We start from the raw sequence: 57671 nt of genomic DNA, 5'->3' as shown, positions 1-57671 counted from the left end.
CGAGCGTGAGCGTACTGCACGTAGTACACCGGGTTGGAGTTGTCGCGCTTCTTAACGGCCTCGATGTCGAAGTCGACCATCTGGTTGGAGCTCTTGGAGATGAGCGTGTAGCGAGCGGCATCGGAACCGACCTCGTCGACGAGCTCCTGCAGGGTCACCATGGTGCCCTTGCGCTTGGACATACGGACGGGCTTGCCGTTGCGCAGCAGGTTGACGAGCTGGCCCAGCAGAACCTCAAACTTTCCGGGATAGCCAAGAGCGTCGCAGACGCAGCGGACGCGCTCGATGTAGCCGTGGTGGTCGGCGCCCCAGATGTCGATGACGTGGTCGACGCGCTGGAACTTATCCCAGTGATAGGCAACGTCGGAGGCGAAGTAGGTGTACTCGCCGTCGGACTTGATCAGGACGCGGTCCTTGTCATCGCCCAGGTCGGTGGAGCGGAACCACAGGGCGCCGTCCTTGGTGTAGAGGTAGCCCATCTTGTCGAGCTTCTCAAAAGCGCGGTCGACGGCGGAGGTGCCGGCGGTCTCGCCCTCGGTGTCCTTCACGTACAGCGAGCGCTCGGAGTACCAACGATCGAAGTCGCAGTTGACGGCGTGGCAGAGGTCGCGCATGTTATCGACCATCTTTACATAGCCGCGCTCGCGGAAGCTCTCCATGCGCTCCTGAGGATCGGCGTTGACCCACTTATCGCCGTCGGTGCGCCAGAACTCGGCGGCCTCGTCGATGATGTAGTCGCCGCCGTAAGAGTCCTTGCCCAAGGTCTCGGCAAAGTTGTCCTGATACGGATGGGTCTCGGGGTGCTCGTCGTTCTCGTCGGCAACAAAGGCGTCACGGTCGGCGATCAGCAGCTTGTGAGCCTCCTCGATATCAACGCCCTGCTTGGCGATGATGTCGGCAAGCTGCATATAGCGTGTGCTGATGGAGTTGCCGAAGGTGTTCATCTGAGAGCCGTGGTCATTGATGTAGAACTCACGCTGGATGTCGTAACCGGCGTGGTCCATAACGCGGCAGAGCGAATCGCCCAGCGCGGCCCAGCGGCCGTGGCCGATGTGCATGGGGCCGACGGGGTTGGCGGAAACGAACTCGACCTGGGTCTTCAGACCACCACCGACGTTGGACTTAGCGAAGTCCATGCCCTTCTCGCGAGCCTCGCCAAAGATGGCATTCTTGACGGCAACGGAGAGGTAGAAGTTGATGAAACCGGGGCCTGCGATCTCAACCTTCTCGATCGCGGGATCCTCGGGCATATGGGCAACGATGGCCTCGGCGATCTTGCGCGGGGCGCAGTGGGCCAGCTTGGCGGACTTCAGGGCCATGGTAGAGGTCCACTCGCCATGAGAAGTGTCAGCCGGTCGCTCGATAGCGCAATCGTCAAGTTCAAATGCGGAAAGGTCGCCGGCCTCCTGGGCCGCAGCAAGCGCAGCGCGTACCAGCTCTTCAATCTTCTCGGGCATAGATCCTCCTTGTGTTAAAGCCCCCGAGCTCTTGGTCGCTCGTAGGGCAAAAGCCAGAGTTTGTAGCACTCTATCACAAGCGACGGGCACTGTCGCAGGGTAAAGCCAATCGAAATTGCATATGCACAAAATTGACTACAGCTTGTATGGACTCACTCAAAGATGCCGGTCTGCCTGCAGATTATGCACGCGTTGAAAATGCATAAAGGTGTGAACGAGCTGTGTCTTTTATCGAATACTCTTACCTATCGGAGTTGTGTGCTTTTCCTGCATAAAGCGAGGATTTGCGCACGTCAGCGTGTTATTCTAGACATACGCAAATTCGTATAAGTTGGAGGTAGCATGTTCTCAATCGGTCAACACGTCATTCATCCGGGCCAGGGAGTCTGCACCGTCGTCGGTTTTAGGGACGACACGCCGCAGCCCATGTTGTTGCTCGAGACCAAGCAGGGACATGCGCAGACGATTCTCATGTACCCCGTGGCGCAGGCCGACCGCCTACATGCCGCCATCTCTCAGCAGGATGCCGAGCACCTGCTGAGCCACTACGACGAGCTGGAGTGCGACACCTTTACCGAGCGCAACAGCTCGCTTGAAGAGACACACTTTAAGCAGCAGCTCAAGCTGGGCGCGCCCGAGACGGTCCGTGTGGCCAAGACGATGATGCACCGCATCCGCCAGGCCGAGGAAGCTGATAAAAAGCCCAGCTCCTACTACATGCGCGTACTCAAGGAAGCCAAGCGCCGCTCCATCGAGGAGTTCGCCGTGGCCCTGGGCGTCACCGAAGAGGCCGCCGAAGCCCGCCTAGCCCAAGCCGCCCTCAACTAACCTGTCAAAAACCACCACAAAGGGGACAGTGCACCTTTGTGGTGGTTTTCTTGTTCTAGTAGTATTCAATCTCATCGATACCCACGAGCACAAGGAGTCTGTTATGGCAGAGACGCTTACCGCCGGAATCACCCGCGACCGCGCATTCGAACTGCTCAACGAGCACAACAAGGATCCGTTCCACATCACCCACGGCGAAACGGTCGAGGGCACCATGCGCTACTTTGCGCGCGAGTTCGACCCCGAGAACGAGGAGTTCTGGGGCATCGTCGGCCTGCTCCACGACCTGGATTGGGAGGAGCATGAGGACGACCCCATGAACCACACCATCTACGCTGCCGAGATCCTCGAAGGCGAGGGTGCCTCTCCTGAGCTCATCCGCGCCATTCAGTCGCACACCTCTGATTTCAACACCTCGCTGCCCAAGCCCGAACTGCAGATGGAGAAGATCCTGTTTGCCTGCGACGAGCTTACCGGCCTGATCGGAGCCGCGGTTATCATGCGCCCGAGCAAGAGCGTCATGGACTTTACGACCAAGTCGCTCAAGAAGAAGTTCAAGGACAAGCGCTTTGCCGCCGGATGCTCGCGCGACGTGATTTCGCAAGGCGCTGAGATGCTGGGCTGGGAGCTTCCCGAGCTCTTTGACCGCACCATCGCGGCTATGCAGTCCTTCGCTCCCGATCGCGACGCCTTCCAGGCCTAGCACCAAAACCACCACAAAGGGGACAGGCCCCTTTGTGGTGGTTTTTGTTTGCGTGGGCGTTAGGGGCGGACCTGACCGGTGCCGCGAAGCTTGTATTTGTAGGTGGTGAGGGCCTCGGCGGCAAAGGGTCCGCGGGCGTGGAGCTTTTGGGTCGAGATGCCAATTTCGGCGCCCAGGCCAAACTCGCCGCCGTCGGTAAAGCGCGTGCTAGCGTTAGCGTACACGGCCGAGGCATCGACCTCATCCAAGAAGCGCTCGCAGGCGTCTGCGTCCTCGGCGATGATGGCCTCGGAATGCATGGTGCCATAGCGGTTGATGTGCGCGATGGCCTCTTCCTCGTTCGCCACGACCTTCACGCTCATCTCGAGGGCCAGATACTCGCGGCCCCAGTCCTCCTCGGTTGCGGCAACGTAAGCATCGCCCTCGGCAAGACCGGCGGCAACGCAAGCGGCACACGTGGCCTCATCGCCGTGAATCAGCACATCGTGGTCGTGCAGCACGGCAACGACCGCAGGCAAAAACACATTGGCCACAGCATGGTCGACCAGCAGCGACTCGGCGGCATTGCACACGCCTACACGCTGGGTCTTGGCATTAACGATAATGTTGAGCGCCTTATCAAAGTCGGCGGACTCATGCACGTAGATGTGACAGTTGCCCGTGCCCGTCTCGATCACCGGCACGAGAGACTCGCGCACGCAGCGCTGGATCAGGCCTGCACCGCCGCGCGGAATGAGTACGTCGACAATACCGCGGAGCTTCATGAGCTCGCCAGTGGCCTCGCGGTCGGTGGACTCGATCATCGACACGGCCTCGCGCGGGAAGCCCTTGGCCTCGAGCGCATCGGCCAGCAGCTCAGAAATCATGGCACACGAGTGATAGGCCAGCGAGCCGCCGCGCAGAATGCAGGCGTTGCCGGTACGGATGCAGATGCCCGCGGCGTCGGCCGTCACGTTGGGGCGCGCCTCGTAGACCATAGCGACCAGGCCCAGCGGCACACTCACACGGGTCAGGTCCACGCCACTTGCAAGCACGCGGTGGTCGAGCACGCGGCCCACGGGATCGGGCAGCTCGGCGAGCTTTTCCAGGCCGGCGGCCATGCCCTCGACGCGCTCGGGCCTCAGCAGCAGACGATCGAGCAGTCCGGCCGAGGTACCCGCATCGCGCGCGGCGGACATATCGAGCTCGTTGGCGGCAACGATGGAGTCGATACCGTTGCGCAGCGCTGCGGCCATGGCGCGCACGGCCTCCTGGCGCTGTTCATCGCTCGCCGTGGCAAGCGAGGCCGACGCTGCCTTGGCGGCAACGGCAAGATCGTGGACATACGTGGCTATATCGACCGACATGGGCGGCCCTTTCTCCTAGAAGTTTGCAACCATGGTAGCCGATTTGCGCATGGCCTCGCCCGCGGCGGTAGAATTGGTCAACCCGAAACACCGCAACGAATGGAAGCATTACATGGCCCTCATCACTTCGTACCACGTCCCCGGCCTTTACGTCGAGGACCACAGCATCGACGTCCCCCTTGACTGGCGCGGCCTGGAGCCGATGCTCCTGGCCGTCGGCAGCACCATGCGCCGCGGCGCTATGCCGGCGCCCATCGCCGGCGCGCACGAGAGCATCAAGCTCTTCTACCGTGTGGTTTGCGCGCCCGACCGCATCAACGACGATCTGCCGCTGCTCCTGTTTTTGCAGGGCGGCCCCGGCGGCGAGAGCCCGCGTCCGCTGTCGCCCACAAGCGACGGCTGGATCGAGGAGGCCGTCAAGCACTTCCGCGTGGTCCTTCCCGACCAGCGCGGCACCGGACGCAGCAGCTGCGTGGACGGACGCACGATCAAGGCACTGGGTGATCGCGCAACGGCCGCCGGCGCCGATACAGCACGCTCGCAGGCGGACTTCCTCAAGCGTCACCTCGCCAGCTCTATCGTGCGCGATTTTGAGTACCTGCGCCTGGTAGGCTTTGGCGGCAGGCCCTGGGTCACACTCGGGCAGAGCTACGGCGGCTTTTTGACGCTGAGCTATCTGTCGCTCTTCCCCGAGGGCGTGGCGGCAAGCTTTACCTGCGGCGGCATCCCCCACGTGCCGGCGAGCGCAAGCGAAGTCTACGCGCACACCTTCCCGCGCATGGTCGCCAAGACGCAGCAGTATTACGACCGCTACCCTGCCGACGTCGAGCGCGTGGCAGCCCTGGCCGATGCGCTCGAGGCTCAGAAGCCCGTGCTGCCCGACGGCTCGCCGATGACGGTCGAGCGCCTACAGCTCATGGGCAGCGACTTTGGCATGAAGCCGAGCTTTGAGCGCATGCATTGGATTATCGATCACGCTTTTGTTGACGGCGACGGCACGCTGACCTGCGGCACCTCGGTATCCGACAGCTTTTTGATGCGCGCCTTCGAGCGCACCAACACGCGCACGAATCCGCTGTACTGGACGCTGCAGGAGTTCATATACGCCGACGGTGACACCATGCCCATTGGCTGGGCCGCGGCTGAAGAGAAGGCACAGCGCGCCGAGTTTGACACCCTCGCGCGCCCGCTCATGTTTACCGGCGAGGCCATGTTCCCGTGGATGTTCGAGCAGATGCCCGAGCTCAAGCCCTTCAAGCCCGCCATGGACCTGCTGATGGAAGACACCAGCTGGGACAAGATCTACGACCCGCAGCGACTGGCGTGCAACGAGGTGCCCCTGCAGGCCGCGGTGTATTTCGACGACATGTACGTCGACTCGGGCATGCAGCTCGATACGCTCAGCCGCGTGGGTAACTCGCATGCCTGGGTGACCAACGAGTTCGAGCACGACGGTCTACACGGTAGCGTGGTGTTCAAGCACCTCTTCAACGAAGCCCTCAACCGCGGAGACCTGCGCCAAATCTTCTAGCAAAGGAGCGTCCCCACCTGCCGGCACAAAAGAAACATCCCCAAGTGCCGAACAAGTGCCGGCAACGACAATGCCGCAGGTAGAGGACGGAAAGCGAAAACGCCCCTTAGCAGTGGCTTTAAATCGTAGGTCGAACAAAAGAAGCGAGCGCCGCCCAGAGCGAACAAGTTGGCATGAAAAAGGCGAGGCATAGACCTGATGGTCATGCCTCGCCTTTTGAATGACAAATTGTCGCTCTGGGCGGCGCGCAGCGTCGACCCGTTAGGCGAAGACGATTAGATTATCCCTGTGTATCGCGGGCTTCTCGGCCAGGTCTGCGAGCAGGCGGTTGCTGGCGATCTGGTCCTGGCGGCGACCGGCAGCAAGCTCCAGCACGTCCGAATCGGCTTCGGCGATACCGCGGGCGACGACCATACCGCTCGGATCGCACACATCGAGCACATCGCCCTCGGCAAACTGGCCATCGACCTCGCGAATACCCACCGCAAGCAGGGAAGAGCCACGGCTGACCAGCGCCTTCGCAGCACCATCATCGACCGTCACCGAGCCATGTGCCTTGTCGCCCAGCGCGATCCACAGCTTGCGGGGTGCGATGTCCAGACGCTCCGCCGGCGGATCGAACAGCGTGCCCACGCTCTCGCCGCGGGCGAGACGCACGAGCGCATCGGGCTCCTCGCCCGAGCAAATCACGCTCTGAATGCCCGCCGTCATCAGGATGCGGCTCGCGCGGATCTTGGTAATCATGCCGCCCGTGCCCACCGATGTGGAAGAATCGCCCGCCGAGGCAATAATCTTGGCATCGATCTTATGCACGACAGGAACAAACTCGGCCGTGGGGTCTTCATGCGGATTGGCAGTATAGAGACCATCGATGTCCGAGAGCGTCACGCACAGATCGGCAGAAACCAGGCAGCTCACAAGCGCCGCCAGCGTGTCGTTGTCGCCAAACTTGATCTCATCGACGGTGACGGTATCGTTCTCGTTGACGACCGGCACCACACCCAGCTCCACCAGGCGAAGCAGGGCGTCGCGCGCGTGCAGGTAGGACGTGCGGCGCGCCGTGTCGTGACGCGTGAGCAGCACGAGCGAGGTGAGCAGGTCGCGCGCATGGAACTCCTCGTCGTAGGCCGACGAGATGATGCACTGACCGGCCGAGGCGCAGGCCTGCAGGCTCGGCAGGTCACCGACCGGCTTGCGGTCGAAGCCCAACACGGGATAGCCACAGGCGATAGCGCCCGAGCTCACCACAACCAGACGCCAGCCGAGCTTGCGCAGCGCTGCGGCCTGATCGGCAAGTCCGCCGATAAAGGCGCGGTTGACCTTGCCATCGGCACCCACCACCGTGGACGAACCGATCTTTACCACCATCGTTTTATAAGAAGTCGTCATACGTCAAACCAATCAACTGTTCAGCGAACGGCCGAGCCGGCGGCCAGGGAAGCGTGACTCGCCCCTACCGCCCAAGGAATTAGTGGGCCCAGGGAAAGGCAGAGGCCGCGGCCATGTTCTTACGCACGAGCTCGTCGCGCACCTGAGCCAGGCCCTGCTCCATACCCACCACATAGGTCTGCGGGTACAGGAAGCGCTTGAAAGCTGCGTCCAGATGGTCGAGCGCCCAAGCACAGCGCTCGCGCGCGTCCTGGATGCTCTCACGCGGAGCCACCGCACTGCCATCGCGCACGATCGGCACCAGCAGCTCGCGATACTCAAGTTCGGACACGTCGGTCACCAGGGCGGCATCGTTCACGGCCACAAGGGTATTGCCGCGCGCGGCGCCCTCCCCTGCCAGATGGTCCTCGTCATAAATCATGTCGCAAACCGGGCCGCCAAAGCCGTCGTAATAGCGTCGTACGCGCTGAACACCGGGAATTGTGCGCTTGTAGGGCTGCTCGGAGAGCTTCACCACCGGCGTCCATGGATCTGCCTCGCTCGTACGGCGGGCGGAAAGCTTGTACACGCCGCCCAGCGCCGGCTGGTCATAGCAGGTCGCAAGCTTGGTACCCACGCCAAAACTGTCGATGGGCGCGCCCTGGTCGAGCAGCGACTGAATCGTGTACTCATCCAAATCGTTAGAAACCGAGATCCCCACATAGGGCAGGCCCTCGGCATCAAAACGGCCGCGCACATACTTGGAGAGCTTGGCGAGGTCGCCGGAGTCGATGCGAATGGCCGACAGGCGCTCGCCCACCGCTTCCATCTCCTTGGCAACCGTAATGGCATGTTCACAGCCCTCGCGCACGTCATAGGTGTCGATGAGCAGCGTACAGTTCTTGGGGCTCGACTTGGCAAAGGCGCGGAAGGCCTCGAGCTCGGAATCGAAGCTCATCACCCAGCTGTGCGCATGCGTGCCAAAGACGGGAATACCGTAGCGGCGGCCGGCGAGCACATTGGACGTAGAGGAGCAGCCGGCAACGTAGCTCGCGCGCGCGACGGCCAAGCCGCCATCGGGACCCTGGGCGCGGCGCAGGCCAAACTCGGCAACGGGACGGCCGTCCGCCGCCAGCACCACGCGCGCCGTCTTGGTGGCGACAAGCGTCTGGAAGCCGACGATGTTGAGCAGCGCCGTTTCGAGCAGCTGGCACTCCAGCGCGGGGCCGGTGACGCGAACCATGGGCTCGCGCGGAAAGACGAGCTCGCCCTCGGGCACGGCGTCGATGTTTACATGCGCACGAAAATCGCGCAGGTAGTCGAGGAATCCAGGCTTGAACATCGCGCCGCCGGCCGGGGCCTGGAGCGAGGCGAGGTAGTCGATGTCCTCGGGCGTAAAGCGCAGATTCTCGACCAGCTCGGGCAGTTCGGCGGTGCCGCACATGACGGCATAGGCGCTACCAAAGGGATGGTCGCGGTAAAACGCGGTAAAACAACCCTGCTCATTGGCCTTGCCGCTCTCCCACAGGCCCTGGGCCATAGTGAGCTCGTACAGATCGGTAAGCATTGCGATGTCGGTGGGATGAGAGATATCGGTCAAAGCCATGGGGCGACCTTTCGGATGCGTTGTGCAGAGGTTGAGGGTTGGACAAGGGCAGAGTGTTCGGACATGACGCCCGATGTAAATCGGTTAGAGCAGGCCCATGCTGGTCAGGATCGTGTAGCCCATAAAGATGACAAACGCGATGAGGGCAAGGACAATGATGATTTTTTGAGCCGGCGCCATGCCAGGGATCTCGTTCTCGCCCGTAGGCTCCTTGGAGGTAACCATGCGCTGGGCAAAGGTCATCTCGTCACGGCTCGGCTTGGGCTCGACGGACTTGGAACGAGCGGCCTTTTTAGGCTGAGGTTTGGGCGCGGCAGGTGCAGGCTTCGCGGCAGCGGGCTTGGGCGCGGGCGCCGGTGCGGGTGCGGCGTTCGCGGCGACCTCCTCGGCCTTCGCACGCTCGGCACGCAGGGCAGCCAGCTCCTCACGCTCGCGACGGGCCTCTTCCCGAGCCTCGCGGCGTGCCTTCTCAGCGCGGAGCTCTTCCAACTCAGCGCGCTCCTCGTCGGACAATGGTTGGGACTCAAGCTCGGCCATGGTACAGCCCTTTCTTTTAAAAAAAGCCGCCGACACAATGTCAGCGGCTTATCAAATCCAAGGGTGGAGACGAAGGGAGTCGAACCCTCGGCCTCTGCCATGCGACGGCAGCGCTCTCCCAACTGAGCTACGTCCCCAGGACAAGTCGATATTTTACCTACGGCTCGCCAACTGTCAACGCCCAATAACCAGTCTTTTTGGGGCGGGGCTATTTTAGCTACTTTCAGATGCCGGCTCGACCCCTGCCGAGAGTAGTCTTTTTGGGACGGGGCTTTTTAGCTGCCCCTGCCGTTAATCGGCCAAAACGTGTGCGCTCTCTGCTGGGGCTAAAAAAGCCCCGTCCCAAAAAGACTACTCAGCAGAGCTACTTTGCGCTGGTAAGAACACCGGTGGTGTCAAACGCCGGGGTAAAGCTCTCGTCTACCGCGCCGCCCTCTTGCCAAAACATCGTCGTAAAGCCCAGGTCGTCGGCATGGTCGAGCACCTGCTCGTACTCCTCGCGCGTTACGGCACGGGCCAACTCGCCGCCCTGCTCGCGCATGAGTGCATTGGGCGTGTACTGGTTCATAACCGAAATCGGCACGTCGCCCACCGTCTGCCACACCAGGTCCAGCACGCGGCACGAATCGTCCGCATGCCCCGGCAGCACCAGGTGGCGCACGATGATACCGCGCTTCATGAGCCCGTCCTCGTCCACCAGCTCTCCCCCGCGGCGCTCGATCTCGCACGCCATCTGTGCCAGGCCCGACACGGCCACGCGCGGGTAATCCTTAATATGAGAAAGCGACTGCGCAAGCCCGGCATCGGCATATTTAAAGTCGGTGAGCCACACATCGACCAGGTCACCCAGGGCAGCTACGGCACTCGCCCGCTCATAGCCGCTCGTGTTGTAAACGATCGGGATGTCCAGCCCGCGCTCCCTCGCTGCGGCAATCGCGGCCGGCAGCAGGTGAGCATAATGCGTCGCAGTCACCAGGTTGATGTTGTTGGCTCCCTGGTCCTGCAGTTCCAGCATAATCTCGACCAGACGCTCAGGCGAAATCTCAAGGCCAAAATTGCCGGTCGAGATCTCGTGGTTCTGGCAGTAGATACATTTAAGCGAGCAGCCGCTAAAGAAGATCGTGCCCGAACCGGCCTCGCCCGAGATAGGCGGCTCCTCCCACATATGAAGCGCCGCGCGGGCCACCCTGAGCGTGTCGTTAGCACCGCATACGCCGCGCACGCCCTCATCGCGCGCCGCACCGCAACGGCGGGGACACAAATGGCAGGCGGGCGAAAAAAGTTCGGTCAACGACGTCGGCATAAAAACATGCTCCAAAACAACGATTCAGCAGCTCAAACGTAAAGGGCCAGGCCGCGTAGACGGCTCGAGCCCCAAGGCGCCGTAATCGTCCGACACGATTTTTGTAATGTCAAGACTGGAATCGATAAAGTGCCGCTTTATGATGTAGGTATTCCGCCCCCCGCGGAGCAACTGGGTGAACCGTCGCGTTTATTTAGGGAGCCCACACAGTCGTACCTAGTACAGGTATCCTTCGTTGTTAAGGACGCTGGAACAGTCGATGAGGGCACCCACCTGTTTTAGGTGGGTTCATTTTCGTAACGTGGGGGGTGGTTTTCTTTTGCCGAAAATCACCATCACGGTTCATATGGATCCCCGTCGGCATCCCGACAAGCCATCGACAACATCCCAATATCTGGTAAGCGCGTGATTATCGCTGCGTGCAATTACATGCACCCCCCTTGGTCGAGTATTATGGTTCGGCTATGCCCTTTGCGCATGGCGTTCTTCTGACCTTTTCCTTCGACGCTTGGCGGTTTTTAGATTCATGGCTTCATCCCCGAGCTACATACCGTACCTATGCGTGGCAGCGGCGGCCTTTATCACGACCTTCCTCGCGGTGCCCCTGGTCAAGCGCTTGGCAATTAAGCTCGATGCCGTCGACTATCCTTCTAAGCGCCGCATCAACACAAAGCCCATCCCGCGTTTGGGCGGAACGGCGGTGTTTTTGGGCCTGGTCGTTGCCTGCATTGTGCAAATCCTAGGCACCTGGCACCTAGGCTGGCCACCCGTCCTGGTGCCGCACCCGCGCCTTCACATTAGCTATCCCATGCTGGCGCTCTCCTTTACCGTCATCTTTGCGACCGGCGCTATCGATGACGTCTTCCAACTCAAGCCCAAGCAAAAGCTGGCCGGGCAGGTCCTCGCCGCGCTCATCGCCTGTATCGGCGGCCTGCGGATCGGCGTCATCGTCAACCCGTTTGCCCCCGGCGAAATCATGCTCGGGTGGCTCGCCTACCCCATCACCGTAATCTATCTGGTGGCATTCACCAACATCATTAACCTCATCGACGGCCTCGACGGCTTGGCCACGGGCATCTGCGGCATCGCCTCGTTCACCATGTTTTCGATGGCCGTTCTCTCGGGCCGCATCGACGCCGCCGCGCTCTCCATTGCGCTCTTTGGCGCCTGCCTGGCCTTTTTGCGCTACAACTTCAACCCCGCAAGCATCTTCTTGGGCGACTCGGGGTCGCTGCTTCTGGGCTTTGCACTGGGCTTCATCTCGCTGCTCAACGTGAGCCGCACCGCCGCGCTCACCTCGCTTATCATCCCGCTCATCGTTGCCGGCGCGCCCATCATCGACACGTTTAGCGCCATCGTGCGCCGCAGGCGCGCCCACATTAGCATTGGGCAGGCCGACAAGGGCCACATCCACCACCGCCTAATCCAAGAAGGCTACAACCAAAAACAGGCCGTGCTGCTCATCTATGCCTGGTGCATCATGCTTTCGGCCGGCGCCGCCGCGATTAACCAGGTCGAAGCGCCCATGCGTGTGCTCATCTTTACCGTGCTCGCCATTGGCTCGGCGGCCTTCGCCAAGCACCTGCACCTGTTTGAACCCGTGCTACGCCACCATTACAACAAGCGCACGCACGAGGACGAGCTCGTCACCCCCGACGACCCCGCCTTTAAGCAGGAGGAGCAGGCAGCCGAGGAGCGCAAAGAAGAGCGCCACCACAAGCTCTAGGGCAAGCTGCCGAGGATGTGCCAAGGCACCGTTGGCCAAGCGCGGCCGCGCCGCGCCCATCGCACAAGCCGCACCACGCGCGTCCCTCTCCCGCCCTCGCCTACTTACGCACCGCCCCTCCAATAAACGCGTTATCATCTTGACCCATGAACATACGTTAGGAGCAATCATGCCAAACGAGAACAGCTACGAAGTCGCGCTGCAAAAGAGCAACGCCATTCGCGAGGGCCTGACCAAAACGCCCGAGAAGTTCACCATGCTCACCGGCGACCGCCCCACCGGCCGTCTGCACCTGGGCCACTACTTCGGTACCCTCAAGGGCCGTGTTGAGCTGCAGAACATGGGCGCCAAGACCAACGTGCTCATCGCCGACTACCAGGTCATCACTGACCGCGACACGACCGAGCACATCCAGGACAACGTGTACAACATGGTCATGGACTACCTTGCCTGCGGCATCGATCCCGACAAGACCATGATCTACGCGCACTCCGCCGTGCCCGCCGCCAACCAGCTCATGCTGCCGTTCCTGTCGCTGGTCTCCGAGGCCGAGCTGGCGCGCAACCCCACCGTCAAGGCCGAGATGGAGGCCTCGGGCCACGAGCTCACCGGCCTTCTGCTCACCTACCCGGTGCATCAGGCCTGCGACATCCTGTTCTGCAAGGGCAACGTCGTGCCCGTCGGCCGCGACCAGCTGCCGCACATCGAGCTCACCCGCACCATCGCCCGCCGCTTTAACAACCGCTACGGCAAGGTGTTCCCCGAGGTCGACGCGCTGCTGTCCGAGACCCCGCTGCTGCCGGGCCTGGACGGTCGCAAGATGAGCAAGAGCTACGGCAACGCCATCAACATCTCGATGACCGCCGAGGAAACGGCCAAACGCATCAAGAAGAGCCAGACCGACTCCGAGCGCATGATCACGTTCGATCCCGAGAACCGCCCCGGCGTGTCTGGCCTGCTTTCAACAGCCGCCATCTGCACCGGCCGTTCCGAAGTCGAGATTGCCGAGGAGATTGGCATGGGCGGCTCCGGCCAGCTCAAGAAGTACGTGACCGAGGCCGTCAACGAGTACTTCGCACCTATCCGCGAGCGTCGCCAGCGCTACGAGAACGATCTGGACTATGTGAAGGACGTCCTGCATGAGGGCAACCGTCGCGCCAATGAGATCGCCGAGCAGACCCTGGCCGAGGTTCAGGACGCCATGGGCATGGTGTACTAGACCGATTTGCTGGCTTGAGCTTTCGATTGCTTTAGGGCGGGCGCTACGGCGTCCGCCTTTTTTGGAGCCGGACCGCTTCAGCTCCATCCATCACACTCTCCCGACAAACAGGAACAGGCCCGCCGGCAGTTAGCTGCCAGCGGGCCTGTTCCCGAAGTACACCGTTGAATCGCACAGAGGGGAGGGATGCGAATCAAACTCAACAGGGCAGGCTTTTTCATCGCCTATTGCCTGCTCCGTTGCTGAAACCAATATAGTTCACCGTGGCTTACTTTCTAGCGTCAAACTACCCCAACATACCTTCTCCATAAGTTAGCCCAGGTAAACCTGCAACGGAAAGCCACCACAAAGGGGACAGGCACCTTTGTGGTGGCTTTGACCACGGCAGAGCTGTTAGAGTCCAGCAGGCCAACGACAGGCGGCCAGATCAACATGCATGGGATCGGCAAACGTCACGCCCTCCCCCATTAAGAGCTCGCGCTGAGCATCGGGGCCGCCAAAGGCAAAGCCCTCACAGATACGGCCGTCGGCAAACACCACGCGATGACAGGGAATTTGGCCAGGGCGCGGATTACTATGAAGGGCATACCCCACGTACCGCGCACTTCGTGGACGACCGGCAAGCAGTGCCACCTGACCATACGTGGCGACCATCCCCTCGGGGATCTGCTCGACCACCCCGTACACCCGATCAAAAAAGCCCTCAGACGCCATTGCTCGCTCCCTTCCACCCGGAAAAGCATAAACCATCACAAAGGGGACAGGCACCTTTGTGATGGTTTATGGCAGGTCGGTTAGTTGGCGGGCTGGAAGAAGGCTACTGCCACGGCGCCGGGGCCAACGTGGGTTCCGATGGTGGCGCCGATGGTGTGAACGGGCAGTTCGCCCTCGGTGTGACCAGCCCACAGTGCCGCGCTGTCCTCGATATACTTCTTGAGCACCGCATCCGAAAGGCCCGTATAGCCGAGCGCCAGCGGCATGGAAAAGTCGATGCCGCCCGCCTTTTCGACCTTTTGGTTCAGCAGGTTGCGGCCGTTCTTGGAACCGCGCGCCTTGCCCAGCTGCACGATCAGACCGTCCTCGACAGCCACCACGGGCTTCACGTTGAGCAGCGTGCCCACGGCGCCGGCCGCAGCAGACAGACGACCGCCGCGCACCAGGTACTCCAGCGTCTCGAGCAGGCCGATAACCACCACACGGTCGCGCACGGCCTCGACAGCCGCCGCGATCTGAGATGCACTGCGGCCCTCGTCCACCAAGCGCAGCGCATACTCGACCAGGACGCGCTCGCCCAGGGTGACGTTGTTGCTGTCTACCACGAACACGTCGCCACCTGGCGCCTCGGCAAGTGCGGTACGGGCACTCTGATTGGTGCCTGATAGCTTAGCGCCCACGGTAATAATCACTGCCTCGTCGCCGGCCTCACGTGCTTCGGCAATCGCCTGCGAAAACGCGTACGGGTTGACCTGGCCGGTCTTGGGCAGCTCGTCGCGCTCCACAAGCATCTCGTAAAAGCGCTGGTGATCGATGTCGACGCCATCCATATACACATCGGTGCCAAAGGTGACGGACAGCGGCAGAACACGCAGAGCGGGGTGCTCCGCCGGCGACATATCGCTGGCGGAATCGGTAATAATGCGGACGGACATAGCGAATCCTTTCTTGCGCAGGTCTCGCGCAGGGAATTTTGACAGCAATGTCCCGGCACGGCGTACGCGCTCAAACGGGACGATGCAGTTCTTGGCTGAAAGCTAGCTCCAGCGCGGCTCTAGATCTCGCGCAAGGTGTTGAGAATCGTGCGCAGCGACGCATACATCTGCTCGCGCTGCTCCACACCCATAGCCTTACCGGTGGTATCGAGCACCTCGCGAATGATGCGGTCCGCCTCGCTCATGCTCTCGCCGCCTAGAGCGGTCAGGCGCACCGGAGCACGATACTTAACGGCGGCATCGCCCGAATCATCGACCTCAACGTAACCGCCCTCCTCCAGATGCGCGAGCGTGCGCGAAACGGCGGCACGGGTCACGCCTGCCATGCGAGCCAGGTCAGCACCAGTCAGGCCGTCCTTGCTGCGCTCAAGATAGTACAGGCACATAACGTCGGAGCCCTTGAGGCCCAGCCTTGCGCCCTCGGATGTCTTAATGCGCTGGATCTCCTTGTAGAGCCCGCTGATCAGTCCGACAAAGTCCTCGAAACGTGTCTCGTCGTTCTGCTGCATGGGAGACGACCGCCTTTCGCTTGCATAATGCTAACGGGTAAACATCTTAGCCGTATCCAGCGACCGCCGGCCCTGCGTGCCTCATTTGTTGACCCATCAACATAAAAATCACCACAAAGGACAGGCGCCTTTGTGGTGATTTTGGGCATCAATAGGTTCTAGGCGCCGCTACAGCTCCACACAGGGATTGTCGCGGGTCACAAGCGTCTTAACGACAACCGTCGCTCCCAGATAGCGCTCGAGCAAATCGGCAAGACGGTCGATGGCGGCCTGGCAGTCCTCCATTCGCTCGGGCTCCACGCACTCAATCGCCAGGAACGCGTCGGCCGAATCGTCGGACAGGGCCGTTCGAACGCCGTCGCGCCAGTTCCAGCAGCGGCACACGGCGCCCGCATCATCGATGTAGGCGAGCTCGCCGGGCAGCGTCGGGTCATCCGCTTCCTCGCCAAGAGGCAAGAACGCATCGCCACCGTCGGTCACCTTCAAGCGAAGGTCTCCCTCGATCGCATGCAGATCCTCGCCTCCCACGGGCAGCGCGTAGGTCAGCGACACCGTGTTGTAGATGTCCACCGCGGGCGTAATGTGGCCCACAGGCTTGTCCTTAAGCACGCGCTTGAGCAAGTTCTCGATCGAGCAGCGGGCGCCTTTCTTGGTCTTGAACAGACGATAGGCCTCGCGCCATGCCTTGACCGGTGCGTTCTCGCTGATAGTGTCGCTGGTCAGATGACGCTCCACATCGATATTGGCGCGGTCGAGCAACGCCGCAATCGCATCCACGTCCTCTTGAGGAATCTGAGCCGTGGGCTTCATGCCCTCCACGACCACAACACCGACCGCTGCCTGCGGAAACAGCTCCCAGAATGAATCCTCGGCAATAAAGCCTTTCATACGTGCTCCCTTCATCGTGCGCGCCCGAGTGAGGGCGCCTAAACAAAAAGCGCCCTTACAACGGCCACCTTCAAAGTCCTACGGTGCCGTCACAAGAACGCTTGCGCTGTCCCCATCCGGAGAAGGGGACGATATGTCAGGCGCATTGTAACCCGAGTCATCCACGCGAGCAAAACCACCACAAAGGTGCCTGTCCCCTTTGTGGTGGATATGGACTCACGGCGAAGCTAGTGGCGAAGTCCCAGCAGCCCGCGGCCGCGATGACGGGCGTCGGCGTGTACTTGAACGTGCGGGCCTGCGGCTTTGACGGACTCGGGCAGGTGCGAGTACTTCTTCTCGAAGTTCTCCTCGAACATCACCGCCAGGTTGTGCGCGGCCTCGTCGAAGCGCGCGGTGCTCTGCCAGTACTGGCGCGGCACCAGGATGCCGTCGGGCACACCGTGGCACGTAGTGGGAATGTCGACATTAAAGATGTCGTCGTGCACGAACTCGCTGTCCTCGATGGTGCCGTCGAGGGCGCGGGCCACCAGGGCGCGCGTGTAGGCAAGCTCGATGCGATGACCCACGCCGTAGCCGCCGCCGATCCAGCCGGTGTTGACCAGGTACACACGCGTGCGGCCGTCGGCAATGCGCTCGCCGAGCATCTTGGCGTAAACCATGGGGTCGAGTGGCATAAACGGCTCGCCGAACAGCGAAGAGAACGTGGGCGTAGGCTCGGTGACGCCGACCTCGGTGCCGGGGATCTTGGCCGTAAAGCCCGTCACAAAGTGATACATGGCGGCATCGGCCGTTAGACGCGAGATGGGCGGCAACACGCCAAAGGCATCGCAGGTCAAAAACAGTACGACGCTCGGAGTGGTGCCCATGCCCTTGGTCCACGCGTTGGGGATATGCTCGACGGGGTAGGCCACGCGCGTATTGTGCGTGATCGAGATGTCGTCGTAGCTGGGCTTGCGGTTCTCGTCGAGCACCACGTTTTCGCAGATCGCGCCAAAGCGGACAGCGTTGAAGATTTCGGGCTCGTGGAACGCGTCCAGGCCCTCGCATTTGGCGTAGCAGCCACCCTCGATGTTGAAGATGCCCATGTCGGACCAACCGTGCTCGTCGTCGCCGATCAGCAGGCGCGTGGGGTTGGCCGAAAGCGTGGTCTTGCCGGTGCCGGAGAGGCCAAAGAACACGGCGGTCTCATGCGTGACGGGGTCCATACTGGCCGAGCAATGCATGGGCAGCACGTCGTCCTCGACGGGCAGCAGGTAATTCATGACGCTGAAAATGGACTTTTTGATCTCGCCGGAGTAGCCGGTGCCGGCGACCAGAATCACGCGCTCCTGGAAGTTAATGACCACGGCGGCGCTGGAGTTGAGGCCCTTGATGGCGGGATCGCACTGGTAGCCCGGCGCGGCGAGCACGCAGAAGTCCGGCTCGCCGGTGCGTGCGATTTCACGGGCAAGCGGGCGGGCGAGCATCTGCTTAATAAAGAGCGCCTGGCTGGCACGCTCGCAGGCGACAAGCAGACGACGCGTATGGTTGCGGTCGGCACCGGCCATACCGCGAGTGACGAACACGTCGCGCTCGTTGAGATAGTCGACGATGCCGGCCTTGATGGCCTCGTAGCTCTCGACAGACAGCGGGCGGTTGACCGCGCCCCAGGCGATCTTGTCGTGCACGTCGGGCGTGTCGACGATAAAGCGGTCGTTGGGCGAGCGTCCGGTACGCTCCCCCGTCTCGATCACCAGTGCGCCGTTGGAGGCCATGCGGCCTTCGTTGCGGCGGATGGCGTGCTCGACGAGTTCTGCTGCCGGCAGGTCAACCAGCAGGCGGGGCTGGTTCTCGGCGGGATCTTCGACCAGCGTAATGCCAAAGTTGGACAGAACTTCTGCAGGGGTAACACCTGGCATGGGGCCTCCTTTAAAAACGCGACACGTGGACGCGGCGCGCACTTTACTCACGTAAAGCCCGTTGTACCCGATATGCAAAAACGTTTTTGCGGCAACGGCGAAGCGCCCGCCCAACGGTCAAAAATCGCACGCAAGCGGCCTAGTCATTGGGGACGTTTTTAAACGACTAATCGTTGGGGACACTCTTGAACAGGCAACAACCAAGGAGTGTCCCCGGATGCCGGCACTTAGGGACGTTCCCAAAGTGCCGGCACATAAGGAACGTCCCCAAATGCCGTCTACTGAATGGCGCCGCCGAAATTATCGAACAACCTGTTCAAAAACACGACCGAACACCGTCGCGTCTATACTAGAGTGCAGCAATAGAAAGGACTCCGCTTTGAGCATCACGCCCCTCGATAGCATTCGCCGCGCCATCGCCCGCCGCAATGGCGTCGCCGACCCCACCGTATCGGACGGGGCGCACGGGCAGGGCGGACGCATCGAGAACGGCCTGTTCCCCGCATCGCACACCGCCGAGGAGCTCGCACGAATCCAAGAGCTAAGCCAGCGCAACGCCGGCGGCCCCGACAGCAGCCAGGCCACACGCCGTCGCCGGCGCGAACGCGATCGGGAGCCCGGCCCCGTCCGCCGCATGGTCAACGCTTGGTGGAACCGCCTGCTCGGAGCCGTCTACGGCGGCGGCTTCTCCACACAAGAAGCCGAGTACGAAGATCACGCCACCCGTCGCGACTACCTTTGGAATACCCTGGGCACCGCCGTGTGGGGCATGGCGTTTCCGTTGCTCACCATCGTGTCCACACAGCTCGTGGGCGCCGAGGAGGCTGGCAAATTCTCCATCGCCTTTGTCACCGGCACGCTCATCATGATCGCGTGCAACTACGGCGTGCGCAATTTCCAGGTCTCGGATATCGACGAAAAAACCTCTTTCGCCTCCTACCAGCTCAACCGCTGGCTCTGCGGAGCGCTCGCGCTGGCATGCGGCCTGGTATACAGCAGCGCCCGCGGCTACGATGCGCAGATGGCCACGATCGGCCTGGGCGTCTACCTGTATAAGGTGATCGACGGCGTGGCGGACGTGTACGAGGGCCGCCTGCAGCAGGCCGACAAGCTCTATTTGGCCGGCATGAGCCAAATGCTGCGTTCCGCCGGCGTCATCGCGGTCTTTAGCATGGCGCTGTTCCTTACGCGCAGTATGCCCATCGCGGCCATGGCCATGGGCATCGCCGCGATTGCCTCGCTCGTGCTGGTCACCGCGCCGCTTGCCCTGCTCGAGACCGAAAAATCGCGCCGCGTGAGCCTGCGCGAGGTCGGCCACCTGTTTATCCAGTGCGCCCCGCTCTTTGGTGCGCTGTTCCTGTTCAACCTTATCGAGAGCATGCCCAAGTTCGTGATGGAAGGCACGCTGGCATACAAATATCAGCTGTACTTTAATGCCCTGTTCTTTCCGGCGCAGGCTATTTTGCTGAGCATTGGATTTATCTATAAACCGCAGCTCCTGCGCTTGTCGAGCATTTGGGCTAATCCTCGCAAGCGTCGTCGCTTTGACCTGATTATTGTTGCCGTTATGGCACTGATCGTGGTCATCACCAGCGTGTGCGCCGCATTTATGGCAGGTCCCGGTATTCCCCTCATGAGCTTCATGTACGGCCTCAATTTTGAGCGCTACCGCACGCTGGCACTGCTGATGGTTGTCGCCGGCGGCGTCACCGCGGCCATCGACTTTCTCTACGCCATCATCACGGTGCTGCGCCATGCCGGCGACGTCACCAAAATCTACCTGATCTGCTTCGCCGTAAGCGTAGTGCTGCCGGTGATCCTGATCAACCTGCTGGGTCTGATGGGCGCCGTGGTGAGCTACCTAGCCATCATGGCCCTACTCCTGGTGCTGCTGATTATCGAATACGCCCACATCCGCCAACGCATCGAGCGCGACCGCAACCCGTACGGCGTCTAATTCGAATCAATTTGAAGAAAAGAAACGTCGATGTTTTGGCACCGACAGCGAGCAGTCTCAAAGTGCCCCAGGTTGGCGCGAAAGAGGAGCGACGCGTACTTCCGTACGCGAACGACGGTTTGAGCGACAAGATGGGGTGCTTCGGGGCTGCGCAGCATCAACGTGGCCGCCGTTCGGTAGAACGGCGGAACAAAGTTATTCCCCGGGGCGAATATTCGCGTAGAACTCCGCCCCATCATCGAGCCGCAGGATGCCCACGCGACCGAACTCGGAGCCGGTGGCGGCAGCGCAGTCGATGTCGATGCGATCGGGCACACCGGCGGCATCCTCGCCGCCCAGGCGCACGATCTGCCCGCGGCCCGACTCCTCATCGAGCCCCGCAAGACCACCGACCTCGCAATAACGCCCGAGCGACACCGTTGGCGTGTGACCGCTCACCACGACCGGACCCTTGCCCTCGGCAGAAAGCAGCCCGGTCGGCGCATCCCAATAGCCGTGACGAATCCACAGCAGGTCATCGGCCGACTGCACCGCGAGCATCTGCTGCAGCAGCTCGCGATCGGCACCCACCGCTCCAACGCCATCGGCACAATCGACGCCATGCTCAAGCAAAAACGCGCGCGCCGCCTTCATCTCGATTCCAGCATGTACCAGCAGATACGGGCGCTCCTCGGTCTCGGCCACCGCGTAGAGCGGCAGCGCGGCCATCCATCGCACGAGCTCCTCGTATGCGTCAAATTCCATGTCGTTGAGCTGCTCGCGCGTCGTCCAGCCACCGTTGATATCCCAGGTCTCGGCATCGAGCGGATCCTGGCCAATGATGGCATCGAGCATGATCTGCTCGTGATTGCCCTTGAGCACGCGGGCGTTGGGCAGCGAGCGCACGAGCTTAATAACGCCGACCGGATCGGGCCCGCGATCGATCATGTCGCCCAGCACGTACAGCGTGTCGTCGGACGCCAGCGAAATCTTAGACAGGGCCTCGTCAAGCGCACGCACGTGCCCGTGAGCATCAGATGTCACATAGATCGCCATGGTACGCCTCTCCTTGCATTGCGGCCGAAGCCCGGCGCCGCAACTAAAACGTCAAGTTGAACTTAAACGTTACCCATTGTACTCCGTTGCAATAAAGCTGGAAAGGGTTTCCAAGCAGAGGCAAAGACGGCAGCCGTCTATGACGATATCGCGCACGCCCGCAATCCAACCCCATAAACCCACCATCTTTGGGTACAAATAACCGCAGACAACTGACCGTGCCACGCCAACCACCCAGGAGCGGACACCATCCATGAACCAGATCCTTCTCTTTATCGGCCTCGTTATTATTCTGTGCCTGACCATCAAGCCCGTCGGCAAAAAACTCCCCTTCCCCACCCTGCTCATCTTTATCGCGCTCGGCATGCTGTTGGGCGTCAACGGGCCGGCGCACATCGAATTTAGCGACTACGCGCTCACCGAAACCGTCTGCAGCACGGCGCTGCTGTTCATCATGTTCTACGGCGGCTTTAACACCAATATCGACCGTGCCAAACCCGTTGCCGTGCCCGCGGTATTGCTGAGCACGCTCGGCGTCGTCATCACTGCTGGCATCACCGGCGTGTTCGCCCACTTTGTGCTGGGCTTCGACTGGATCGGCGGCCTGCTGCTGGGATCGGTCGTGGCGTCCACCGACGCGGCCAGCGTCTTTAGCGTGCTGCGCGAGCACAGCCTTTCGCTGAGGGGCGGCACCGACTCGCTGCTCGAGGTCGAATCGGGCTCCAACGACCCCGTCGCCTACATGCTCACCGCCGTGCTCGCCACACTCGCAGCCGGCGGCGACATCAACATTCCCGCACTGCTGGCCAAGCAGATTATCCTGGGCGCGGGCCTGGGCCTTGCCATCGGCTGGGCGGCGGGCCGCCTGATTGAACGAGCGCACGCAACGGCCGAGGGCGCGCAGACCATCTTTTTGTTCGCCGTGGCGATCGTCGCCTACGCATTGCCGAGCTATCTGGGCGGCAACGGCTTTTTGGCCGTGTACCTGGCCGGCATTGTGCTGGGCGCGAGCGACATCACCGGCAAGGTCGAGATGGCGCACTTTTTTGACACCCTCACCGAGATGGCCGAGATGACCATCTTCTTTTTGCTGGGTCTGCTCGTCACGCCCGCGCGCCTGCCGCAGATGCTGCTGCCGGGCCTGGCGCTCATGGCGTTTATGCTCTTTGCGAGCCGCCCCATCGCCGTCGGTCTGCTGCTGGTGCCCTTTAAGACGAACCCTCGCCAGGTTGCACTCGTAAGCTGGGCGGGCTTGCGCGGCGCGGCTTCGGTCGTCTTTAGCCTCTTTGCCGTGGTAGCCGGCGTTCCCGGTGGTCACGACCTGTTTGACCTGGTGTTTGTGATTGCCGTATCGAGCATTGTGGTGCAGGGTTCGCTACTGCCGGCGGTGGCGAAGAAACTCGATATGATCGATGCGGCCGGCGACGTACGCCGCACCTTTAACGACTACCGCGACGAGGACGGCATGTCGTTTGTAAAGCTCAAGGTGAGTGCGGGCCATCCGTTTGTCGGTCGCTCGCTCGCCGATATTGGCAGCGCGACGGACATGCTCGTGGTCCTGGTGCTGCGCGACGGGGCGCATCCGGTACTGCCCAATGGCGACACCGTGATCCAGGAAGGCGATCTGCTGGTGATGGCAGCCCCAACGTTCGAAGAGCGTGCCGAGGTTACGCTGCGCGAGGTCACCGTGACGCCCCACGGTCGCCTGGCCGGTCAGCGCCTGCGCGACGTGCCGCAGGGCAAGCACCCGTTTATCGTGGTGATGCTCAAGCGCGAAGGCCAGACGATCATCCCCGACGGCGACACCCTCATATACGCCGGCGACGAAGCCGTCATCGCCACGCTGGCGTCGTAGTGGCTAGGGGTAGCCGTCCCGAATTGACCATATTTGAGCATAAATCGCCCCGGCTAGGATCTCGTTGCGGACAATTAGCGTCTCTCAAAACTAAGTGAGTAGACTTTTACCGAATCGCCGACCACGTCACCAAAGCACAAGTCTGTGACCTGCGAGTTTGTTAAAGCAAATTTGTCGTGTGCTCAGGATTTCCAATAAAGCCTACTCACTTAGCCAGCAGGCAGTCAAAATAGAACGGTCGCGAGCTCATTAGACTCCATTGCGACGGTTTATCGTTCATCTTCGCGCAGCCGCGGGTGCAGACGCCCCGTCTCAAATTAGCTACCCTAGTCATCGTCGACGGCAAAGTCGCGGAGGTCGAGACCCTCGCGTTCGGCTCGGGCTAGGAGCTCTTGGGGCGACTCGTCCTCGATATCCATCACGTCGAGCATGGCAGCGGGAAAGCCAACGCCTGCCGCACTCCCCGCACGATCGAGCTGACTCTCGCGCAGCTGATCTACATCAACGTCGATCTTCAAGATGAAACCTCCTACCAGACCAGGACCCTACTCACTAGCACCGAGCGCGTCCACGGCAGCAACAAAAGCCGCAACCTGCTTGTCGTCCATCTGCGTGGCCAGGCGCCCCACGGGTTCATCGTAGGCGAACTGCACCTTATCGATAAAGCAATCCCAAGCACGCTCATCTACGCGCACGGCGGCCTCGCAATACTGGCTGAGCTTTTTGAGTCCATACCAAAACGCATTCACATGGCGCGCGGGATCCTCGTCAAACACGCCATCGTAGCAACGTCCGTTAAACTCGCGCATGCGCGCCACGGCAACCTCGAGCGAGTCGCCGCCCTCAGTCGAAGCCTCATCTACCAGCTCGGGAATCGCAACCTCGCGCCGAACAGTATGCCTGGTTGCACCATCGTACTCGCCCACCAGCACGTCCTCATCAAGCCGAGAATCGTAGTCCAAATAGCTCGTGCCACAACAAATGCCGTGCGGGGAGCCCGTGCCAAACGCACAGAACAACCCGCCGTCGGCAACAACACGGCGGTAGGTCACAAACGACTTCTTAACCTGAGCGAGCAACTCGGAAAGCTCCCCGGTATCGCACGCCGTCTCGCACGCAACGCACGCAGACTCGGGCAACGATGCCGGCTCCACCGTGCTCCTCGCAATGCGGGCGGCGCGCTCCGCCCGATATGCCTGTGCCGCCAAGCGCGCTCGCTGCGCAGCGCCGCGCACGTTGGTAAGTTCACGCTCCAACGCCACATCACCAGCAACATCACCGGCCACGTCGCCCACAAACCCGTCAGCGCTCTGCGGGCCAGTCGCGCTCAGCTCGGACTCAAACGTCGCTGCGATCATGCCCGCAAGGTCCGTCGCATCGGCGGCACAACGCAACTGCTCCAGCTGCGTACACAGCAGGTCGGCATCCAAAGGAACGGCATCCACAACGCGCACGTCATTCAGGCGCGCCACGGACTGCAGCACCATAGCTCCCGCAGCATCGTACGCTGCACGAACCCTGGCCGCCGTATTGGCCCGTAACTTTACCTCGATAAACGAGAGCGTCTGCTCCAGGCGCGCCAGCAACTCAGCCTTGTCCTCCATGCGCAAAAAGGCAGCATAGCGGCGCTCCATCTGCAGCGGACCCGCAACGCCCGCCTGCTTGCGAGCGCGTGCAAGCGCAGCGCCCTCAACACGGCGAACATACCCGTCAACAGCCCGCACGGCAGAGTCGCGCGCAGCGTGCTCGGCAGCCTCGACGCCCCTAAGTACGCCCAGCAGCTCGCGGGAGCGCGCCTTGCGCACCAACTCTCCGCGATCGTACTGCTCAAGCGACGCCTGGCGCTTGGCCACCGATTCAAAGCCAAACAGCTCGTCGAGCAGCTCACCAACAGAACGCTCGTCCGCCATGGAAAGGCCTCCTCACGCACTACGCACCAACTGTTCGCGGAACGCCCGAGCACCGGACGCCCCGCACGCTCGCACCCCTACAGATCCAGCGCCTTTTTCGCGGCATCGACCGGGTCGCCATCCATGTAGAACACCGGGCTCAGCCCCGAGATAATCTCGGACGAAACGCTCTGCAGACCCGCGATGGCACTCAGCGGCAAAATCACACGCTTGGCGCCGGCGTTTTTGGCCACGCGCATAATGTCCTCGAGCCCACGAATCTCGTCCATGGAGCCCGACATACGTAAGATTCCCGGAATCGCCAGCGCGGGCATCACCGGACGGTTGCACGCCGCAGAGCACAGGCCCACAAACTCGGCGAGCGAAACTTCTTCGGACAGGCCCTTGCTCTGCAGGTCGTTGTAGAACAGCAAATAATCCTTGGAGCCGATGTGCATGCCCGGCGCCACGCGGTTCGCCAGGTTCACAAAGTTGTCGCACGCGGCCTCCAGCGTATCGCGCACCGGCTTGTTAAAGGCCACGCCCTCGTGCTTAAACTTGCACTCGCCGGCAACGGCCTTGTTCTCCAACTTGTACACGGCAACCTCGCCGCCCTGCGACCTGCCCACGCCAAACACGTGACCGGACAGCAGCGGCCCGTCGGGAATCAGCGTATCCTCGGACTGCTCGGGCACGCGCACCACGTGCACGTCCTGCGGATTGTCGGCATCCATATAGCCCAGGTTGACGTCGATAAACTCGACGCCCGCCATAATCTTGAGCTGCTCCTTTACGCGGCGACGGCCCTCGATGGCGTAGTCCAGCAGCCAACGAACGTCGTCCTTGTCCATAGCCTCGTCGGGGAACAGCAGCTTGGCCAGGCCGCTAAAGGACTTGCGCACGGCGATCTCGTCACGCTTGTTAAAGTCGCTGTTAAAGCGGAAGTAGCGGTCGATATGATGCGTAAAGTCCTTGCGGCGCATCTCCTTGCAAAACTCCGACAGGCAGTCGGTGATTAAGCCGTAATGCCCGGTCAGCAGGCTCGAGCGCATCTTGGGAATCTCCCAGCCCGGCAGGTAATAGTGGATACGGTCGAAGAAGGCCGAATCGTTGTTAAACTCCGGCGGGAACGGATCAAACAGGTGCGTGGTCTTAAGAACGTTTTGCACGGTGCCGTTGATGTTGCCCTCAAAGACCATGGAGGCATCGGCGTTAATCTGGTCGCGGCCACGCGCGTAGCTGCCGCTGGCCATGTAGTCCTTCATGATCTGCACGGCGTTGGTGTCCTTAAAGCGCATGCCGGCGACCTCGTCGAACGTCACGCAATCCCAGTGACCCACCAAGCCCACGCGATCGGCGCGCATGGAGTTCATGCGGCCGAACAGGTTGGCCGTGGTGGTCTGCCCGCCCGAAAGCAAGATGGCGTAGGGCGAGACCTCTTTGTAGATATGGCTCTTGCCGGTACCGCGGGGACCAAGCTCGCACAGGTTATAGTTGCGCTCGATCAGCGGCACCATGCGCTCGATAAAGTGCAGGCGCTCCTTCTCCGAAAGCTCGCTGGGCTCATAGCCGGCAGAGCGCAGCAGCATGTTGAGCCACTCGTCGCGCGAGAAATACTGGCGCTCGTCGATCATGGCCTCCAGGTCCAGGTTGGGCATCTGGATGGGCGTGAGCGACGCCACGCTAAACGGAGAGTCCTCGGGTCCGCGCTTTTTGCGCTTGGCCTTGGAACGGCGCGGCGCATCGTCGCCAAAGACCTCCATGCCAAACTCGTCTTCCTCTTCCATGGGATGACGATACTCGATGCTCATGATGCACCAAATGCCGCCCTGCAGAATCTTGGAGTAGTCGCGCACGTACTCGGCCGGCATCACAAACGGCTCAATGGTCAGATTGGCAAACGACGCCACGTAGATGTCTTTGTATTCGTCGAGCTTGGCCGTCACCTTATCGATAATGGTAAAGCGACCCAGCTCGCGAATCTTGGACTTGATGCGCTCGGACTCGTCGGGACGCACGTAGTTATCGGTGAGGATCTTGCGGATGCGCTCCAGGCCCTCTGCCACGGCATCCTCGTCATCGGTTGAGCAGTACATGCCCAGCAGGTACTCCAGCACAAAGGTAGGCACGTTGGCGCCACGCTTCATAAGGGCCGTGAGGTCCTTGCGCACGATCTTGCCGCCAAAGTGCTCGAGCAGCTTGCCGTCCAGTACATCCATGTCATAGCCGTCGTCCTCGGGAGCGTCGGCCACGGCCTGGGCATAGCCATCGGTCGAGGACTCGTCCTCGGCGGGTGCCGCAACCTCATCGGGCGCAGCGGCCGCCACCGGCTCCGGAACAGGCGCGGCGGCCACGGCCTCCGGGGCAGGCACAGCCTCCACCGCAGGCACCGCGGCCTCCACCGGCGCACTCACATCAATCGAGGGAACTTCCCACAGATCGTCGTCATGGCCATCAAACATAGGGCACACTCCTAAAAACCAAAGTCAGCAACAGGGGCAAACGAAACAGCAATGGTGTACGTCTCGCGCCAAACGATCTTGCCCGTCTCGCGCTCGCGGCAGACCAGATAGTACGGACCCTTGGCCGAGAATCCATCCGCTGCATGCAACGCAAACTTGGCATGCACCACGCGCTCCTGCGAGTTAACAGAAGTCTTGTTGGCATGCGCCTTGACCGTATCGCTCACCTCGTTGCCACTTGCATCGGTAAACACCAGCTCGTACTCGCACGGCAAGACCTTACCTTGGGCAGGTTCTTCCTGGATCAAGTTGACCGAGAAGAGCGAGTTGGTCACTCGGCGTCCCTCGCTTAGCACGCGCAGCGTCGCCGCGCGCGTGTCGACAAAGTCCTTGGAACCCGAGCGCGCACGCCAAAAACCGATAACGGGCACGCAGAGCTCCTGCAGGCTCATGCCGCCGTGGACGTAGTTGTTAGTGCCGCCGGGACGCTTGAAGTGCACGTTCTCGCGCGGGGCAAATCCCTCAAAACCGGCACCCAAACGTCCCATGCCAACATTAACAAACACCCCGCATGCCTCTTCCGAAAGCTTGGCCACGGCCTCGTTGGGCACCACCAGATGACGCTTGCCGTGCATGACAGGAGCGTCAAGGAAGGGAAGGTCTGGCTTGCCGAGCATCTGGCACTCGCTGAGCTCCCGACGCGTGTAGATAAAGCCGTGGTCCGCCGTTATAACAACACGCGCGCCCGGGGCGTCGGTGCACACGCGACGCGCCAACGCAGCAAGTTCCTCCACGGTGTCCGCACAGGCATCGAAGACGTCATCCTGCGTAGCGGCCTTCTCGCCCGTAGCATCGATCTTGTTGTGGTAGAGAAAAACGAGCTTGGAGTCCTTGAGCAGTGCCTTGCGCTCGGTTCCCGCCATGTTGAGGTATGCGCTCGAGCGCAAAGCGCGGGCCGTGGGCTCAACGTGGGTAAGTACGGCCTCGCGCTGCGGAGTCGTCGCAGTGGGCATGCCGTCAGCCAACACAAGCGAGCCATCCGCTGCAAGTTCAAGCGCTTGGTGCGGCAGCAGCGCGGGCATGCCCACCTCGGTGATGGAGGGAAAGACCGCCTGCATGCTAGAAACCCTGACGTTGCCGCCGCGCTCGCGCTCGAGAAGCGCCGCGACATCACGGGCCACCTCATAGCGCAGCGCGTCGCTTACGATAACGACCGTCGTTTTGGCAGACCCCACAAAGGTGGGCAGCACATGCCAGTAGAATTCATCCTGCCGTGCAGGGCCATCGATGTAGCCGCAATCGGCCCACTCCCCTTGCGCAGCGGATGTCCAGCAGGCATTGGCATCGGCCAAAAACCAGTTGCTGTAGAGATTCTCCGCCCAGTCCACCACGGCTCGGGCAGGCTCCTCGAGCACATCGCACTCGACAGAGCGCGCCCGCAAATACGCGGTGCACATATGGCGATAGGCAGCATCCATGGAATACCAATCGGACGTATAGGCATCCCACACCTGCTGGGGTTGCGCCAGATGGAACCCGCCCGCGTGTGCCTGCCTAAACGCGCACATATCGGCCACAGCGGCAAGCAAGTCAAAGTAGCTCTCAACACGACGGTACCAGCTTAGGTCGCAACGGCGCGCAGCAAATGTGCGCGCACTCTCAACACGGTCCGCACCCTGAGCAAACGAGCTGAACAACTGTGAGAGCACAGCCTCGTTGACGCACGGGAACACGTCAAGCGAGACCAACGCATCGATTGGCAGGGTCTCGAACCGCGCAAAGAGTCCACGGGCATCCTCTACCAAACGGCAGATCTCAAATAGGTCCTCGCTCGATGCCTGGACATCGGCGGCCTGGTCCCACGTACGCACCGCCTCAAGACAATAGGGGCCGTAGGCGGGAGCCACATAGCTTTCGAGTCCCTTGAGCGCCCCCTCGGGAAGCGCGGTGGATGCCGCCGTAAGGAGCACATGGGATGCAAGCATAAGCAGTGAGTCGCGCTCGTACAGCGGCCCATCAAACCCATAGCAGCGCAGCATAAAGGCAGAGAGGACGTCGCGCAAGCTGTACTTATCCACCAGCGCAGCCAGCGCCTCGGGGCCCTCGTGCAGCAGTGTGGCCATGCAGCCGCGCAGCACAAACGCGGGCCGCGCGTCGCCCGGCTCCTTGCCGCCAAAGATCACCGTAAGGATTCCAAGCTCGATATCGGATGCGCCCGCGACGTGCGGAACGCACGCGGCAAACTTAGCACAGCGGGTCTTGGCATCAAAGAAGGTCTTGTGCTCGCGCAGGCTCTCGCGCACGGCGTCGATATTCTCGATGCCCAGCTGATCAGCTAAAAGCGAAAGATAGTCAGCCTGGAACTGATCGGCATACAGCTCAACATCGGCAAGCCAATCGCCCTCAAGCCTGCCGCGCGGGCAACGGCGATACAGCAAGATATCGTTCGCAAGGTCATCGCGGTTGATGAGCTTCTTGACGGCAAACATGCGGCCCTCGCAGGCCTCAACAAACCGCACCGGACGCTCAAAGTCACCGTGAGCAGGCATTACGCCGGCATCGGCCCCCACGCCGTCGAAACCCTCGGCAGCCAATCGCTCAAACTCAGGAGCAAACTCGCCGTCCGCATCGTGCCAAACCACCACACGGCGCGGCGCGCATGCGGACAACGGCTGCAAAAACCGCAGCTTAAGCTGTTCTTCTACATCGATCTTGGGCATGAATATCCTTACCGTATCTGCATTTACTTGATCTTTGCCAGTACATCCTGAAACTTGGCGTAGTTGACCTTGACGCCGTCATCCAGGTCGATCTTAATCATCTGGTCTGCCAAGTGGTGCAACTTCTCCTCGTGGCCGATGGTCTCTTTAAGCTGGTCATTGAGCTTTTTGACACGCTTATCCAAGCGCACGCGCTCACCACGCTCAGCACTGGCAAGGGCATCGTTGGCATAGCCGATCTGCGAGCGATAGCGCTCCTGCTGCTCATGCACATAGTCGGTTCGGATGCGAGCCAACAGGTCGGGCTGATAGCGATGCATGTAAACAAGGCACTTGAAGCCGTTCTTTTTGCCGCTGTCGAACAGCCAGTAGATGGGGCGCTTCTTGTAGGTCTGACAGTGGTCCTTAAAGAAGTCCTTCAAAAAGTAGGTGCGGATGACCTCGCGCGAGGTACCCTTGCCGCCGAGTGCCTCGGCAATAAAGGCCAGGTTCTGCTCAAGCGTCTCCTCGCCATACACGGTGCGCACAAAGTCGATAAAGTAGCGCACGATGTCGTCGTCAAAGTACTCGTCGTCGGTGATGGGCAGCACGTTATCGCTATCGGGCATAAAGGTCACATGCGTGGGATCGGGCATCTTGGCCAGATAGTCATCGACCGTGGCGCCCTGATCGGCCAGAATCAGCCCGTCCACATCCAGCGAATAGCGGCCAAACATGCAGCCCACGGCATAGCTTATAAGCGAGGTGATCTCGTCACGCTTGGTGCGCACGTATTTGTTGCCCTTATAGCTCTCGGGGATCTCGTCGGCGGTATCAAAGATGCGCGCCACCGAGACGTACTTATCCTCGACCTCGATGGGCACTTCGCCCTCCATGTTGTAAATTTTGGCGAAGATGCGGTTGAGCTCCTCCTCGTTAGCACGGAGCTGCTCAAAGCGAGCATTGACCTCGGCCTTACGAGCCTCGTATTTATCTTGAAGTAATGTGGCCATGGTGGGCCGTCCTTTCGATATTGTTGAGATGCCGGCAACGAAGAAATAAAGCGTGAATCAAATCAGGGCCATCACACAACCAAGCCCGCACTCCACGCCCAGCGCGATGAGCAAAACCGAATATCCCGTATGAAGATAACTTTGTGAATCACGGCCCCGAATGCGACACATAGTTATTAGTCGTCTTTCTATTGATTACGCGGCTTACAAGGACATTGCTCCATGCACGATTCAGGGAATATGAACTCGTAGCCGGGTTCGAAGAAAGCCGCCCTAAATTTCGTGCAGGCATCGTAAACGTCGTCCACAACTTTCTTCCCGTTTAAAGCAAGTTCTTTAAAGTCATTATCAAAATGCTCTTCATAGTGCTCAAGGGACAGCAAGTTATGCATTAGTTTGTTACGTAATTTGACCCACAACCTCACTTCAGCGAATAACTCAGCTGAAAAAGAGCTGCGAACACGAGACACATCTGCGTTATATAGTCTTTCAACACACTTGATCTTGGTCCCGATTGCCAATTGGTTGCTTCCCTTACGGCATTTGCCGCCATTAACGCAATATTTGCAGTTCCGCTTATATTTGTCTAACACTCGAAAGAAACGATTCTCGAGACACGAATAGATTAGCCAAGCGGCTTCGAAGTAGAGCCCTCCCTTAATCGATTCATCAATCTTATTTAGGAAAAAATCATGCATCGTTGCCATATCGCAGCGAACGTCAATAGACTCATTTTGCTTCATTTGGTCCATCCTCTACTAAGAGTTTGGAAAGAACGACGGGCATCAATCTCCTGGCGTAATCATCAGCTATCTTCTCAAAAGGAATATTCCTATACGATCTCGCAAATATCTCCTGGCTATTACGTGGGTCTTGTCCCGAAGCAATTGCATTGATCAACTTGTCCTTAGAGAACTCAAGAAGTGACTCGCGCTGTGCAACATGGCCTTGAAACTCCGTTGCGGAAGAGCTGACAAAATAGTCATGATGGCCTATCTCGTGTAGCGTTGAATACACACAATATAAGAAACAGTCAGGCAATAAAATGCCGTTGAACTTCCGCGCGGAGGTTTTCGCACTCATAAGAACCAACTCATATGCTGCCCGAGACGCTATCTGCGCTTTCTCCTTTTCTTCAATTTCAAGCAAAGAAACAGGAGCGATGATTACGACATCTTCATCCGAGTCGTATTCAAAGAAAGTGGCGTTGTTTAACGAGATACGAATTCTAACATCAGAATCTAAAACGCGTTTAATTTTATTGGCAAGCTGAAATGCCGTCTGGTTAAGATCGATACACATACAGGTCTCCTAAACAAGGGGATTGTGACCAAAATCCCATGAGGTTTCGAAGGAGTTGTAATCTGCTTCCGACGCATCAAAGCAACGATGCGCCAGATCTTCGACGATGGAATAGTCTGAAGCAGAGGGTCGAATAACAGGCATGTTATTCACAGTGCCTGCCCCAAAATTCAACGTAGGGTTCAAAAAGCTAAAGGCTGAAGCAGCTACAGAAGAGTTCAGCAGGGCAGAAAGGTAGGAAACTCCAAGCTCCTTAGTTGAGAAAAGGCCATTAGCGCCGGAATCAAAAATAAAACCCTGGCGATATAGACGGCAGTTAAATAGCCCCGAAGTTACGCCCGTCCAAGTAAGTCCAGGCTTAAAGTAAAAGCGCTCGTTGCTTATCTTCCATCCAAGATCATCGCCCAATTCTGGGTATACAGCCTTAGTGTTAGCCTTAATCTCTTCACCATTATTAAACCAGTTAACAACGTAGTCATTGTTTCCGTACCATCTGCGAAAATTGCCTCCTTTATTGTAAGGAACCCATCGAGCACCACTATTGATTTGCTCCTCAGCAGAGCAACATCCGATAACCATGTCGCTCAGACCGACTTCATGCCACAATCTCAAAAATCTTGCATTGTCGCCCGTACGCATGCCTATTCCAGCAAAAGCTTCATCGCGAATGGAATGTCCCCCAAACGCTTCGAGCATAGCGTCGCTGGCCCAGTAGGCTATGGGGGTGCTGGGGATCTGCTTGAAGGCGTCGGCGTTGCGGCGGTAGAACCAGCCGCAGGTGGGGTTTTGGATGGCCTCCTTCAAAGCCGCATCCTTCTCACCGATTTTTTGATTCAACTTAAAATAAGCACCCTTATAACCAGGAATATGATTCGACTGAATGACCCATCCGGTATTGGCGTCAAACACGTCAGGGTGGGCATTCGAGCCGCGAGTATCAATGAGGGCAATTAGGGTGTGTTTATCTACAAGGGTGTTGCGCATACGCTCGAAAGACGAGAGGTACATACACGTATCAGAGGTAACCAGAGATACCGTACCCTTAGCGCTCGCAAAATCAATAATTCGCTCGATAAAGCACGTGCAGAGATCGCTCTTCGTGTCGGGGTAGTTCTTCTTGACCCACTTACTCATAAAGGGGTTGAAGCTGCTGCTACCCATGTACGGGGGATTTGCCACGGTGCAAGTGAAGCGACGTGATAGCTTCTCGCAGATTGCGACCGCGCTCTCAAGCTTGTCCTTGGTCGCGGCGGCAAAAAGGTCGCCCGCGCAGTCGGCCGCAGCCGCTTTGAGCTTCTCGATCTCGGCATCTGTCGGATTGAGCAGCGAACCGATCTCGCCCAAATGACTCAGCTCCTCGGCGAGCTTCTTGTTACCCGGCAGCTCGTCCTCCCCAAGCGGGATGCTCGAGAGCACGGTAACGTCGGCGCGAACGCCACGCCTAAAGAAGCGACGGTCGTGCTCGCGGGCGCACATGGCAAGCGCCAGCTCCGCGATCTGTGCCGCGCGGGAATCGATTTCCATACCTGCAAGGTTTTTAGTAAGAATGAGCTCGGGAATCTCGCGCTCACGATAGCCGCGCTCCTCGTACATATGAAAGAGCAGCTCAAACGCATAGACCAAGATATGGCCCGAGCCGCATGCGGGGTCGCAGAGGGTTATCTCCTCGGGACTCGAAATGCGGATGAAGTCCTCGTGCTCAGCATCGGGCTCGATGTAGTATTTCATGCGCTCGCGTAGCGAACTCCCCGGATTGTTGAGCATCCACAGACGGCCGAGCGAGTTCTCGACCATATAGCGCACGATCCACTCGGGGGTGAAGAGCTGAGTGGCGGGAGCGATGTCCGCCGCTGCGGCCTTGCGCTTGGACTTGAAGAACTCGTCTTTAACGTCAGCGTTGTAGTACTGATACATCCAGCCCAGAACGGTCACGCCCTCGCGCCAGTCCTCGTCAGTGAGGACAACATTGAGTTTGCCCACCACGCCGTCGGCCATCATGAGGCCCTGGGGCAACAGCAACTCCATGGCTCCGCCTACGCGATCAAAGACGCCTGGCAGGCAATCGGCAAGCTCCTCGCACTGAGCAACAAACAGGTAGCGCCACAACGGTTCATCCAAGCCCGCCATTTTGAGCTCGGCTATGCGATCGGTATCGGCCGTCGTTATCTCCACATCCAGTGCGTTCTCCACGGCCTCGCTGCCATGGCTGCCGTCCGCACGACTTAGCATGCGCATGCGGCTGGGAAGCCATCCGCGTGCATCCATGAAGCGAATGGCCACGATGCGGTTGAACCAGGTGTAGGCCGCACGGTCGCGCAGCGCCTCGTGACCCACCTCTGCCTGCATGCGCAGCAGTTCGTCGCGTTGCTCAATCTCAGCCGGACTTAGGGGCAGGCCGCTAACGGTCTCGGACCCAACGGGCGCGGGTGCAGGTTCGGTGATGCCGTAGCGCACCATCTGCGCCTCCACGCCTTTGATGAGCTCCGTACGGGCCCAGGTGCAGAAGCTCTTAAGAGCAGAATCGTTCATGGTTGATGAGCCTTTCTAAACGCCATAAGCCACCGGTGCGCGCTTTGGCACCGGTGGCTCCGCGGGTTAGTTGATACGGATCTCGTCGTTTGCAGCGAGCGCCTGCATAAGGCGGGAGCGCAAGTCGTCCACGTAGCGCTCCACATCCTCTGCGGACAAGAGACGACTCGGCTTGGCCAGATCGGCGCGGCGCACAGTCTTGATCTTGCGCTGGGGCTTGGGCGCGGGCACGGGAGCAGACGATGCGGCGCCCTTGTTGGAGACCTTCTTGACCACCTCACCCGTACTCATGACCTCGGTGGTGCGGCGCTCGTTGTCCATACGCACGCGGGCCTCATCCACAGCGTCGTACATCTCGTTGGCCGCCGCACTGAGCCAGTCGCCCCAGTTAGTTGCAACAACGCTCAGTTCGTTGAGACTTTGAGCGCTGTGGGCACGGTTTTTGAACGACTCGTATTTGGTGCCGGCGTCCGCTATGGCATCCTTGGCCTGATTGACAAAGCCCTTTTGACTCTCGGCCTGCGCCCGCAGGTCTTGCAGATCGCTCTCGATGCGACACAAAAACTCATTGCGGCGGATGCCCAGCAGCTTTTTCATGTCATCCTCGACGGGATCCATAAGCGGCTGCAGGTCTTTAATACGGCCGTAGGGCTTGGGATCTTTGAGGATCTCACGCACCTTTGCCACGTTCTCCACCGCGCTGGGAATGTCATCGGAGGCATACTCGATACCCTCGGTGCGGTTCAAGAAATCCCTGGCGTGGTCAAACGCTGTTCGTTGATTGGACTCGACGAACTCAACCACCTTGTCAAAGTCTTCCTTAGCATCGAGCAAGCGCTCCTCATGCTTGGTGAACGTGGTCAAGAACGCCTCGGCCTCGTTCTGGTCCTTAAGGACGTCGGCCACCTCCGAGCGCATCTTCTCGCACTCGTCCTCACCGGGATACGGGTAGGCCGGCTTGATGCCCGTGTAGTAGTCGCGTGCTATGGCGAGGCACGCCTCGCGCAAGCCCTCAAGGCGCTCTTTGAGCTCGGCCACGAGCTTATCCTCGTTGGAGGGCACGGTCTTGAGATCAAACAGGTCACACATGAGTTCGCCCGCGGCGCGTAGCAACCGGTCGCTCATGCGCATGCGCAAGCGCACCTGGGCCTTATCGGCATCCTTGCGCAGGAGCGCCACCATGCGGCTGTCGTTAGCTTGAACCGTCTGACCGCCAAACAGCACCTGCGCGCGCTGCTCCACCACAAGCTGCGCCACCACATTTGCGATGTCGACCTCGCGCCAGCCAAAGGGCCTTTGCTGGTACTGGCGCTGGATATCGCCCATAGCGGTATCCAGGTGGCGCTGGTGCTGCACTTTGAGGTAGTCCTCGACCTCCTTGAGCGCACGCGTGTTACCCGCGTCCATGCCAGCGAGCCCCACTTGAACGTTGCCCGCCAGAGTGGAGCGAATATCGGAATCGCTCGTGACCGGCGCACCGATATAGTCGGCCTTATCAAAGACCACATCGCACAGCTGCGCCAGCACTTGCTCAAAAACCTGAACGGGTTTGGCCGCGCGGACCTCAACCATGCGGCCGTTGACCGCGCAACGTGCATGGAGCACGGCCTCACTCAAAAGGGTATCGGCCTCTTTCTCGTTATAGGCCGCCTCGCGCATCTTGGACTCGACGATCTGGCGCGTACTCGGCTGAAGCTCCTGGAGATTTCGCGTCTTAGCGTACTTGCGGATCTTGGCGGCGTTGACGAGTGGAGCCCAATAATCCACCTCGTCGCTCAAGGCCACGATGGCCTTATCCACGGATTTCAATGCCAACTCGGCATCGTCCGAACGGCCCAGATCGCTGGCCATGGTCACCACGGAAAGTGCCATGCCGCCCATGTTGGATCCATGAATCGAGCCATCCACGTAGCGGTCAAAGGGGAAGTCGTTGGCCCCGCGGTTGAGTTTGCGCGCAGTGTAGATGCTTTCGAACAGGCGCTTCTTGATGTATTCAATCACCTTCGCGTTGTCGATCGGGGTGCGTGCGATCTCCTGCGCTATCTCCTGCTCCTCGTCGGTGAGGAAGCTATAGGTATCGCCCTGGCGTGCCACGTAGTTCTCGCGCTCCAAGCGGGCGAGAGATTCCTTGACGCGGTCCTTAAGGGCGCGCTTGTCCACGTCCAGGCTATCAATCATAAGGATGGAGATGTTCTCGACCGTGGCCTTGACGTAGCCGATGTAGCGGATCAAGTACAGGAGCTTAAGCACCCGGACATCGTAGCTCTCAAGACCCTCTGCGTTTTCAGCCGCGCGCTCCGCACAGACGACGACTTGAATGATGCCGTGCTCCAAATCCTTGGAGATTGTGTCGAAGAAGCGCCAGAACGGCACGAGTGCACCAGTCTGGTCATGCTGGATGGCCTGAGCGCTCTCCTGAAACGCGCTCAGCATGGAGCGCTCGCCCGTGGACATGTGCTTGGCCTTAACACCATGCTTGCGTACCTCGGTCATCACGTCGGGCAGGAGCTTAAACTGGTAGCCCACAAACGGGTAGCTGGCCACAAAATCCTTGGAGTTGGCGTAGCCGGCAAGGTCGGAGCGCGAGCCGCCCTCAAAGGTAAAGTTGTTTTTGAGGACGGCGGCGTCTTGCTCGTAGACCTGTGCAAGCATATCGGCCGCCGGCGCGGTCTTCTCGAGCACACGGCGTTGGATGACCTCGTCCACGCTGGAGCTGGAGAGCGAAAGGCGGGTATTGAAACGGCCCTGGATCTTTGAAAAGTCGTTGCCCACGGGCAGGCTCAGGTTGTCGATGGCCTCCTGGCTCGTAACCATTACCCACACGCGGCCACCGCAGGCGGCACCCAGCTCCTCGACGATGGTCTGAAGGCTCAGCATAAGGCTTGGGTCCTGGTCGTTTGTAATAAACTGACCCACCTCGTCGACCATAAAGAGCAAACGGAAGTTGCCACCGTGGGCCGCTGCCTGAGCGTCCACGTAATCCTTGACCTTTTTGGCAAAGACATCGGGGGCCAAAACCTCGTCCTCAGAACCCTCGAGCCAGTTCCATGCGGCCTTTTCGCTCATGCCGAGCACGCTCTGCAGCACCTCGACGACGTCGTCCTCAAAGTAGCTGTAGGTGTCGCGGGCCTGGAGCCAGGACTCGCCGTTGACGCGCTCAAAGGCCTCGCGGAACTCCTGGGTCTTGCCCAGGCAATCGATGTAGTCCTCGAGCTTTGCAAGCTTGAGGTCCTCGCCGTAGAAGCCGCGCGCCTCGTAGAACATGCGCTCAAAGCCGCGAAGCAGCGCCGTGGGAGCCGTATCGCCCTGCTTCCACTGACCCGCCTTGCTATCGATGTTAAAGAGGATGGCCTGCGTGGGCACCGAGCAGGCGCGCTCCATGGCAGCCGCGACCATGGGGTCGACGATCTTGCCGTCAAAGTAGCGGATGGCGCTCTTGCCGCCGATCTGGCGATTCTCGAGCAGGTAGCTCAGCATCTTGAGGAAGTGCGATTTACCGGAACCGAAGAAACCACTGATCCACACGCCGATCTTGTCGGTGCGCGCATCGATGGCATCGCCGTAGGCCTTGAAGAACGTGGCAAAGTGCCTCTGCAACTCGCGCGTCACCACGTACTCGTCAAGCTCCTGGCGGATGGACCCATCTTTTGAATCCTGGACCTTGACCACGCCGTTGATGGAGCGGTTGATGTCTTTTGCAAAGAGGTCGCGAATGATCGTGTTGTCCATGGGTGCTCCTTTGGGTTTGGGAATGTTATGGCAAAGGGTTGTTACCGGCGGCAGGGACTTGCCTGCGGGGAGCCGTGCTTACGAGATATCGATGGCGCGGTAGTAGTTGTCGGCCGGCAGACGGTTAAAGAGCTGGAAAGAAGAGCCGTTGAAACTGCCCGGATAGGCGGCGACCACAGGCACCTCATCAAAATCCGCAAGCATGCAATGGAGAAGCGTGTGCATGCGAAAGAATGGGAAGACCTCGCCCGCGCCGGTGAGGAGAACGACGTCTCCAGGCGCGTGCGGCTCGGTCTGCTCAAGGATGTACGCGGCGACTTTCTCGGGCGAGGCGAACTTGGCCACGTCCTTGAGCACGCGCTGGGTACCGCGGCGCTCCTCTTGGCGTGGGATGGCCTTAAGGACACGGCGCTTTTCGAGAATTGCCAGCACGGCGTCGTAGAGGTTCACGACCTTGAGCGTGCACGGAAGCTTGTCGGCCTCGGCATCGCGTGAAAGGGCGTCAAATAATGCACGCGCTTCAAACTCCAGCGCAGGGTCATAGCAAAAGGTGTGGAAGCCGATCTCATTGCCTATGCCCTTGTTGGCCAAAAAGTCCTCGCTGCACAGGCACTCGCGCAGAAGCTGCGCGCGTCGCTCAAATTCCTGATGGGCGTGCTCGGAGCGGACATGCGCCGCCACGACGCTCTTACGGGAATGGATGCCAATATTGGTGGTGAGATCGGTCGCCGGGGTGATAGCAGGTTCGGCGGCGTTGTTGACGGGGGCCACGCTACATCACCGCCCTGCCGGTAAGGGCCGCGATAAGCGACTGCTCGCCCAGCTGGACCAAGGCTCGCTCGACATCGGAATCGAGGAAGAGTGGTGACAGGCGCTCAGACTCCGGCCCCTGACCCTCGCCGATAAGGGCGGCATGGCGGAGCGTCTGGCGGAGCGAGCCCTTAATGCGCTTGACCGTGGCCTCGGTCCAGCGGGCCGCGTCCGGATACTCCGTGGTAAAGCGCGTCATAAAGGCGTTGAGGTCAACCGCCGTGAAGGCATAATCAAAGTTTTGCAGGCGCTCCCCTACCTCGACGAGCACGAGCTCGCGCACGATGTCGTAGCGGCAGATCATGCTGTAGAAGATGGCCTGGTCCGCCTGCGTGGGGGTGCCAGATGCCATGAGGCTGGTTAGGGATGACGCAGCCTCGACGGCGGTTTTGGGGTCGATGCCGCGCGCGGCGCATGCGGCGTCCGTGGGCACCATGGCGTCGAGGCGGCGAAGGCACACGGTTGCGCGGTTGGCGACCATGCGCTCCGTGGGATATTGAAAGAGGTTCTCGCTCTTTACGCGTACAATGACCTGCTCGTCGCTTGCGCCCTGCATACGAAGGGCAGCGACGATGCGCATCTCATGCGGGAGGAATTGCTCGCGGGTGAGCACCCCCCCCCCGAACGCTTTTTGTGGTTATATCCACAGTACACGCTCCAAGGGTGTCAAAGGCTGTCACAAGTGCGCCGCAACCCGGCAGGCAGGTGCGGCGCACATGACAATAATCATACCTGTTGGTAAAAAAGTTACCACGCCCAGAGTGTCAAATGTTGAGCAACAAAATTAAATCCGGTCAACGGTCATTTTCGCAGCTCAGAAGCTTTGACGAGATCGCCCCAAATCACACTTGCCAGACAACCGCGCTTACGAATGCAGGCACGCACACGCCCAACGCCATCCTCCGCTATATTCAATATAGAGTTATACATATGCTTCTATGTAAGGAGTTTCGTATGCCTGTCGTAAAGTCTATTTCTGATCAGACGCGCGCACTAACTACCATTCAGGAACGCGAAGATCACATTCAACGTGCCATCGCTCGTGGCTATGACGACCTCACCAACGGTCGAGTGCGCCCCTGGAAACAAGCGAAGGCCGAGGCGGATCGGATACGAGCCTCGAGATAATCCCTCCCCCATGTAACCATCCTGTAAATCATAGCGGCGCACTCGAGTTTTACCGTGATGCGGTCGCGCCCGGCGCTCCACTGTGCTAAAGTATCCCGAACGTTCAAACGACTCCGAGGGGGACCTAGAAGATGGCACGTGTGCACAACTTCTCAGCAGGCCCGGCCGCACTGCCCACCAGCGTGCTTGCCGAGATCGCCGACGAGATGATGGACTACCGCGGTTGCGGCATGTCCGTGCTCGAAATGAGTCATCGATCTAGTATGTACCAGCAGATTATCGACGACGCCGAGGCAACCCTGCGCCGCCTGCTGAGTATCCCCGACAACTACCGTGTCCTGTTTTTGCAGGGCGGCGCCACGCTGCAGTTTGCGGGCATCCCCATGAACCTCATGCGCCGCGGCCGCGCCGGCTACGTCGTCACCGGCAACTTTGCCAACAAGGCGTACAAGGAGGCCGCCAAATATGGCGAGGCCGTGCTGCTCGCGAGCTCCGAGGACACCAATTTCGACCGCATTCCCACCATGGCCGACGTCAACGCGCGCATTGCCGCCGAGGCCGCGGGCGACGGGCTCGACTACGTCTACATCTGCCAGAACAACACTATCTTTGGCACCATGTACCACGAGCTGCCCAACTGCGGCGATGTGCCGCTGGTCGCCGATGTCTCGAGCTGCTTCCTGTCGCAGCCGCTCGACGTTGAGCGCTACGGGCTCATTTACGCCGGCGCACAGAAAAACGCCGGCGCTGCGGGCGTGACCGTGGTCATCGTGCGCGACGACCTTATCGCAGATGGCCCCGCCTTTGCGCAGACGCCGCAGTACCTGGACCTTAAGACCCAGGCCGCCAAGGGCTCCATGCTCAACACGCCCAACACCTTTGGCATCTACGTATGCGGTAAGGTGTTCCACTGGGTCGAGGAGACCGGCGGACTTGCCGCCATGGCCGAGCGCAACTGGGCCAAGGCCAACCTGCTCTACGACCTGCTCGAGCACAGCGAGCTGTTCCACGGCACCGCTCAGGCCGACAGCCGTTCCATCGCCAACGTCACCTTCCGCACCGGTGACGTCGAGCTCGATGCGGCCTTTGTTGCAGGCGCCGCCGAGCACCAGATTCAAAACGTCAAGGGCCATCGCCTGGTAGGCGGCATGCGCGCCAGCGTCTACAACGCCGTGACAATGGAAGACGTACAGGCACTGGCCACGTACATGAAGGACTTCGAAGCACAGCATAGTTTGAGCCCGCGATCTAACTAGCCCGCAACGCGCGGGCCGACCAGCCACTTCAAACCACTTGTTTTAAACAAACCTGCTAAGGAGTTTTCCATGCGCAAGATCAAGACCATCGACGACATCACCAAAGACGGCAAAGTCGAGTTTGGCGAGGGCTACGAATTTGTGAGCACCGCCGAGGAGGCCGACGCCATCCTGATGCGCTCGACCGACCTGCACGGCTACGAGCTGCCCGAGGGCATTCGCGCCATCGCCCGCTGTGGCGCCGGCGTCAACAACATCCCCGTCGAGGAGTACGCCAAGAAGGGCGTCGTCGTCTTTAACTCGCCCGGCGCCAACAGCAACGCCGTCAAGGAGCTCGTCCTGGGCATGCTGGTGCTTTCGAGCCGTGGCGTGGTGCAGTCGATGAACTGGGTGCGCGACAACGCCGACGACCCCGCGATTCAGGTCGATGCCGAGAAGGCCAAGAAGGCCTTTGTGGGCCGCGAGCTCAAGGGCAAGCGCATCGGCGTCATCGGCCTGGGCAACGTGGGCTCCAAGGTCGCCAACGCCTGCGTCGATTTGGGCATGGACGCCTACGGCTACGATCCGTTCATTTCCGTTGAGCACGCGTGGGTGCTGAGCCGCGAGGTGCAGCGCGTGGGCACACTCGAGGATCTGTGCCGCGGCTGCGACTACCTCACCGTGCACGTGCCCAGCAAGGCAGACACCATCGGCATGATCAGCACCGAGCAGATTAACCTGCTGGCACCCAACGCCGTCCTCATCAACTACGCGCGCGAAACCATCATTGACGAGGACGCCGTCGACGCTGCCCTGCGCGAGGGCAAGCTGAGCTGGTTTAGCTGCGACTTTGCCACGCCCAAGACCGTCAAGATGCCCAACACGTTTGTCACCACGCACTCGGGCGCCGGCACTGGCGAGGCCGAGGCCAACTGCGCCGATATGGCCATTAGCGAGCTCAAGGATTACCTGGAGAACGGCAACATCGCGCACAGCGTCAACTACCCCGCCTGCAGCATGGGCAAGGCGCGCGCCGCAAGCCGCATCGCCTGCCTGCACGCCAACGTGCCCAACATGATTGGCCAGATCACGGCAATCCTTGCTAAGGACAACGCCAACGTGCAGCGCATGACCAACGAGTCCGCCGGCGAGAACGCCTACACCATGTTCGACACCGACGAGCACCTGGACAGCAGCACCATCGAGGCGCTCAAGCAGATTCCGTCGATGTATCGCGTGCGCGTGATTAAGTAGCGCCGGCGCCAAACCTGCCAGACAGACCACGAAGCCCATTCGCCCCCCGTTTTCACGAAACGGGGGGCGATTTTGTTGCTCCGGATGACTTTAAAATGATACCCAGAACAAGTTTTTTCAGATAATCGATAGTGAGGCTCCAGTCGCTAAGCACACCCGCTTTGATAAACAGCTTTATCAGGGACTTTAGTAGGTAAAAATCGGTCTCTATGTGCCGAATGTAAGTTGACTGTCCATTTTCCGAAACAACTTATTCTAGGTAGCATTTTTAAGGCCCGTCCAAGGCAAAATATAAGTATTTTGCGACCAAAACTCTAGTCCGCGCGACCATTTTCCGCCCGCGCGGCTACATTCCCGCCCAATCGATAAAAATCTCCTCACGAAGCCGCCGTTCGAGCTCCTGCTGCCGCGGCGTCTTGTCTTTCAGCGGCACATCGAGATAGGACATGATGAGCTCCATCACCACGCGGAAGGCATCGGAATCGGCCAGCTGACCATAGGTCATCAGAACGACGGGATATCCCATGGCTTGCAAAGCCGTCGTTCGATCGGAGTCCGAGATCTTGGATTCTATGGATCCGTGTATGGCTTTACCTTGGCATTCAACCAGGCACTCTCGGCTGCCGTCCTTATTTGCCAGCAGAATATCGGCATAGCGCCTATCAAGCCCCGAAATCAGGCGGGCACTGCGCGTCAAGCGAATCTCGACGTTATTGGTAAGGCGCAGCCCTTCGCCGCCGCGCAACCTCGTAAGGCCAAACAGCATCGAAGCCTGGACCTCGAGCGGCGATGCCGCCACCCCCGTAATGCATTTCGCGGCACGCGTGAACGATTTAGCGCCGCGGAGCCCCGGGATCTTATCGACGTACTCGGTAAGCTCAGAGAGCTCGATCAAGGGAGGTCGTTTCCACAAGTCCGTTGGATTCCCCGAGACATCCTTTACGTTTTCCCAGCCCGACCGTGCGTCACCCCACCGGCCCCCGTATGCCTGCTCAAGTGCCGACTTTACCTGAGGTGCAATCTTGCACACGGCAAAGGTGCCGCACATCTCATACATGCACATGATTAGACGCTCGTTTGAGACCGAGGAAGCCAGGGTCAGCAGGGTAAAGAGTGGGGACGCAACATCGAGGCCAAACTCCGTCTGCCGCACGGAATCAAACGGCCTCTCCCCGTTCCAAACATGCCTGACAATGCGATCGCCCTTACGTCCGCAGCTGCCCTGCGCCAACACGTGTAACGGGGTGCCCAGGAAATGCGTGACGAGCGGATGCTCACATAGGTGCTCCCTGCGCGGATCGTCCGCAGAATCGGGCAGGTCCGGCATTATTGCCAAGACCTGTGGAGGTATCCGGTGATACCGAAAGGCAGATATGTCGCACAGCGTGTCGTCCATGAAGGGTACGTACCCGCTGCGTCGCTTGTGAACCCGCTCGGACGGCAAACGCGCTGGCTCGGCCTGCGAACGGTAAATACTGCCACGCCCACGTCGCGGATCTCTCAGGAGGCTTACAATCGGTTTGGAAAGCAAACTGATTGTGAGGTTGCATATGGTTGATGAGGACTTTGCCTGGCGGCTTACGCAAGGACTCGTGCGGATCGACAGCTCAGACCCGGGCGCGTATGAGGATGAAATTGAGCGCTTCATTAAGAGGCTCATTGAGCAGCAGCTGGCACAACTTGATAGTTCTGCGCTCGATGCCGTGCAGATTGAGGAGCTCGAAGTGCTGCCCGGGCGCCGCAACCTTAAAGTCACCGTGCCGGGCCAAAGCGACGAGCCGCGGCTGGTCTATATCTGCCACATGGATACCGTCACCTTGGGCGATGGCTGGGACGCAGACATCGCACCGCTTGGGGCGGTAGTGCGCGACGATAAACTCTATGGCCGCGGTGCCTGCGATATGAAGGGTGGCCTGGCCTGCGCCATTGCCGCACTGGTCCATACGCTCGAGCGCGTGGCGGCGGATGGCGCGCTGCCACGCCGCGGCTTTTCGCTCATCTGCTCGGTCGACGAGGAAGACTTTATGCGCGGCTCCGAGGCGGCCATCAATGCCGGCTGGGTCGGCTCGCGCGAATGGGTGCTGGACACCGAGCCCACCGACGGGCAGATCCAGGTGGCGCACAAGGGGCGTACGTGGTTCGAGATTGAAATGGCTGGCGTGACGGCGCATGCAAGCCAGCCTTGGAAGGGCGCCGACGCCGTCGCCGCCATAGCCGAGGTCGCGTGCTCGCTTCGTCGCACGTTTGCGACGCTACCTTTACATGAGGAGCTGGGGCCATCGACCATCACGTTTGGACAGATCGAGGGTGGCTACCGTCCCTATGTCGTGCCCGACCACGCTAAGGTCTGGGTCGATATGCGCCTGACCCCGCCGACTGATACGGCCGCCGCGACGCGCATGGTAGAGCAGGCCATCGCCGTCGCCGAAGCCGCCGTTCCCGGTTGCCATGGCAGCTACACCGTGACGGGCGACCGCCCCGCCATCGAGCGCGACCCGAACTCTCCCCTTCTAGCAGCGCTCAAGCGTGCCGCCGATGACGTGACGGACGCGGACACGACCGTCGGCTTCTTTACCGGCTACACCGACACCGCCGTCATTGCCGGCAAGACAGGCAACCGCAATTGTATGAGCTACGGCCCCGGCTCGTTGGCGCTCGCACACAAGCCCGACGAGTATGTGCCCCATGCCGATATCGTTCGCTGCCAAAACGTGCTCATCGTGCTTGCCGATAACACGCTCTGGGACGCAAGCGGCCAAGTTGGGGCATAATAAGCCGCGAACAAACCGACTCGCGCGTTAGGACCGCCCATGAAAGCACTTCCGTTTCCCTGCATCCGCCCGGCTCAGGACCGTGTGCTCGAGGCGCTGCCTGCGATGGGCGGTATCCTGAGCGGCAACGACGCCCTGCGCGGCGCCATTGCTGACGGCCTAATGCTCAAGGACCCGGGTGCGGCGTATTACGTGTACGAATGCTCGGGCGAGCCGGGACGTGCGACGGGCGTCGTGGCGATTTGCCCGGTTAACGTGCTGACGGGCGGCGACGAGACTGCCGCCGAGAGCATCGACGCACTCGCCACCGCGCGCGCGATCGCCGAGCTCAAGGTGCAGCCGCGCCCCGTGTCGCTCGCCTACGAGGCGTCGCCCGTCATGGATATCATTTTGAGCGCTGCCAAAGAGGGCGCATCGCTCTACGCCGTCACCGATCCCGCGGGCGTCACACATCGCGTGTGGGAGGTCAAGCGCGAGGACGCCGTTGCCGCCATCCGTGCCATGCTCGATCAGGCGCCCGACCCGGTGTTCGCCGGTGACTCCGCCTATGTCGCCGCACTGGCTGGGGCATCGCAGATTCTGGCCGACGAGGCCCGCGCTGCCGGCGCCTACTCTGGCAAAGAGCCGTTCAACTTTGCTGTAGCCGTGCTGTTCCCCGCCGCGCAGGTCAGCGGCAGCGCGCCGCAGGTTCCGACGGGTCTGCTCACTCACCAGGTCTCACGGTTCTAGCGAACTCAAACGCTAAGCTGGAAAACCCAGCATCCAAACAAACAAGGGGGGGGGATGCAATGCCCGTGCATGCATCCCCGCCCCTTTCGCATCAAACAATTTCGCCGGCAAACCGCGCCGCAACGCCAGCGCTACCCGCGCTGCGGGCCTACTGCCGCTACAAGCGGTTCAAGCCCCAGCTCGCACGCGTAATCCTCCTGCGTAAAGACTTCGACCAACTCAAACGTGTCGGATTCGTCGCCAAACGCAAAGTGCAGCACCGAGCAGTTGCCCGGCACGCGATCGCGCTCGTCGGCCGCCGCACCCTTCACGTGATCCATAAACTCCTTGATAGCCGAGCCATGGCTTACCGCGAGCACACACGTATGGTCCGGACGCTGCATGAGTTCGGTCAGCGTCGTCACCATGCGCTCGCGCACCTGGATCTGGCCCTCGCCGCCAAATTGACGATAGAAATCGCGCCACGGGCGCTCGGGCATAAGCATCACGCGCTCGGCCTCAAAGTCGCCAAAGAACCACTCACGCAGGCCGTCCAGGCGCTCGTACGCCAAGCCCGGCCACAAGTTGGCGATAGTCTGCTCGGTGCGATGAAGCGTGGAGGTGTAGGCATGATCGGGCTCAATGCCGCGCGCACGTAAAAACATGCCGGCGCGCGCCGCCTGGTCGCAACCCAACTGCGTAAGCGGCGAGTCACTCCACCCCTGAATGATACGCTTAAGGTTGAATATCGTCTGTCCATGACGGACCAGATACAGATCTTTATTCATAGGGGTCCTTTCGTTCGTTACCAACCCAAGAGCGAAAACGCCCCGTCGCAATAGCCAAAATGAAGCACGGCACCGTTGTCGGGTAGCTCTCCCCCGCCAGTCACATACTCAAGAAACTCCTGGCAGGCTGAGCCGTGGGAAACCGCCAGCACGCAGTTGTGCTGCGGCCGGGCCATAATACGGGACAGCGCCGCGACCATGCGCGACTGAAGCTGCACTTCCGACTCGCCGCCAAAGGCCACCGGATAATCGCCCCAGGGCTGCGGCGGCATCTCGCGATTTGATGTGCCCTCCAGCGAGCCAAAATGCCACTCACGCAGGTCATCGACCAGCTCAATGGAACGGCCCTCGCCAACGATAAGCTCGGCCGTATGCCGCGCCCGGCCCAACGGCGAGGAATACACATGATCAAAGGCCACGCCACGCGCCGCAAACGCCGTACGCGCCGTCAGCGCCTGCTCGCGCCCGCGCGCCGTAAGCGGCGAATCGTGCCAGCCCTGCAAAATGCTCTGCACATTGAGCTCAGTCTGCCCATGCCGCACCAAATACAGATCTGCCACACGCTCTCCCCTCGTACCACCACAAAGGGGACAGGCACCTTTGTGGTGGTTTACCGTCTGATCACGCCGCGGTGACGCTCAGCTACACCAGCACGTCGGCGAGCGGGCGCTTGGGTACGTGGTGCACCTGCGCATCGTCACGCCAGTAATTAATTGAGCCGTCGGGGTTGGAATCGATCGCATCGATCATCTGCGTCTCGGCCGGCACGCCAAAAGCCATGATCAGCTTGAGCTCATACTTGTCGTTATCGAGCCCCATAGCATCGATCGCGTGGGGCGTAAAGGCCTTGAACATGCAGGCTGCCACCTCGGGCGTGGCGCTGCGAGCGGCGAGCATCATCGTCTGCGCGGCAATGCCCGTGTCGACCTCGGTGATGGGCGCGGCGGGCTTACCCGGAACAGCGCGCTCGGCAAGAATCGCGATGTAGCCGGTCGGACGCTCGCCCTCGGCAGGACCCGACCAATCCTTAAGCGCGCCGGCCCATGCAAGCTCATCAAATACACGCGCGCAATCCTCGGCACCGCTCACCACATGAAAACGCAGACGCTGAGCATTGGCGCCGCAGGGAGCCAGGTGCGCCAGTTCCGCCAGCTCGAGCAAAAACTCGCGCGGCACGCGCATGGACTCGTCAAAACGGCGGCACGTACGGGCGCGGCGGACCAGCGCGTCAAACGTGTCCAGGCCAAGCTTTTCGCAACCCTGCTTTGCCATCGACTCGGCGCTTACCGGCGCCGCGGGAACAGCTTCGTTCATAAGACCCCCAATAAAAGCCAATTGTTCTTAAGAAAATCTAACCTAAAACGTAGGCAATTACACACAGCGGCGCAATGTTCCACACCTGTTGAATATTCCGCATCCAAACGGGAACAAAGGTAACAATTCGGGAAGATGAGGCTCCCATTCGCCCTTCCCGCCCCACGCGACGGCGCCCTTGGGCGATACTGGTTGCAAGAGCTACGGCTTACGCCGCACGGAAAGGAGACATCATGGGCATCTTTAAGAACGATGACAAGCAATCGAGCGCGTTTGGATTTGACGAGAAAAGCATGGCAGGCAAGGCCGTCAAGGCCGTGCGCTGGATTTACGCCATCACGGGCGTCTTGGCGCTCGTCGCCGGCATCGCACTGCTGTTTGCGCCCGCCAAATCCCTCGTCTTCCTGACGACCGTCTTGGGCATCTACTTTGTGATCACGGCCGCGATCAGGCTGTTTACCGCTGTTTTCGAGCCGCTGCTGCCCACCGGCTGGCGCGTTACGAGCATCATCTCCAACCTGCTCATCATTCTGGGCGGCGTCATAATCCTGCGCAACCAGGCCTTCTCGACCGCGACGCTCACCACGCTCGTGGTGGTCGTCGCCGGCTTTGGCTGGATCGTCGAGGGCGTCATGTCGATTCTGGAATCCGAGCTTTCCGCCAACCGCGCCCTCGCCATCCTGAGCGGCGCGCTCTCCATCATCGCGGGCATGTTCGTGTTTATCTATCCGCTGTGGTCGGCCAAGATGCTCGTCATCTTTAGCGGTGCCGCGCTGCTGGTGTTTGGCGTGACGCTCATTGTTCGCGCCATTCAGTTTGGCAAACTGGTGCGCTAGATGCCACGAACGCTCTTTATTGATGCAGACGCCTGCCCGGTCACGCGCGAGTCGATTGACTGCGCGCGGCGGGCGGGCGTCGCCGTTGTTATCGCCGGCAACAGCACGCAAAACCTGGAACGGCACATTCGCCGCGACGACCCGCGCGATGCCGAGCACGCGCGACGCGGCTTTTGGGTCACGACGCTCGACGTGAGCGTGGGCGCCGACAGCGCCGACTTTGCCATTGTCGAACGCCTGCAGGCGGGCGACGTGGTCGTGACGCAGGACATTGGCTTGGCGAGCATGGTGCTCGGGCGCGATGCCGCCGCTATCGGTGTGCGCGGGCGCGTCTACGACAAAGCAACCATCGACATGCAGCTGTTTATTCGCCACGAGGAAAAGAAGGTACGCCGCGCCGGCGGACGCACTCGCGGTCCGGCAGCATTTACCAGCGAAGACCGCGCCCGCTTTAAACGCAACCTCACCGAGCTGCTGCGCTAACCAAGGTAGATTTTTGGGCTTAGAGACCAAAGGCGGAGAGAACGAGTCCCCAGCCGGCGCCGATGACGTACATCATGACCAGAAACAGGGCGTTTTCGCGAGCGCTGCGGTTGGTGCGGAACAGCACCAGGTAGCCCACGCCAGCGGAAATGAGCGTGCCGGCGAGCATCGGGGCCAGCTGCAGCGCGCCTTCCAGGTACAGCTGCGTAATGACTACGCTCGCTGAGCAGTTGGGGATCAGGCCGACAAGCGCCGAGCCCAGGACGGCGAGCGTCTCATTGCCGCGCAGGAACTGCTCGATTGCGGACTCGCCAAAGGCCTCGAGGACGGCGACCAGAATCAACGTCACCAGGAAAATAAATGCCGATACCTGCACGGTATGCGAGATGGCGCTGCGGATAATCGACAGGACAGGAGCGCCTTCGTGGGAGTGGGAGTGACCGTGGTCATGATGGTGTTCATGCTCGCCCTCATGTTCGTGATCGTGGCCATGTCCGTGTTCGTGCTCGTCCTCGTCTTCATCACAACCGCAATGGTCACGCTCGCACAACTCGTGGATATGGTCGGCGCTCACGCCCGCCTCGGCAACCTCGTCGATGATGTCACCGCCAGTGTGGTCGTCGTGCGCACAGTTCACATGAGCCGGATTGGCAGCAGTCCCCAACACGGTACGGCGAATCGCCGCATGCGCGCGGGCATTACGACGAAGGCCGCGGATAGCCGCATCCACGATAAAGCCCGTGACCAGAGCGATCAGCGCCTTCGAGGCGAGCAGCATCGCCATGGTCTGCACGGGAACTTGCTCGGCGAGCAACAGCGGCAGCATCTCGTCTGAGGTCGAGAGGAACACCGCAACCAGCGTGCCCAGCGTCACGACGCGACCGGCGTACAGCGTGGCCGCCATGGCCGAAAAGCCGCACTGCGGCACCATGCCCAGCAACGAGCCAACCACGGGGCCGGCGGCGCCCGCGCGCTTGATAGCGCCGTTGACGCGGTCGCCCGCCACATGCTCCAGCGTCTCGAGGGCAAGATACGTCACCAACAAAAACGGCACCAGGGACAGCGTGTCCTTGCCGGCGTCGAGCAGAATATCAATCAGTAAATCCATGACGGATGGAACCTTTCGTGTCTTTCGGCAACATTGTAAAAGTCCTAGCGGTCAACTAGGGTATTGTAGTTGTCCCGGGCGTTGTGCCAATAGTTGCCCATGGTAAACTATCATCTCGCCACAACTCAGTAACCCCGAGCCGCGCGACGCGGCCCGTCCAAGGAGCAGCCTATGAACGTTTCGCAAGCACTCGAATACGAGCGCCAGCCGTTTATCCCCATGTTTATCTATGGCGATCACGGCGCCATGGAGTCCGAGCGCCAGAAGGGCGAGGAGGCCCTCAAGGCGCTCGAAACCGAGTACTTTACCGCCGAGGGCGACCCCGGTTTCGACTTTGCCACCGTGCGCGACCTGGCCGACCGCAACCGCGACCTGTGCGACCAGATCGGCGAGGCGCGCCTGCGCAACGTGACGCCCGCGACGCTTTCGCGCGGCCTGTCCGATGCCGACACCTGCGCCGCCATCGGCAAGATGCAAAAGCGCACCGCCGCGTCGGTCATGCGCGAGATCCGCGGCGACCGCGACGCGCTCGGCGTGGCCTACGCCCGTAAGCCCATCCAGGGCACCGTGCTCGGTATCGACATCGAGACCACCGGCCGTGCACCCGAACACGGTTATATCATCAACGTCGGCTGGGAGATCATGGAACTCACCAGCGACGCCGTCCCGCACGATGCCGAGGCGCACTACTGTGGCCTGCCCGACATCTACCGCGGCGAGGATGTGCCGCTATCGAACATCCATCACATTACTTGGGACGACATCGACGGCAAAAAGCCGTTCCGCGAGAACAAGGAACTGCAGAAGCAGCTGCTCAAGCTTATGAAGAAGTATCCCTATATGGCGCATAACGCCGCGTTCGAGGACAGCTGGTTCAAAATTCACCTGGACGGTTACGCCGAGGCGCGCCGTGCCGGCAAGATTATCGTCATCGATTCGCGCCAGATCTGCCGCAGCCTGGATGCCGACGTCCGCTCGCTCCCCCGCGAGTCCGCCCCCGCCGCGCTCGAGAACTGGGCGCGCCGCCGCGGAACCCTCGCCGCCGACGCCAACGAGCAGCATCTGGGTCTGGACGACACCGACCTCATGCTCCGCACGGTACAGGCCGAGTTCAACCTCAAGAACCTGTTTGCGAAATAACCGATCCATCTGCGGGAGCGCCTGCCAGGCACAGCGCAATCCTCTGGGCGCACCGGCACGCAGTAAACTAGGGCGCAGCCTTATGGCTGCACCCTAGTTTTCATCAAAACAAGCAAATACGCGTGCTTCACACAGTCGACAGGTTGACCCACCTACATTTTTCGAGTTGTTCGGCCAGCTGAACCACTAGTCAAGGCCCCTTGAACCGCAATCGAGCGCTGTAGTCGCCTTTATTTCGCAACCAAGCCCCATAAATCTACCTGAATCAATTCGAATAGGACATTGTAAACACACCATTCGTATAGGATAAGGCCGAATAACTCAAATTATGTTGGTGAGGCTTCTGGGCGTTCGGTAAAAACGCCCAGAAGCTACGAACCCGCAAATAAAGTTCACCAAAAAAGGCGCAGCTGGCAGAAACCTCCCCAGCCGAAGCTGCCCCCCCTCAATACGACAGCTCAAAAACCCACCGTTCGCAGAAGATAAGCCGCGTCCCTATACCGTTGCCCGAAGTTTCGGGCACATGTGGCGTCCGCTATGCCATCATGCGCGTATGGGAATCGTTCTGTCACATACTACAGCACGCGCTGTATACCAAACAGCCAACTCGCTCGCAAGCTACGCGACCGATCCCATACCTATGGAAAAGATCAGGGTGTCTGCGCCGACCACATCCGACCTGGAAGCGGCACGAGCATGGCTCAAAAGAAAGAATGTCGATTCTGAACGCATCCATGTGCTGACGTTTTCCAATAATGCCAAAAGGCACCGCAAGGGCTGCATCTGCCACTGCACGCGCTATACGTTTGATGCAGAAAGCTACCTAGAACTCGAGCCGAACGTCTACATCGTCGATATCAAGCTGTGCGCGTTAGAAGCAACAGCCGACCTCAACCTTTCGGAGCTCGTTGAGTATTACTTTGAAATCTGCGGCTCCTACGCGCTTGAAACGTCCAACGAAACTCAATATCGCGAGCGCCCAGCCCTAACCAGCGTTGAAGAGCTCAGAGCCTTCTTTTCAGAGGCGTCGGGGTATCGTGGATCTAATAAAGCCCTTAAGGCACTTTCTTATGTACGCGAAGGCTGTCGCTCCCCACTCGAAACGGCGTTTGTCATGATGCTGACGATGCCCAAGTCAATGGGTGGCTTAGCCATACGCGCTATCAAAACGGATTATCCGATCCCAGTCCCCAAAAGATACGCCGCCCTAACGCGACGGACGGTTTTCTACCTCGACGCGCTGCTCGAGAATTCGATGACCGATATCGAATACAACGGCTTTTACCACGACGAGCCCGAGCAGCAATCAATTGACGAGGAACGCCGCAACACGCTGCGAAACATGGGATATGCCGTTATCACAGTTACTCGTCATTCGTTTTTCAAGCAGTCCGCTTTTGGACGGGTCATGGAAGCGATTCGCATTCGCGAGAAGATCTGGCCTGGTCGACTCCCGGATAACTTCACCATCCTGCAAGAAACTCTTCGTCAATTTGTCTTGCGGCGCTACTTCGAATACGGTCGCCGCGTCCTGGAGGCTCTCAAAGAAGAAGAGTCCGCCAAGCGCGAAATTGCAAGCCAATATCCGCAAGCTGATGACCCGAGCATCAACGATGTGCCCGAACCCGACGACATGCAACACGTCGGGGCCCTTGCTGAAGAAATCAATGGGCCTTGGGAATGCGACATGTCCGCAAAAATCGATGAAAACCGCACGGAAGACGACACGATTATTGATCTAATTGAGAATTCGCTCTTCTAAAGGCGGTCTCTGCGGATGTCCACCTACATTTTTCGACTTATTCGGCCACCTATGTGCCCGATTGGCCGCAGCAATGCTCAATATAACTTTAGATAAAACTGATTCTGCAGGAACTCCCGTAGAGAAAGAACTGATTCTCACGATATTTAACAAGATTAAGTACAAATATGAACAGTTCTAATGCTTCTCGAGGCGGCTTTCTTAGCATGCTGGCCGAACATCTCGAAATATGTTGGCGAGCATTGCATCGATGCATCCCAACCCACAGAAAATCGCAGAGGCGGCAAGCAGTCATCGAAATTATCGCAAATTGTATTGACATATGAACATGCGCTCATATAATCGGAAGTAAGTTATATGAGCGCATGTTCATATGAAAGGATATTGCAATGAGCATCCGCGTTGATGAAACGAAACCCGACATCGAGGCCACCGAGCCCGCGATCCCCACCACCTGCTCGCCCGAGGACCTTCCCGACGAGGAGCTTCTCTACGACCTCGCCGACCTGTTCAAGGTCTTCAGCGACACCACGCGCATCAAGATCCTCTACGCCCTCATGGGTCGCGAGCTCTGCGTGGCAGACATCGCCGAAGCGACCGAAACCTCGCAGTCGGCAGTATCGCACCAGCTGCGCACGCTTAAGCAGTCGCACCTGGTCAAGTTCCGGCGCGACGGGCGCAATATCCTCTACTCGCTTGCCGACGATCACGTCTATACCATGCTCAACCAAGGCATGAGCCACATCTGCGAATAGCGACCAACCACGGTACCAGCGCGGCCTGCACCCAAGCCGCAAAAACGGGAAAGGAACCCAACATGAAAAAGCAGTTTAAACTCGACGAGATCGACTGCGCCAACTGCGCGCGCGAGCTTCAGGACGAGCTGGCCAAGCTCGAGGGCGTCAAATCCGTGTCCGTCAACTTTATGACCCAGAAGCTGACGCTCGAGGCTGATGACGCCGAGTTCGACGAGGTCCTTGACCGCGTCGTGGAGTTCACCGCCGACGCCGAGCCGGACTGCGAGATCATTCTCTAGCCCAGGTTCACGCCAATCTTCAGGGCCGCGCTTGCCGCGGCCTTTGCTCGCGAAATTATATGAGCGAGTGTTCATACATTCAAATGGGAGGATACGAGTCATGGCCACCGCCGACCCCAAAAAGAAAAAGAAGAAGCGCACGAAAAAAGAGTCACTCGAGCATAAACGCAGCCGTATCCTGGTAGCGCTAGGCATTTTTGCGGTGGTGTACGCCCTCGACGAGCTCGGTGCCCTCACTGCCACATTCGGCGAGCCCGGCGACATCTATGCCAGCTTTGTGCTGTTCCTCGTGCCGTTTTTGATCGCCGGCCATGACGTACTGCAAAAGGCATTTAACAACATCCGCCGCGGTAAGGCCTTCGACGAGAGTTTCCTTATGGCAGTCGCGACCATCGGTGCATTTGCCATGGTGCTCTTCCCCGACACCGACCCGCACATGGCCGAAGGTGCCGCTGTCATGCTGTTCTACCAGGTCGGCGAGCTGTTCCAGGCATACGCCGTGGGCAAGAGCCGCAAGTCGATCAGTGCCATGATGGACATCGCGCCCGACTACGCTAACGTCGAGCAGACCGACGGCACGCTCGAGCAGGTCTTCCCCGATGACATCACCGTCGGCACCGTCATCGTCGTCAAGCCCGGCGAGCGCGTGCCCATCGACGGCGTTATCGTCGAGGGCGAGACGCAACTCGACACCGCCGCGCTCACGGGAGAGTCGGTCCCCCGCCCGGCCAAAACCGGAGACGATATCATCAGCGGCTGCATCAACATGACGGGCCTCATCCACGTGCGCACCACTAAGCCATTTGGCGAATCCACCGTCGCTCGTGTCCTAGAGCTCGTGGAAAACGCCAGCGAAAAGAAGGCACGTACCGAGAACTTCATCACGCGCTTTGCCCGCGTCTACACTCCCGCCGTCACTGGCGCCGCCGCGGTACTCGCGCTCGGCGGCGGCCTGGTGACCGGCGCTTGGTCCGACTGGATCCTGCGCGGCCTGACCTTCCTCGTCGTCAGCTGCCCGTGCGCGCTGGTGATCAGCGTGCCGCTGAGCTTCTTTGGCGGCATCGGCGGCGCATCCAAGCTGGGCGTCCTTATCAAGGGTTCTAACTACCTCGAGACGCTCGCCGATGTGGACACCGTCGTCTTCGACAAAACCGGCACCCTCACGAACGGCACATTCTCGGTCGTCGCGGTGCACCCCGAGGCAGGCTATACCGAGCAGTCGCTGCTCGAAGTCGCGGCCCTTGCCGAGTCGTTCTCCGACCATCCCATCGCGCAGTCGGTACGTACCGCCTTCCAGGGCGAGCTCGATCCCAAGCGCGTAACGGATTCCACTAATGACGCGGGCCACGGCGTGACGGCAACCATCGACGGCAAGCCCGTCGTCGTCGGCAACGCCAAGATGCTCGCCGCCACCGACATCGAAGCACCCAATTGCGAGGTCGTCGGCACCATTCTCCACGTGCTGGTCGATGGCATCTATGCCGGCCATATCGTCATCGCCGACACCGTCAAGGCCGATGCCGAGCAAACGATTCGTGACCTGCACGCCGCCGGCGTTAAGCGCACCGTCATGCTCACGGGCGACCGCGGGGAAGTGGCGGCGTCCGTGGCCAAACAGCTCGGTCTCGACGAGTTCCATGCGCAGCTGTTGCCTGGTGACAAGGTCGAGCGCGTCGAGGCACTGCTCGCGGCCGAATCGGGCAAGGGCAAGCTCGCCTTTGTCGGCGACGGTATCAACGACGCTCCTGTGCTTACGCGCGCCGATGTGGGCATTGCCATGGGCGCCATGGGCTCCGACGCCGCGATCGAGGCCGCCGACGTGGTGCTGATGGACGACAAGCCGTCCAACATTTCCCGCGCGATCCGCGTGGCGCGCAAGACCATGACGATCGTTTGGCAGAACATAATCTTTGCGCTGGGCATTAAGCTGCTGATTCTGGTGCTCGCGGCGCTCGGCATCGCCAATATGTGGCTTGCCGTCTTTGGCGACGTGGGCGTGGCGATCATCGCCATCCTGAACGCCATGCGCGCGATGGGTGTCAAGAACCTGTAGCGCCTGTGGTCCCTCCGGCCGGGGCCGGGCTTGGTTTTGAAAACGTCCTCGCGCATGAGGCCCGTCTTTCCTGCTCCTGCGGAGCAACGGAAAGACGGGCCTCGCGCTGACGCTCCTATTTGGCAAGGTGTTTTTTAGAATCCATTT

At 60.1% G+C, this 57671-nt stretch carries 47 protein-coding genes and 1 tRNA gene (1 of these 48 running past the window's edge); 19 read left to right on the top strand and 29 right to left on the bottom strand.

Annotated elements, in window-relative coordinates; all coding sequences use genetic code 11:
• A protein-coding gene (gene argS, locus DW136_RS06355; RefSeq protein ID WP_118289287.1) for an arginine--tRNA ligase crosses the window boundary here: on the bottom strand, nt 1–1457 show its 5' portion. Its footprint begins 397 nt before the window's first position; only the first 1457 of its 1854 coding nucleotides appear in the window; it begins with the start codon at nt 1455–1457; its stop codon lies beyond the left edge, outside the window.
• Between the two features lie 342 nt (nt 1458–1799).
• On the opposite strand from argS, the gene DW136_RS06350 reads away from it, so the two are divergent.
• Nucleotides 1800–2285 carry a CarD family transcriptional regulator gene (locus DW136_RS06350; RefSeq protein ID WP_006235480.1) on the top strand — a complete coding sequence of 162 codons (486 nt, stop codon included), beginning with the start codon at nt 1800–1802 and terminating at the stop codon, nt 2283–2285.
• Between the two features lie 103 nt (nt 2286–2388).
• Nucleotides 2389–2988 carry an HD domain-containing protein gene (locus DW136_RS06345; RefSeq protein WP_117637809.1) on the top strand — a complete coding sequence of 200 codons (600 nt, stop codon included), beginning with the start codon at nt 2389–2391 and terminating at the stop codon, nt 2986–2988.
• Between the two features lie 59 nt (nt 2989–3047).
• Here DW136_RS06345 and DW136_RS06340 read toward each other — a convergent pair whose 3' ends face one another.
• Nucleotides 3048–4334 carry a glutamate-5-semialdehyde dehydrogenase gene (locus DW136_RS06340; RefSeq protein ID WP_117766927.1) on the bottom strand — a complete coding sequence of 429 codons (1287 nt, stop codon included), beginning with the start codon at nt 4332–4334 and terminating at the stop codon, nt 3048–3050.
• Nucleotides 4335–4446: 112 nt separating this feature from the next.
• Here DW136_RS06340 and DW136_RS06335 point away from each other — a divergent pair, with 112 nt between their 5' ends.
• Nucleotides 4447–5865 carry an alpha/beta fold hydrolase gene (locus DW136_RS06335; RefSeq protein WP_117766925.1) on the top strand — a complete coding sequence of 473 codons (1419 nt, stop codon included), beginning with the start codon at nt 4447–4449 and terminating at the stop codon, nt 5863–5865.
• Nucleotides 5866–6126: 261 nt separating this feature from the next.
• On the opposite strand, the gene proB is transcribed toward DW136_RS06335, so the two are convergent.
• The 5 genes from proB to DW136_RS06305 all read right to left on the bottom strand — a co-directional run bounded on the left by proB (nt 6127) and on the right by DW136_RS06305 (nt 10679).
• A complete protein-coding gene (gene proB / locus DW136_RS06325) occupies nt 6127–7254 on the bottom strand; it encodes a glutamate 5-kinase (protein ID WP_117766921.1) in 1128 nt (375 codons plus the stop codon).
• Between the two features lie 79 nt (nt 7255–7333).
• Nucleotides 7334–8839: a nicotinate phosphoribosyltransferase gene (locus DW136_RS06320; protein ID WP_118289286.1), complete on the bottom strand. Its 1506-nt coding sequence runs from the start codon at nt 8837–8839 to the stop codon at nt 7334–7336.
• Between the two features lie 84 nt (nt 8840–8923).
• Nucleotides 8924–9376, bottom strand: coding sequence for a hypothetical protein (locus DW136_RS06315; RefSeq protein ID WP_117716822.1), 453 nt, complete (start codon nt 9374–9376; stop codon nt 8924–8926).
• A gap of 64 nt (nt 9377–9440) precedes the next feature.
• Nucleotides 9441–9513 (bottom strand) — tRNA-Ala (locus DW136_RS06310).
• A 227-nt stretch (nt 9514–9740) separates the two neighbouring features.
• Nucleotides 9741–10679, bottom strand: a complete 939-nt coding sequence (locus tag DW136_RS06305; protein WP_117716821.1) for a radical SAM protein — start codon at nt 10677–10679, stop codon at nt 9741–9743.
• A gap of 526 nt (nt 10680–11205) precedes the next feature.
• Between DW136_RS06305 and DW136_RS06300 the strand changes: the two genes are divergently transcribed.
• Nucleotides 11206–12405, top strand: coding sequence for an MraY family glycosyltransferase (locus DW136_RS06300; RefSeq protein WP_118289285.1), 1200 nt, complete (start codon nt 11206–11208; stop codon nt 12403–12405).
• Nucleotides 12406–12574: 169 nt separating this feature from the next.
• The gene (trpS, locus tag DW136_RS06295) at nt 12575–13624 is read left to right on the top strand and encodes a tryptophan--tRNA ligase (RefSeq protein ID WP_117716819.1); all 1050 of its coding nucleotides are present in this window, start codon (nt 12575–12577) and stop codon (nt 13622–13624) included.
• Between the two features lie 393 nt (nt 13625–14017).
• Here the strand turns inward: trpS and DW136_RS06290 are convergent, their stop codons facing one another.
• The 5 genes from DW136_RS06290 to pckA all read right to left on the bottom strand — a co-directional run bounded on the left by DW136_RS06290 (nt 14018) and on the right by pckA (nt 18628).
• Complete coding sequence (locus DW136_RS06290; protein ID WP_117716818.1) at nt 14018–14338, bottom strand: MGMT family protein; 321 nt, start codon at nt 14336–14338, stop codon at nt 14018–14020.
• Between the two features lie 80 nt (nt 14339–14418).
• Nucleotides 14419–15273, bottom strand: coding sequence for a DegV family protein (locus DW136_RS06285; RefSeq protein ID WP_117716817.1), 855 nt, complete (start codon nt 15271–15273; stop codon nt 14419–14421).
• A gap of 119 nt (nt 15274–15392) precedes the next feature.
• Nucleotides 15393–15842: a MarR family winged helix-turn-helix transcriptional regulator gene (locus DW136_RS06280; protein ID WP_022093866.1), complete on the bottom strand. Its 450-nt coding sequence runs from the start codon at nt 15840–15842 to the stop codon at nt 15393–15395.
• A 168-nt stretch (nt 15843–16010) separates the two neighbouring features.
• Nucleotides 16011–16730, bottom strand: coding sequence for a B3/4 domain-containing protein (locus DW136_RS06275; protein ID WP_117716816.1), 720 nt, complete (start codon nt 16728–16730; stop codon nt 16011–16013).
• Between the two features lie 227 nt (nt 16731–16957).
• On the bottom strand, nt 16958–18628 hold the full coding sequence (gene pckA, locus DW136_RS06270; RefSeq protein WP_117716815.1) for a phosphoenolpyruvate carboxykinase (ATP): 1671 nt from the start codon (nt 18626–18628) through the stop codon (nt 16958–16960).
• Between the two features lie 379 nt (nt 18629–19007).
• Between pckA and DW136_RS06265 the strand changes: the two genes are divergently transcribed.
• The gene (locus DW136_RS06265) at nt 19008–20585 is read left to right on the top strand and encodes a lipopolysaccharide biosynthesis protein (protein WP_369831443.1); all 1578 of its coding nucleotides are present in this window, start codon (nt 19008–19010) and stop codon (nt 20583–20585) included.
• A gap of 195 nt (nt 20586–20780) precedes the next feature.
• On the opposite strand, the gene DW136_RS06260 is transcribed toward DW136_RS06265, so the two are convergent.
• On the bottom strand, nt 20781–21620 hold the full coding sequence (locus tag DW136_RS06260; RefSeq protein ID WP_117629084.1) for a metallophosphoesterase: 840 nt from the start codon (nt 21618–21620) through the stop codon (nt 20781–20783).
• A gap of 253 nt (nt 21621–21873) precedes the next feature.
• On the opposite strand from DW136_RS06260, the gene DW136_RS06250 reads away from it, so the two are divergent.
• On the top strand, nt 21874–23475 hold the full coding sequence (locus tag DW136_RS06250) for a potassium/proton antiporter (protein WP_117629082.1): 1602 nt from the start codon (nt 21874–21876) through the stop codon (nt 23473–23475).
• Between the two features lie 326 nt (nt 23476–23801).
• Here the strand turns inward: DW136_RS06250 and DW136_RS06245 are convergent, their stop codons facing one another.
• The 11 genes from DW136_RS06245 to DW136_RS06195 all read right to left on the bottom strand — a co-directional run bounded on the left by DW136_RS06245 (nt 23802) and on the right by DW136_RS06195 (nt 40521).
• Nucleotides 23802–23993, bottom strand: coding sequence for a hypothetical protein (locus tag DW136_RS06245; protein ID WP_117583757.1), 192 nt, complete (start codon nt 23991–23993; stop codon nt 23802–23804).
• Between the two features lie 27 nt (nt 23994–24020).
• Nucleotides 24021–25385: a hypothetical protein gene (locus DW136_RS06240; protein WP_118289284.1), complete on the bottom strand. Its 1365-nt coding sequence runs from the start codon at nt 25383–25385 to the stop codon at nt 24021–24023.
• Nucleotides 25386–25462: 77 nt separating this feature from the next.
• On the bottom strand, nt 25463–27826 hold the full coding sequence (gene brxL, locus DW136_RS06235) for a protease Lon-related BREX system protein BrxL (protein WP_199580191.1): 2364 nt from the start codon (nt 27824–27826) through the stop codon (nt 25463–25465).
• Nucleotides 27827–27837: 11 nt separating this feature from the next.
• Nucleotides 27838–30546: a BREX-1 system phosphatase PglZ type A gene (pglZ, locus tag DW136_RS06230; RefSeq protein WP_117583759.1), complete on the bottom strand. Its 2709-nt coding sequence runs from the start codon at nt 30544–30546 to the stop codon at nt 27838–27840.
• A gap of 23 nt (nt 30547–30569) precedes the next feature.
• Nucleotides 30570–31538 carry a hypothetical protein gene (locus DW136_RS06225; RefSeq protein ID WP_118289283.1) on the bottom strand — a complete coding sequence of 323 codons (969 nt, stop codon included), beginning with the start codon at nt 31536–31538 and terminating at the stop codon, nt 30570–30572.
• Between the two features lie 188 nt (nt 31539–31726).
• Nucleotides 31727–32281, bottom strand: coding sequence for a hypothetical protein (locus tag DW136_RS06220; protein WP_117583761.1), 555 nt, complete (start codon nt 32279–32281; stop codon nt 31727–31729).
• The gene (locus tag DW136_RS06215) at nt 32268–32840 is read right to left on the bottom strand and encodes a hypothetical protein (protein WP_117583762.1); all 573 of its coding nucleotides are present in this window, start codon (nt 32838–32840) and stop codon (nt 32268–32270) included. Before DW136_RS06215 ends, DW136_RS06220 begins: the two co-directional genes overlap by 14 nt.
• Before the next feature lie 9 nt (nt 32841–32849).
• Nucleotides 32850–35369, bottom strand: a complete 2520-nt coding sequence (gene pglX, locus DW136_RS06210; protein WP_117583763.1) for a BREX-1 system adenine-specific DNA-methyltransferase PglX — start codon at nt 35367–35369, stop codon at nt 32850–32852.
• 66 nt (nt 35370–35435) lie between these two features.
• Nucleotides 35436–39098, bottom strand: a complete 3663-nt coding sequence (brxC, locus tag DW136_RS06205; RefSeq protein WP_117583764.1) for a BREX system P-loop protein BrxC — start codon at nt 39096–39098, stop codon at nt 35436–35438.
• Between the two features lie 78 nt (nt 39099–39176).
• Entirely contained in the window at nt 39177–39869 is a 693-nt protein-coding gene (locus tag DW136_RS06200; RefSeq protein ID WP_117629076.1) for a DUF1788 domain-containing protein, read from the bottom strand.
• 1 nt (nt 39870) lies between these two features.
• Nucleotides 39871–40521, bottom strand: a complete 651-nt coding sequence (locus tag DW136_RS06195; RefSeq protein ID WP_117629075.1) for a BrxA family protein — start codon at nt 40519–40521, stop codon at nt 39871–39873.
• Nucleotides 40522–40862: 341 nt separating this feature from the next.
• Here DW136_RS06195 and DW136_RS09985 point away from each other — a divergent pair, with 341 nt between their 5' ends.
• The 3 genes from DW136_RS09985 to DW136_RS06185 all read left to right on the top strand — a co-directional run bounded on the left by DW136_RS09985 (nt 40863) and on the right by DW136_RS06185 (nt 43525).
• Nucleotides 40863–41036, top strand: coding sequence for a hypothetical protein (locus DW136_RS09985; protein ID WP_158551585.1), 174 nt, complete (start codon nt 40863–40865; stop codon nt 41034–41036).
• A 131-nt stretch (nt 41037–41167) separates the two neighbouring features.
• The gene (gene serC / locus DW136_RS06190; RefSeq protein WP_117629074.1) at nt 41168–42292 is read left to right on the top strand and encodes a 3-phosphoserine/phosphohydroxythreonine transaminase; all 1125 of its coding nucleotides are present in this window, start codon (nt 41168–41170) and stop codon (nt 42290–42292) included.
• 69 nt (nt 42293–42361) lie between these two features.
• Complete coding sequence (locus DW136_RS06185; protein WP_117629073.1) at nt 42362–43525, top strand: phosphoglycerate dehydrogenase; 1164 nt, start codon at nt 42362–42364, stop codon at nt 43523–43525.
• Nucleotides 43526–43871: 346 nt separating this feature from the next.
• Here the strand turns inward: DW136_RS06185 and DW136_RS09890 are convergent, their stop codons facing one another.
• On the bottom strand, nt 43872–44420 hold the full coding sequence (locus tag DW136_RS09890) for a hypothetical protein (protein ID WP_147329322.1): 549 nt from the start codon (nt 44418–44420) through the stop codon (nt 43872–43874).
• A gap of 655 nt (nt 44421–45075) precedes the next feature.
• On the opposite strand from DW136_RS09890, the gene DW136_RS06175 reads away from it, so the two are divergent.
• Nucleotides 45076–46296, top strand: a complete 1221-nt coding sequence (locus DW136_RS06175) for a M20 family metallopeptidase (protein WP_117629072.1) — start codon at nt 45076–45078, stop codon at nt 46294–46296.
• 39 nt (nt 46297–46335) lie between these two features.
• Nucleotides 46336–47025, top strand: coding sequence for a DUF1015 family protein (locus DW136_RS06170; protein WP_117583771.1), 690 nt, complete (start codon nt 46336–46338; stop codon nt 47023–47025).
• Nucleotides 47026–47156: 131 nt separating this feature from the next.
• Here DW136_RS06170 and DW136_RS06165 read toward each other — a convergent pair whose 3' ends face one another.
• The 3 genes from DW136_RS06165 to DW136_RS06155 all read right to left on the bottom strand — a co-directional run bounded on the left by DW136_RS06165 (nt 47157) and on the right by DW136_RS06155 (nt 49106).
• Entirely contained in the window at nt 47157–47792 is a 636-nt protein-coding gene (locus DW136_RS06165; RefSeq protein WP_117583772.1) for a histidine phosphatase family protein, read from the bottom strand.
• Between the two features lie 17 nt (nt 47793–47809).
• Complete coding sequence (locus DW136_RS06160) at nt 47810–48352, bottom strand: histidine phosphatase family protein (RefSeq protein WP_117583773.1); 543 nt, start codon at nt 48350–48352, stop codon at nt 47810–47812.
• Between the two features lie 82 nt (nt 48353–48434).
• The gene (locus DW136_RS06155; protein ID WP_117563980.1) at nt 48435–49106 is read right to left on the bottom strand and encodes a nitroreductase family protein; all 672 of its coding nucleotides are present in this window, start codon (nt 49104–49106) and stop codon (nt 48435–48437) included.
• A 233-nt stretch (nt 49107–49339) separates the two neighbouring features.
• Here DW136_RS06155 and DW136_RS06150 point away from each other — a divergent pair, with 233 nt between their 5' ends.
• Together DW136_RS06150 and DW136_RS06145 are read left to right on the top strand one after the other, a co-directional pair.
• The gene (locus tag DW136_RS06150) at nt 49340–49942 is read left to right on the top strand and encodes an HdeD family acid-resistance protein (RefSeq protein WP_117583774.1); all 603 of its coding nucleotides are present in this window, start codon (nt 49340–49342) and stop codon (nt 49940–49942) included.
• Nucleotides 49943–50425, top strand: coding sequence for a DUF188 domain-containing protein (locus DW136_RS06145; protein WP_006235439.1), 483 nt, complete (start codon nt 49943–49945; stop codon nt 50423–50425).
• A gap of 19 nt (nt 50426–50444) precedes the next feature.
• Here the strand turns inward: DW136_RS06145 and DW136_RS06140 are convergent, their stop codons facing one another.
• Nucleotides 50445–51533, bottom strand: coding sequence for a putative manganese transporter (locus DW136_RS06140; RefSeq protein WP_117583775.1), 1089 nt, complete (start codon nt 51531–51533; stop codon nt 50445–50447).
• Between the two features lie 171 nt (nt 51534–51704).
• Between DW136_RS06140 and DW136_RS06135 the strand changes: the two genes are divergently transcribed.
• The 5 genes from DW136_RS06135 to DW136_RS06115 all read left to right on the top strand — a co-directional run bounded on the left by DW136_RS06135 (nt 51705) and on the right by DW136_RS06115 (nt 57524).
• Nucleotides 51705–52673, top strand: a complete 969-nt coding sequence (locus tag DW136_RS06135) for a 3'-5' exonuclease (protein WP_118289281.1) — start codon at nt 51705–51707, stop codon at nt 52671–52673.
• A gap of 640 nt (nt 52674–53313) precedes the next feature.
• Nucleotides 53314–54435 (top strand): hypothetical protein, encoded by a 1122-nt coding sequence (locus tag DW136_RS06130; protein ID WP_147329321.1) that lies wholly within the window; start codon nt 53314–53316, stop codon nt 54433–54435.
• Nucleotides 54436–54824: 389 nt separating this feature from the next.
• A complete protein-coding gene (locus DW136_RS06125) occupies nt 54825–55190 on the top strand; it encodes a helix-turn-helix transcriptional regulator (protein ID WP_055285819.1) in 366 nt (121 codons plus the stop codon).
• Between the two features lie 62 nt (nt 55191–55252).
• Nucleotides 55253–55471, top strand: a complete 219-nt coding sequence (locus DW136_RS06120; protein WP_117583778.1) for a cation transporter — start codon at nt 55253–55255, stop codon at nt 55469–55471.
• 100 nt (nt 55472–55571) lie between these two features.
• Complete coding sequence (locus DW136_RS06115; RefSeq protein WP_233509070.1) at nt 55572–57524, top strand: heavy metal translocating P-type ATPase; 1953 nt, start codon at nt 55572–55574, stop codon at nt 57522–57524.
• Nucleotides 57525–57671: the final 147 nt, after the last annotated feature.

This window comes from Collinsella sp. AM12-1 (genome assembly GCF_003472325.1).
GTDB lineage: Bacteria > Actinomycetota > Coriobacteriia > Coriobacteriales > Coriobacteriaceae > Collinsella.
Note: the sequence above shows the minus strand (reverse complement) of the source record. Positions and strands in the feature narration are given on the sequence as shown.

Excerpts from the sequence above, each read along its gene's own strand:
- DW136_RS06350 (WP_006235480.1), top strand. The coding sequence starts at position 1,800 with ATGTTCTCAATCGGTCAACACGTCATTCATCCGGGCCAGGGAGTCTGC.
- DW136_RS06345 (WP_117637809.1), top strand. The coding sequence starts at position 2,389 with ATGGCAGAGACGCTTACCGCCGGAATCACCCGCGACCGCGCATTCGAA.
- DW136_RS06340 (WP_117766927.1), bottom strand. The coding sequence starts at position 4,334 with ATGTCGGTCGATATAGCCACGTATGTCCACGATCTTGCCGTTGCCGCC.
- DW136_RS06335 (WP_117766925.1), top strand. The coding sequence starts at position 4,447 with ATGGCCCTCATCACTTCGTACCACGTCCCCGGCCTTTACGTCGAGGAC.
- proB (WP_117766921.1), bottom strand. The coding sequence starts at position 7,254 with ATGACGACTTCTTATAAAACGATGGTGGTAAAGATCGGTTCGTCCACG.
- DW136_RS06320 (WP_118289286.1), bottom strand. The coding sequence starts at position 8,839 with ATGGCTTTGACCGATATCTCTCATCCCACCGACATCGCAATGCTTACC.
- DW136_RS06315 (WP_117716822.1), bottom strand. The coding sequence starts at position 9,376 with ATGGCCGAGCTTGAGTCCCAACCATTGTCCGACGAGGAGCGCGCTGAG.
- DW136_RS06305 (WP_117716821.1), bottom strand. The coding sequence starts at position 10,679 with ATGCCGACGTCGTTGACCGAACTTTTTTCGCCCGCCTGCCATTTGTGT.
- DW136_RS06300 (WP_118289285.1), top strand. The coding sequence starts at position 11,206 with ATGGCTTCATCCCCGAGCTACATACCGTACCTATGCGTGGCAGCGGCG.
- trpS (WP_117716819.1), top strand. The coding sequence starts at position 12,575 with ATGCCAAACGAGAACAGCTACGAAGTCGCGCTGCAAAAGAGCAACGCC.
- DW136_RS06290 (WP_117716818.1), bottom strand. The coding sequence starts at position 14,338 with ATGGCGTCTGAGGGCTTTTTTGATCGGGTGTACGGGGTGGTCGAGCAG.
- DW136_RS06285 (WP_117716817.1), bottom strand. The coding sequence starts at position 15,273 with ATGTCCGTCCGCATTATTACCGATTCCGCCAGCGATATGTCGCCGGCG.
- DW136_RS06280 (WP_022093866.1), bottom strand. The coding sequence starts at position 15,842 with ATGCAGCAGAACGACGAGACACGTTTCGAGGACTTTGTCGGACTGATC.
- DW136_RS06275 (WP_117716816.1), bottom strand. The coding sequence starts at position 16,730 with ATGAAAGGCTTTATTGCCGAGGATTCATTCTGGGAGCTGTTTCCGCAG.
- pckA (WP_117716815.1), bottom strand. The coding sequence starts at position 18,628 with ATGCCAGGTGTTACCCCTGCAGAAGTTCTGTCCAACTTTGGCATTACG.
- DW136_RS06260 (WP_117629084.1), bottom strand. The coding sequence starts at position 21,620 with ATGGCGATCTATGTGACATCTGATGCTCACGGGCACGTGCGTGCGCTT.
- DW136_RS06250 (WP_117629082.1), top strand. The coding sequence starts at position 21,874 with ATGAACCAGATCCTTCTCTTTATCGGCCTCGTTATTATTCTGTGCCTG.
- DW136_RS06240 (WP_118289284.1), bottom strand. The coding sequence starts at position 25,385 with ATGGCGGACGAGCGTTCTGTTGGTGAGCTGCTCGACGAGCTGTTTGGC.
- brxL (WP_199580191.1), bottom strand. The coding sequence starts at position 27,826 with ATGTTTGATGGCCATGACGACGATCTGTGGGAAGTTCCCTCGATTGAT.
- pglZ (WP_117583759.1), bottom strand. The coding sequence starts at position 30,546 with ATGCCCAAGATCGATGTAGAAGAACAGCTTAAGCTGCGGTTTTTGCAG.
- DW136_RS06225 (WP_118289283.1), bottom strand. The coding sequence starts at position 31,538 with ATGGCCACATTACTTCAAGATAAATACGAGGCTCGTAAGGCCGAGGTC.
- DW136_RS06220 (WP_117583761.1), bottom strand. The coding sequence starts at position 32,281 with ATGAAGCAAAATGAGTCTATTGACGTTCGCTGCGATATGGCAACGATG.
- DW136_RS06215 (WP_117583762.1), bottom strand. The coding sequence starts at position 32,840 with ATGTGTATCGATCTTAACCAGACGGCATTTCAGCTTGCCAATAAAATT.
- pglX (WP_117583763.1), bottom strand. The coding sequence starts at position 35,369 with ATGAACGATTCTGCTCTTAAGAGCTTCTGCACCTGGGCCCGTACGGAG.
- brxC (WP_117583764.1), bottom strand. The coding sequence starts at position 39,098 with ATGGACAACACGATCATTCGCGACCTCTTTGCAAAAGACATCAACCGC.
- DW136_RS09985 (WP_158551585.1), top strand. The coding sequence starts at position 40,863 with ATGCCTGTCGTAAAGTCTATTTCTGATCAGACGCGCGCACTAACTACC.
- serC (WP_117629074.1), top strand. The coding sequence starts at position 41,168 with ATGGCACGTGTGCACAACTTCTCAGCAGGCCCGGCCGCACTGCCCACC.
- DW136_RS06185 (WP_117629073.1), top strand. The coding sequence starts at position 42,362 with ATGCGCAAGATCAAGACCATCGACGACATCACCAAAGACGGCAAAGTC.
- DW136_RS06175 (WP_117629072.1), top strand. The coding sequence starts at position 45,076 with ATGGTTGATGAGGACTTTGCCTGGCGGCTTACGCAAGGACTCGTGCGG.
- DW136_RS06170 (WP_117583771.1), top strand. The coding sequence starts at position 46,336 with ATGAAAGCACTTCCGTTTCCCTGCATCCGCCCGGCTCAGGACCGTGTG.
- DW136_RS06165 (WP_117583772.1), bottom strand. The coding sequence starts at position 47,792 with ATGAATAAAGATCTGTATCTGGTCCGTCATGGACAGACGATATTCAAC.
- DW136_RS06155 (WP_117563980.1), bottom strand. The coding sequence starts at position 49,106 with ATGAACGAAGCTGTTCCCGCGGCGCCGGTAAGCGCCGAGTCGATGGCA.
- DW136_RS06150 (WP_117583774.1), top strand. The coding sequence starts at position 49,340 with ATGGGCATCTTTAAGAACGATGACAAGCAATCGAGCGCGTTTGGATTT.
- DW136_RS06145 (WP_006235439.1), top strand. The coding sequence starts at position 49,943 with ATGCCACGAACGCTCTTTATTGATGCAGACGCCTGCCCGGTCACGCGC.
- DW136_RS06140 (WP_117583775.1), bottom strand. The coding sequence starts at position 51,533 with ATGGATTTACTGATTGATATTCTGCTCGACGCCGGCAAGGACACGCTG.
- DW136_RS06135 (WP_118289281.1), top strand. The coding sequence starts at position 51,705 with ATGAACGTTTCGCAAGCACTCGAATACGAGCGCCAGCCGTTTATCCCC.
- DW136_RS06130 (WP_147329321.1), top strand. The coding sequence starts at position 53,314 with ATGGAAAAGATCAGGGTGTCTGCGCCGACCACATCCGACCTGGAAGCG.
- DW136_RS06125 (WP_055285819.1), top strand. The coding sequence starts at position 54,825 with ATGAGCATCCGCGTTGATGAAACGAAACCCGACATCGAGGCCACCGAG.
- DW136_RS06120 (WP_117583778.1), top strand. The coding sequence starts at position 55,253 with ATGAAAAAGCAGTTTAAACTCGACGAGATCGACTGCGCCAACTGCGCG.
- DW136_RS06115 (WP_233509070.1), top strand. The coding sequence starts at position 55,572 with ATGGCCACCGCCGACCCCAAAAAGAAAAAGAAGAAGCGCACGAAAAAA.